The sequence below is a fragment of the Pseudomonas sp. TTU2014-080ASC genome (assembly GCF_001446935.1).
In the GTDB taxonomy this organism is placed as follows: Bacteria; Pseudomonadota; Gammaproteobacteria; order Pseudomonadales; family Pseudomonadaceae; genus Aquipseudomonas.
On sequence record NZ_LKKK01000001.1, the window covers coordinates 977,629 to 1,035,299 of the forward strand.

Annotated in this window: 51 protein-coding genes (1 of these 51 running past the window's edge); 21 read left to right on the forward strand and 30 right to left on the reverse strand. The window is 57.0% G+C overall.

Going from position 1 to position 57,671, the window contains the following annotated elements; all coding sequences use genetic code 11:
* The 3 genes from AO726_RS04450 to AO726_RS04460 all read right to left on the reverse strand — a co-directional run.
* Positions 1 to 868, reverse strand: the 5' portion of a protein-coding gene (locus AO726_RS04450; RefSeq protein ID WP_058067095.1) for a DUF1329 domain-containing protein. The gene continues 500 nt to the left of window position 1, outside the view; 868 of the gene's 1,368 nt are visible here — the first part of the coding sequence; its start codon is at positions 866 to 868; its stop codon lies beyond the left edge, outside the window.
* A gap of 32 nt (positions 869 to 900) precedes the next feature.
* Entirely contained in the window at positions 901 to 2,796 is a 1,896-nt protein-coding gene (locus AO726_RS04455; protein ID WP_058066828.1) for a DUF1302 domain-containing protein, read from the reverse strand.
* Between the two features lie 367 nt (positions 2,797 to 3,163).
* On the reverse strand, positions 3,164 to 4,846 hold the full coding sequence (locus AO726_RS04460; RefSeq protein WP_058066829.1) for a fatty acid--CoA ligase: 1,683 nt from the start codon (positions 4,844 to 4,846) through the stop codon (positions 3,164 to 3,166).
* A 172-nt stretch (positions 4,847 to 5,018) separates the two neighbouring features.
* Here AO726_RS04460 and AO726_RS04465 point away from each other — a divergent pair, with 172 nt between their 5' ends.
* Positions 5,019 to 6,194 carry a thiolase family protein gene (locus AO726_RS04465; protein WP_058066830.1) on the forward strand — a complete coding sequence of 392 codons (1,176 nt, stop codon included), beginning with the start codon at positions 5,019 to 5,021 and terminating at the stop codon, positions 6,192 to 6,194.
* Between the two features lie 68 nt (positions 6,195 to 6,262).
* Here AO726_RS04465 and AO726_RS04470 read toward each other — a convergent pair whose 3' ends face one another.
* From AO726_RS04470 to AO726_RS04495, 6 genes are all read right to left on the reverse strand, one after another.
* Positions 6,263 to 6,874 (reverse strand): DUF2846 domain-containing protein, encoded by a 612-nt coding sequence (locus tag AO726_RS04470; RefSeq protein WP_082629048.1) that lies wholly within the window; start codon positions 6,872 to 6,874, stop codon positions 6,263 to 6,265.
* 79 nt (positions 6,875 to 6,953) lie between these two features.
* On the reverse strand, positions 6,954 to 8,120 hold the full coding sequence (locus AO726_RS04475; RefSeq protein ID WP_058066832.1) for a phospholipase D-like domain-containing protein: 1,167 nt from the start codon (positions 8,118 to 8,120) through the stop codon (positions 6,954 to 6,956).
* Positions 8,121 to 8,218: 98 nt separating this feature from the next.
* A complete protein-coding gene (locus AO726_RS04480; RefSeq protein WP_058066833.1) occupies positions 8,219 to 8,539 on the reverse strand; it encodes a hypothetical protein in 321 nt (106 codons plus the stop codon).
* Entirely contained in the window at positions 8,536 to 9,660 is a 1,125-nt protein-coding gene (locus AO726_RS04485; RefSeq protein ID WP_058066834.1) for a serine hydrolase domain-containing protein, read from the reverse strand. Before AO726_RS04485 ends, AO726_RS04480 begins: the two co-directional genes overlap by 4 nt.
* 103 nt (positions 9,661 to 9,763) lie before the next feature.
* Entirely contained in the window at positions 9,764 to 10,549 is a 786-nt protein-coding gene (locus tag AO726_RS04490) for an MBL fold metallo-hydrolase (protein ID WP_058066835.1), read from the reverse strand.
* 77 nt (positions 10,550 to 10,626) lie between these two features.
* Entirely contained in the window at positions 10,627 to 11,517 is an 891-nt protein-coding gene (locus tag AO726_RS04495; protein ID WP_058066836.1) for an acyl-CoA dehydrogenase family protein, read from the reverse strand.
* A gap of 147 nt (positions 11,518 to 11,664) precedes the next feature.
* Between AO726_RS04495 and olsB the strand changes: the two genes are divergently transcribed.
* Together olsB and AO726_RS04505 are read left to right on the forward strand one after the other, a co-directional pair.
* Positions 11,665 to 12,414, forward strand: coding sequence for an L-ornithine N(alpha)-acyltransferase (gene olsB / locus AO726_RS04500; RefSeq protein WP_058066837.1), 750 nt, complete (start codon positions 11,665 to 11,667; stop codon positions 12,412 to 12,414).
* Between the two features lie 67 nt (positions 12,415 to 12,481).
* Positions 12,482 to 13,276, forward strand: coding sequence for a lysophospholipid acyltransferase family protein (locus tag AO726_RS04505; protein WP_058066838.1), 795 nt, complete (start codon positions 12,482 to 12,484; stop codon positions 13,274 to 13,276).
* Positions 13,277 to 13,396: 120 nt separating this feature from the next.
* Here AO726_RS04505 and AO726_RS04510 read toward each other — a convergent pair whose 3' ends face one another.
* Entirely contained in the window at positions 13,397 to 13,975 is a 579-nt protein-coding gene (locus AO726_RS04510; RefSeq protein ID WP_058066839.1) for an acyl carrier protein phosphodiesterase, read from the reverse strand.
* Positions 13,976 to 14,152: 177 nt separating this feature from the next.
* Between AO726_RS04510 and AO726_RS04515 the strand changes: the two genes are divergently transcribed.
* Positions 14,153 to 15,202 (forward strand): alkene reductase, encoded by a 1,050-nt coding sequence (locus AO726_RS04515; protein WP_058066840.1) that lies wholly within the window; start codon positions 14,153 to 14,155, stop codon positions 15,200 to 15,202.
* Between the two features lie 56 nt (positions 15,203 to 15,258).
* Here the strand turns inward: AO726_RS04515 and AO726_RS04520 are convergent, their stop codons facing one another.
* From AO726_RS04520 to AO726_RS04530, 3 genes are all read right to left on the reverse strand, one after another.
* Positions 15,259 to 16,110 carry a hypothetical protein gene (locus AO726_RS04520; protein ID WP_058066841.1) on the reverse strand — a complete coding sequence of 284 codons (852 nt, stop codon included), beginning with the start codon at positions 16,108 to 16,110 and terminating at the stop codon, positions 15,259 to 15,261.
* Between the two features lie 169 nt (positions 16,111 to 16,279).
* On the reverse strand, positions 16,280 to 17,272 hold the full coding sequence (locus AO726_RS04525) for an NAD-dependent epimerase/dehydratase family protein (RefSeq protein ID WP_058066842.1): 993 nt from the start codon (positions 17,270 to 17,272) through the stop codon (positions 16,280 to 16,282).
* A gap of 106 nt (positions 17,273 to 17,378) precedes the next feature.
* Positions 17,379 to 18,263 (reverse strand): LysR family transcriptional regulator ArgP, encoded by an 885-nt coding sequence (locus AO726_RS04530; RefSeq protein WP_152987226.1) that lies wholly within the window; start codon positions 18,261 to 18,263, stop codon positions 17,379 to 17,381.
* 85 nt (positions 18,264 to 18,348) lie between these two features.
* Between AO726_RS04530 and AO726_RS04535 the strand changes: the two genes are divergently transcribed.
* Complete coding sequence (locus tag AO726_RS04535; protein ID WP_058066844.1) at positions 18,349 to 18,966, forward strand: LysE/ArgO family amino acid transporter; 618 nt, start codon at positions 18,349 to 18,351, stop codon at positions 18,964 to 18,966.
* Positions 18,967 to 19,143: 177 nt separating this feature from the next.
* A complete protein-coding gene (locus AO726_RS04540; RefSeq protein WP_058066845.1) occupies positions 19,144 to 19,725 on the forward strand; it encodes a superoxide dismutase in 582 nt (193 codons plus the stop codon).
* A gap of 58 nt (positions 19,726 to 19,783) precedes the next feature.
* Here the strand turns inward: AO726_RS04540 and AO726_RS04545 are convergent, their stop codons facing one another.
* Together AO726_RS04545 and AO726_RS04550 are read right to left on the reverse strand one after the other, a co-directional pair.
* Positions 19,784 to 20,431 (reverse strand): hypothetical protein, encoded by a 648-nt coding sequence (locus AO726_RS04545; protein ID WP_058066846.1) that lies wholly within the window; start codon positions 20,429 to 20,431, stop codon positions 19,784 to 19,786.
* A gap of 1 nt (position 20,432) precedes the next feature.
* On the reverse strand, positions 20,433 to 21,656 hold the full coding sequence (locus tag AO726_RS04550) for an ammonium transporter (protein ID WP_241492047.1): 1,224 nt from the start codon (positions 21,654 to 21,656) through the stop codon (positions 20,433 to 20,435).
* 327 nt (positions 21,657 to 21,983) lie between these two features.
* Between AO726_RS04550 and AO726_RS04555 the strand changes: the two genes are divergently transcribed.
* The 7 genes from AO726_RS04555 to AO726_RS04585 all read left to right on the forward strand — a co-directional run bounded on the left by AO726_RS04555 (position 21,984) and on the right by AO726_RS04585 (position 33,776).
* On the forward strand, positions 21,984 to 24,047 hold the full coding sequence (locus AO726_RS04555) for a putative bifunctional diguanylate cyclase/phosphodiesterase (RefSeq protein WP_058066848.1): 2,064 nt from the start codon (positions 21,984 to 21,986) through the stop codon (positions 24,045 to 24,047).
* Between the two features lie 205 nt (positions 24,048 to 24,252).
* The gene (locus AO726_RS04560) at positions 24,253 to 25,584 is read left to right on the forward strand and encodes an imelysin family protein (protein WP_058066849.1); all 1,332 of its coding nucleotides are present in this window, start codon (positions 24,253 to 24,255) and stop codon (positions 25,582 to 25,584) included.
* Positions 25,585 to 25,740: 156 nt separating this feature from the next.
* Positions 25,741 to 27,156 carry a di-heme oxidoreductase family protein gene (locus AO726_RS04565; protein WP_058066850.1) on the forward strand — a complete coding sequence of 472 codons (1,416 nt, stop codon included), beginning with the start codon at positions 25,741 to 25,743 and terminating at the stop codon, positions 27,154 to 27,156.
* Positions 27,157 to 27,167: 11 nt separating this feature from the next.
* Positions 27,168 to 28,229, forward strand: coding sequence for an imelysin family protein (locus AO726_RS04570; RefSeq protein ID WP_058066851.1), 1,062 nt, complete (start codon positions 27,168 to 27,170; stop codon positions 28,227 to 28,229).
* Positions 28,230 to 28,238: 9 nt separating this feature from the next.
* A complete protein-coding gene (locus AO726_RS04575) occupies positions 28,239 to 29,336 on the forward strand; it encodes a DUF1513 domain-containing protein (protein WP_058067096.1) in 1,098 nt (365 codons plus the stop codon).
* 243 nt (positions 29,337 to 29,579) lie between these two features.
* Positions 29,580 to 30,710 (forward strand): efflux RND transporter periplasmic adaptor subunit, encoded by a 1,131-nt coding sequence (locus AO726_RS04580; protein ID WP_058066852.1) that lies wholly within the window; start codon positions 29,580 to 29,582, stop codon positions 30,708 to 30,710.
* 27 nt (positions 30,711 to 30,737) lie between these two features.
* Complete coding sequence (locus AO726_RS04585) at positions 30,738 to 33,776, forward strand: multidrug efflux RND transporter permease subunit (protein WP_058066853.1); 3,039 nt, start codon at positions 30,738 to 30,740, stop codon at positions 33,774 to 33,776.
* Between the two features lie 70 nt (positions 33,777 to 33,846).
* On the opposite strand, the gene AO726_RS04590 is transcribed toward AO726_RS04585, so the two are convergent.
* The 5 genes from AO726_RS04590 to AO726_RS04610 form a co-directional block, all read right to left on the reverse strand.
* A complete protein-coding gene (locus tag AO726_RS04590; RefSeq protein ID WP_058066854.1) occupies positions 33,847 to 34,071 on the reverse strand; it encodes a hypothetical protein in 225 nt (74 codons plus the stop codon).
* A gap of 312 nt (positions 34,072 to 34,383) precedes the next feature.
* The gene (gene groL / locus AO726_RS04595) at positions 34,384 to 36,027 is read right to left on the reverse strand and encodes a chaperonin GroEL (RefSeq protein ID WP_058066855.1); all 1,644 of its coding nucleotides are present in this window, start codon (positions 36,025 to 36,027) and stop codon (positions 34,384 to 34,386) included.
* Between the two features lie 58 nt (positions 36,028 to 36,085).
* Positions 36,086 to 36,379, reverse strand: a complete 294-nt coding sequence (locus AO726_RS04600; RefSeq protein ID WP_058066856.1) for a co-chaperone GroES — start codon at positions 36,377 to 36,379, stop codon at positions 36,086 to 36,088.
* 221 nt (positions 36,380 to 36,600) lie between these two features.
* Complete coding sequence (locus AO726_RS04605) at positions 36,601 to 37,050, reverse strand: FxsA family protein (protein ID WP_058066857.1); 450 nt, start codon at positions 37,048 to 37,050, stop codon at positions 36,601 to 36,603.
* Positions 37,051 to 37,113: 63 nt separating this feature from the next.
* Positions 37,114 to 37,845 carry a HugZ family pyridoxamine 5'-phosphate oxidase gene (locus tag AO726_RS04610; RefSeq protein WP_058066858.1) on the reverse strand — a complete coding sequence of 244 codons (732 nt, stop codon included), beginning with the start codon at positions 37,843 to 37,845 and terminating at the stop codon, positions 37,114 to 37,116.
* Between the two features lie 210 nt (positions 37,846 to 38,055).
* Between AO726_RS04610 and AO726_RS04615 the strand changes: the two genes are divergently transcribed.
* Positions 38,056 to 38,814: an SDR family oxidoreductase gene (locus tag AO726_RS04615; RefSeq protein WP_058066859.1), complete on the forward strand. Its 759-nt coding sequence runs from the start codon at positions 38,056 to 38,058 to the stop codon at positions 38,812 to 38,814.
* Positions 38,815 to 38,875: 61 nt separating this feature from the next.
* Here the strand turns inward: AO726_RS04615 and AO726_RS04620 are convergent, their stop codons facing one another.
* Positions 38,876 to 39,880, reverse strand: coding sequence for a DUF481 domain-containing protein (locus tag AO726_RS04620; protein ID WP_058066860.1), 1,005 nt, complete (start codon positions 39,878 to 39,880; stop codon positions 38,876 to 38,878).
* A gap of 109 nt (positions 39,881 to 39,989) precedes the next feature.
* On the reverse strand, positions 39,990 to 40,982 hold the full coding sequence (locus AO726_RS04625) for a DUF481 domain-containing protein (protein ID WP_058066861.1): 993 nt from the start codon (positions 40,980 to 40,982) through the stop codon (positions 39,990 to 39,992).
* Between AO726_RS04625 and AO726_RS20875 the strand changes: the two genes are divergently transcribed.
* A complete protein-coding gene (locus AO726_RS20875; RefSeq protein WP_082629058.1) occupies positions 40,972 to 41,379 on the forward strand; it encodes an MGMT family protein in 408 nt (135 codons plus the stop codon). The genes AO726_RS04625 and AO726_RS20875 overlap by 11 nt on opposite strands.
* Before the next feature lie 43 nt (positions 41,380 to 41,422).
* On the forward strand, positions 41,423 to 42,955 hold the full coding sequence (locus AO726_RS04630) for an AmpG family muropeptide MFS transporter (RefSeq protein ID WP_058066862.1): 1,533 nt from the start codon (positions 41,423 to 41,425) through the stop codon (positions 42,953 to 42,955).
* Between the two features lie 70 nt (positions 42,956 to 43,025).
* On the opposite strand, the gene AO726_RS04635 is transcribed toward AO726_RS04630, so the two are convergent.
* Positions 43,026 to 43,505, reverse strand: a complete 480-nt coding sequence (locus tag AO726_RS04635) for a YajQ family cyclic di-GMP-binding protein (RefSeq protein ID WP_058066863.1) — start codon at positions 43,503 to 43,505, stop codon at positions 43,026 to 43,028.
* 149 nt (positions 43,506 to 43,654) lie between these two features.
* On the opposite strand from AO726_RS04635, the gene AO726_RS04640 reads away from it, so the two are divergent.
* Genes AO726_RS04640 through AO726_RS04655 form a run of 4 tightly spaced genes read left to right on the forward strand, consistent with a single transcriptional unit; the run spans position 43,655 to position 48,187 of the window.
* Positions 43,655 to 44,620: a GGDEF domain-containing response regulator gene (locus AO726_RS04640; protein ID WP_058066864.1), complete on the forward strand. Its 966-nt coding sequence runs from the start codon at positions 43,655 to 43,657 to the stop codon at positions 44,618 to 44,620.
* 3 nt (positions 44,621 to 44,623) lie between these two features.
* Entirely contained in the window at positions 44,624 to 45,538 is a 915-nt protein-coding gene (locus AO726_RS04645) for a putative 2-dehydropantoate 2-reductase (RefSeq protein WP_058066865.1), read from the forward strand.
* Between the two features lie 46 nt (positions 45,539 to 45,584).
* Entirely contained in the window at positions 45,585 to 47,603 is a 2,019-nt protein-coding gene (locus tag AO726_RS04650; protein WP_058066866.1) for a HAMP domain-containing sensor histidine kinase, read from the forward strand.
* A 2-nt stretch (positions 47,604 to 47,605) separates the two neighbouring features.
* Entirely contained in the window at positions 47,606 to 48,187 is a 582-nt protein-coding gene (locus AO726_RS04655; RefSeq protein ID WP_058066867.1) for a cob(I)yrinic acid a,c-diamide adenosyltransferase, read from the forward strand.
* Between the two features lie 4 nt (positions 48,188 to 48,191).
* On the opposite strand, the gene AO726_RS04660 is transcribed toward AO726_RS04655, so the two are convergent.
* The 7 genes from AO726_RS04660 to AO726_RS04690 all read right to left on the reverse strand — a co-directional run bounded on the left by AO726_RS04660 (position 48,192) and on the right by AO726_RS04690 (position 57,059).
* On the reverse strand, positions 48,192 to 49,085 hold the full coding sequence (locus AO726_RS04660) for an RluA family pseudouridine synthase (protein ID WP_058066868.1): 894 nt from the start codon (positions 49,083 to 49,085) through the stop codon (positions 48,192 to 48,194).
* 22 nt (positions 49,086 to 49,107) lie between these two features.
* Positions 49,108 to 50,214: an HPP family protein gene (locus AO726_RS04665; RefSeq protein ID WP_206542496.1), complete on the reverse strand. Its 1,107-nt coding sequence runs from the start codon at positions 50,212 to 50,214 to the stop codon at positions 49,108 to 49,110.
* Between the two features lie 6 nt (positions 50,215 to 50,220).
* On the reverse strand, positions 50,221 to 51,171 hold the full coding sequence (locus tag AO726_RS04670; protein WP_058066870.1) for a Nudix family hydrolase: 951 nt from the start codon (positions 51,169 to 51,171) through the stop codon (positions 50,221 to 50,223).
* Complete coding sequence (locus AO726_RS04675) at positions 51,168 to 51,800, reverse strand: glutathione S-transferase family protein (RefSeq protein WP_058066871.1); 633 nt, start codon at positions 51,798 to 51,800, stop codon at positions 51,168 to 51,170. Before AO726_RS04675 ends, AO726_RS04670 begins: the two co-directional genes overlap by 4 nt.
* 125 nt (positions 51,801 to 51,925) lie before the next feature.
* Entirely contained in the window at positions 51,926 to 53,143 is a 1,218-nt protein-coding gene (gene argJ / locus AO726_RS04680) for a bifunctional glutamate N-acetyltransferase/amino-acid acetyltransferase ArgJ (RefSeq protein ID WP_058066872.1), read from the reverse strand.
* 134 nt (positions 53,144 to 53,277) lie between these two features.
* Complete coding sequence (gene secA, locus AO726_RS04685; protein WP_058066873.1) at positions 53,278 to 56,013, reverse strand: preprotein translocase subunit SecA; 2,736 nt, start codon at positions 56,011 to 56,013, stop codon at positions 53,278 to 53,280.
* A 119-nt stretch (positions 56,014 to 56,132) separates the two neighbouring features.
* A complete protein-coding gene (locus AO726_RS04690; protein WP_058066874.1) occupies positions 56,133 to 57,059 on the reverse strand; it encodes a M23 family metallopeptidase in 927 nt (308 codons plus the stop codon).
* A 91-nt stretch (positions 57,060 to 57,150) separates the two neighbouring features.
* Here AO726_RS04690 and AO726_RS04695 point away from each other — a divergent pair, with 91 nt between their 5' ends.
* Entirely contained in the window at positions 57,151 to 57,612 is a 462-nt protein-coding gene (locus tag AO726_RS04695; RefSeq protein WP_058066875.1) for a DUF721 domain-containing protein, read from the forward strand.
* The last annotated feature ends 59 nt before the right edge of the window (positions 57,613 to 57,671 follow it).

The window sequence follows — 57,671 nt, forward strand, 5'->3', positions numbered from 1 at the left end:
AGTTATCGGACGTGCGCAGCCCGTCAGCTGCAGTACCCGGACCGTCATAGGACACCTGCGGAGCACGACGTACACGACGCTGACCAGCGTTGTACAGCCAAGCCAAACGCGGCTCTTTTACCTGGTTCAGCGTTTCGTGTACCAGCAGAACGTTCCCAGCCAGACGCGACGGCGCGGTTACACGCTGCTTGAAGTAGAACAGCACGTTGCTTGGCTTGCTGGCGTCTACATCTTTCAGCGCGCCACGGAAGGTGAACTCATCTTGGAAGTAAACCAGGCTGTAGGAACCATTCGGCTGCGGAGTCGCCTGAGTTACCAGACGCTTCACGCTGCCACCGCGATAGCGGGTGATGTGGTTCCAGATCGCTTCCAGACCGTCTTTCGGGATCGGGAACGGGTTAGCCTGATCGAAGTTTTCCAGACCGTTACCGCCTTCTACCATTTTGGTGTTAACGGCGTTTCGCTTGGTCGCTTCGACAATGAAATCCGGCACATTCGCAGTACGGTGAGTTTTGAACACCGGCATACGGTAGGTTTCCGGATAGCGCTTGAACATCGCCAGCTGACCCGGGGTCAGGTTGTCCTTGTACTGCTCAGCGTTCTGAGCGGTGATCACGAACAGCGGCTGCTCGTTCGGGAATGGGTCGGACAGGAAGCCAGCCGCATCCACGGTACCCGCATTTTTTGGTAGACCACCAGTCCACTCCGGGATGGTGCCAGCCGCGTTACCGGCCTTTTCTGCGCCCAACGGAGTCAGGGTTGTGCCAAGCTTGGCTGCCTCTTCCGGCGACACGGCAGCCATAACACCGCTCGCCAGCAGCGACAGAGCCAAGGCACCGGTTTGCAGCAGGTTTTTTGTTCTTTTCATCTGCATATTCTTCCTCTGAAAATTCTGTCGACTTAGAAGTTCACGCCAAAGCTGAGCGCAACAAAGTCGCGGTCATCAGTAGTCGAGTACTTGCCATCAAAGAAGTTGGTGTAGCTCAGGCTGGCTGTGTAGGTGTTCTGGTACTCAGCATCCAGACCCAGGCTGACTGCCTTACGGCCTTCTTCAAAGTTGCCACCTGGGCCAGGCGAGTAGCCTTCAACGTCATGGGACCAAGCCACGCTTGGACGCAGGTTCACACCGGCGAATACATCCGGGTAATCCCAGATGGCACGGGCGCGATAGCCCCAGGAGTTGGCAGTGGTGAAGCCGTCGCGGTCACAGGCTTTGGCAAGCATGCTGCTACTGCTCTTACCACCGGCGGTTGCAGCGTTAACCGGGCCGCACATATCACCGGCAGTACCGAAGATCGGGTCACGGCCATAACGCAGATCGCTCGAACCTTCGAGACCACCGACGTGGGTCCAGCCAACCTCGCCGACCAAGGTCAAACGGGATGCCCCCATAACCTGATCAATGAAATGGGTGAAGGTAGTCTGGATCTGAGTGATTTCCTTACGGCGATAACCGTGCAGCAGGCCTTCAGCATCCGGCTCCAGCGGAGAAACATTCGCATAAGGCCTGGAGCCGCCCATTTCGAGAGACTTAAGACCAGCGTACAGCACGTCAGTAGTAGTCAGCTGTACAGGCGCATTCGGACGGTAGCTGATTTCACCACTCCAAGCCGTACCGGTAGGCAGCGTTGTGGAGAAGCTCAAGCCATAAAGGCGGATATCTTCAGGATACTCCATGAAGTAACCACCGTTTGCAGCCATTGCCAACGCACCGGCCTGAGCACCACGCGCACCACCCACGATAGAGGCGATGGTGTTAACAGCGTTGATTGCCTCAGGGCTTGCATTGACGCCACTAAAGATCGGCAGGCGGCTGTGGTAGTTCATAAAGTACGCGCCGAACTCAGTGTCCAGTGGCTCGTACATATAGCGGAACGCTAGGCCCCATTGGCCGCTGTCACGCGCATCTTGGTCGCCATGACGGCGGACCATCGCACCTTCGGAAGTTCCGGTGATAGCCGAACCACCGAGCATCTCCAGATAGGTGTTGAGCGTGGTCAGTGTCGCGTCATCAGGCATGGAAAGAACGTTCAGGTTGGTGGTGCAACCATCAGCAACGATATCTCCTTGGGAGAAGAAAGTACTGCAGTTATCAACAATGGTCTGGTCCCATTCCAGCTGATAGAAAGCTTCGGCTGACAGATTTTCAGTCAGGCTCTGGGATACATAGAACATGTTGACCGGAATCAGGCCTTCCTTGATTTCCGCACCGGGACGGCGGAATGCAGACACATCGACCGGGTTAACAGCATTGATGCTGTTCATGATGAACGTGCTTTCGCCCCAGCTCACCACCTGCTTACCGAGACGTACCGAACCCGGCTGATCCGCGATGGAGTAGTTGTGATAAACGAAGGCATCCAGAAATTGCGCGCCGGAAGACTGAGCGCCTTCCTTACGGTTGTGATCACTGATGTCCTTGAACGGGCGGCTCTCGTCTTTCAGCTCGAAGTCGTACCAGTACTTGCCACGAACAAAAACGCCGGTATCGCCATACTTCAGCTCGAGGTCGTGAATACCTTTGAAGATTTTGGAGAAGGTTTCACCACGTTTGAAGTTGAGGTGGCCGTCATCAGAGGTCTGTGACAGACCGCGCCCACCGTTATTAACGCCAATCAGGTCCTTATTGGCCTTGGCAGTAGACCAGCTAGCCCCAACTGACAGAGAAGAGTCGAATTGCCCCTCGATTTCACCGATATTAAAAGTTACACCGAAGGCTGGTGCAGCAATGGTAGAAGCCAAGCTGACAGCCAGTGGCAGTTTAGCCAGGCGCCATATCTGTTTTGTTTTTGTCATCGACGCGACTCCATGTGATCTTTTGTTATGGATGATGCGAACTATAGCCAGCGGTAATTACAGCACGATCCCTCGAAAGTGTGATTTGTAACTCCAGCCACTCTGGCCCGCGCATTTCGGCAGCTTATGCACTTTATTAACGAGCTGGATATCTACTAAAGAGCAATTAACAAGCCAACCCAACTTATGACTGAGTAGTCATATTTAAGAGGTTGAGTACAGACTGTTACCGCCAATCTACCCCCCTGAACCGTAGTGAACCTGCAATTGCCGTACCTTATATAAATCATTGTTACTAAAGGATTTTTAAAATTATGCAAGCTAACTAATAAAATCCTTTAGTTATTTCCCCCACAAACAACGCGGTTTAGACAGTCGAAAGAAATGGGCTCCCAGCGGCCTGCCACTGGACAATATCCAGGCGGATGCGCTTTTTATCCAACTTACCCACACTGGTCTTGGGTACTTCGGTAACAAGCGCAATTTGCGACGGTATCGCCCACTTATTAATACAGCCCTGATCAACAAACGGTTTGAGATGCTCTTTGAGGGCTTTGGCGTCCAGAGACTGACCATCATGTACCACTAACAATGCAAACGGTCGCTCACCCCACTGCGGGTCTGGAACCCCGACAACAGCAACTTCGCGTACTGCAGGATGACGACTAATCAGGTCTTCCAGTTCCAGTGAAGATATCCATTCACCACCGGTTTTAATGACGTCCTTAATACGGTCACGGATATCGATAAAACTAAAATCATCAATAGTGGCTACATCTCCTGTATGTAACCAACCGTGTTCCCACAACTCAGCGCCTTTTTGCGGTTCGCGGAAATAACCTTGTGTAAGCCATGGAGCACGTAACACTAACTCGCCCTGGGTTTCACCATCATGGGGTAACAAACTGCCGTCGGCCGCCATGATTGCTGCCTCCACCAGCGGCACCGGCACACCGGCCTTGATCCGGTAAGTCACCCGCTCGTCTTCACTGCTCGCCAGTAGTTCTTCATTGATGTGAGCGCAGGAAATCAGTGGGCAGGTTTCCGACATGCCATATGCGGCGGTGAGCTGAATGCCCCGACTCAGTGATTGCTCATACAGCGAACGATTAAGAGCGCTGCCGCCGATGATCAGCTTCCATCCACCGAAATCCTGACCTTGTGCGCCTTTGGCGTTGAGGACCATTTGCAGAATGGTCGGTACACAGTGTGAAAAGGTCACCTTCTCATCGCGCCACAGTTTTACCAGCAGCTCAGGCTCGTAACGCCCTGGATAGACCTGTTTGAGGCCAAGCATGGTGGCGACATAAGGAATACCCCAGGCATGCACATGAAACATCGGCGTGATTGGCATGTACACATCATTGGTGCCCATCAGGCGGATGCTGTCCACACTACCCAGTACGCTGGCTTCGGCCAGTGTGTGCAGAACCAGTTGGCGGTGGCTGAAGTACACCCCTTTCGGGTTGCCGGTGGTACCGGTGGTATAGAAGGTGGTGGCGATAGAGTTTTCGTCAAAATCCTGGAAGTCATACTGAGTACTGGCAGCAGCCAGCAGATTCTCGTACTCGCCCGCCAAATGGTGCAGGTCCGCGGACTTGTCAGCTGCATCGGTCAGCAAAATGGTTTTTTCTACGGTTTTCAGCTGTGATTCGATGCTCTTGTACAGCGGCACGAACTCGCTGTTGACCAGAACCACCTTATCTTCGGCGTGGTTCATGGTGTACAGGATCTGATCGGCAGACAGGCGGATGTTAATGGTGTGCAAAACAGCGCCAATCATGGGGATGGCGAACATGCACTCCAGATAGCGGTGGCTGTCCCAATCCATAACCGCCACGGTGTCGCCGGCCTTAACCCCAGCCTGCGTCAGGACGTTGGCCAGGCGGGCGATGCGCTCGTTCAGGGTGCGGTAGTCGTAACGCACCTGATCGCGGTACACGATTTCCCGAGTTCTCTCATAACGCACACCTGACAAGAGCAGGCGCTTGATTAACAGAGGGGCTTGATGAGCCTTGTCGGCCGAAGTAATCAGGCGGGTCTGCAGCATAGCGGTTCCTGTTATTGGACTTATCGGATGGCAGCCAATCTAGTTCCCGACCTCCCCTGATTAATCAGCCCAAAGAATGATTTTCACGCAACGCTATGGCCACTTTGGGTCACGCAGTAGAATCGACCTAACTCACCGCTCGGTGAATGGCATAACAAGAAGGAGTTATTCGATGTCCGATATCGTAATCGTCAGCGGCGCACGCACCCCGATGGGCGGCTTTCAAGGCAGCCTGTCCGGGGTTGCCGCGGTTGACCTGGGTGCGGCAGCAATCCGCGCAGCCGTTGAGCGCGCGGGCATTGCTCCGGCTGATGTGCAGGAAGTCATCATGGGCTGCGTACTGCCGGCTGGCCTCAAGCAAGGGCCGGCGCGTCAGGCAGCGCTAAACGCCGGGCTGCCGTCTGCCACGGGCTGCACCACCATCAACAAACTGTGCGGTTCCGGCATGAAGGCAGTCATGCTGGCCCACGACCAGCTCAAAGCCGGCACCAATCAGGTGATGATTGCAGGCGGCATGGAAAGCATGTCCAACGCACCTTATGTCATGACCAAAGCCCGCGCGGGCCTGCGCATGGGCCACGGTGAGATCAAGGACCACATGTTCCTCGACGGTCTGGAAGACGCACGCACTGGTCGCCTGATGGGCTCTTTCGCCCAAGAAACAGCTGACAAGTACGGTATCACCCGTGAAGAAATGGACGCCTATGCCATCGAGTCGCTCAAGCGTGCCCAGGCTGCGATTGCCGCAGGCTCACTGGATGCAGAAATCGTCCCGATCACGGTCAGCACCCGCAAAGGCGATGTAGTGGTGAAGGATGACGAGCAGCCACTGACTGCCAATCTGGACAAGATTCCGAGCCTCAAGCCCGCCTTCGCCAAAGACGGCACCATTACTGCGGCTAACGCCAGCTCCATCTCCGACGGTGCATCCGCCCTGCTCCTGATGACAGCTGAAGAAGCCGCTAAGCGTGGCCTCAAGCCACTGGCTAAAATTGTCGGCCACGCCACCCAAAGCCAAGACCCGAGCGAATTCACCATCGCCCCAATCGGCTCAATCAGCAACCTGCTGAAGAAAACTGGCTGGAGCAAGGACGATGTGGACCTGTTCGAAATCAACGAAGCCTTTGCCATGGTAACTATGCTGGCCATGCGTGAGCACGGCCTGGATCACGCCAAGGTGAACATCTACGGTGGTGCTTGCGCTCAGGGCCACCCGGTCGGTTCCACTGGTTCGCGAATCATCCTGACCTTGCTCAATGCCCTGAAAAATACCGGTGGCAAGCGCGGTATCGCATCGCTGTGCATTGGCGGCGGTGAAGCCACTGCGGTAGCGGTCGAGCTGATCTGATTCAGGCTGTTGCGGTAACGCAATTGTTACCGCCGTTACGGGCCAGCCTTGCGCTGGCCCGTTTGCTATCAAATGCCGATTTTGTCCAGCGCCTTGCCCACCTTGCGCCAGAAACTGCGCTGCATACGCTCAGTTTCACCGCTGGCAGCGACCTGCTCAAAGGGCTGAACCTCTCTGGCATTGGCAATTTCTCCAGCTGCAACACTGGCCGAAACCAATTGCAACGCCCCCGAGCCTTGCGCGGGCAATGCTTCATTCACAGGAGGAGGATTGAGCTCATCGTAACGCAGGTAATAGACACTTCCGGCTGCCGCATCAAGGGTGAAGCTGGTGATCAGGGTAAAGTCCAACGGGCCATCGGCGAACAGGGTCCAGTGCGAGCCCAGTAAAGGCCTGCGCATTTCCAGCTTGTAACTGGCCACATCAAATTCCAGCACCATGTAACCGTTGCTCGGCAGGCTGCCAACCCGTGAGTTATCCAGGAACAGGGCCGGAGCTTCCAGCTCCTGATCAGCCCAGTCGCTCTGCGGCCGATAGAGGTAAACCAGTGCATGATTGTCATCACTGAGCGTGTGCTCATGGAATACCGGCCCCTCGGTTTCACCCCAGAACGCACCAGGCGTGGAGCAGGCCGTCAGGACGACAGGCAGAAGCAGAACAAGCCAGGACGAAGCGCGCATCGACAGCATCCTAATCAGTGGGATACGTGAGAATACCGGCTAGCCTGCCAGCATCGAACCTGACAAAAGTGCGGCCCGGTTAGCGGCGGCGATCCAACAGGTTAACCAGCCACTGATCCAATGCGCCCCAGATCGACTGACGCAAACGCAACCACCAGGGCCGCGCTTTCCATAAGGCTTTGGTGATTTCTTTACTGTCGGCAAAATCCCGCTGAAAACTCTCTGCCACCCGCGCTGTGAACTCAGCATCCAGCGCTTCCAGATTCGCGTCCAGATTAAAGCGCAGGTTCCAGTGGTCGAAGTTGCAGGAGCCCACACTGACCCAGTCATCCACCAGCACCATTTTCAGGTGCAAAAAACGGGGCTGGTACTCAAAGATCCGCACGCCAGCTTTGAGTAACTTGGGGTAGTAGCGCTGCCCGGCAAAGCGTACCGGCGGATGATCAGTGTGCTGCCCGGTCAGCAGCAAGCAGACATCTACGCCACGCTCAGCCGCTTTACGCAAACTACGGCGCACACGCAACGTCGGCAGAAAATACGGCGTGGCCAACCAGACACGGGTACGGGCGTTTTTAAGTGCAAGCACCAGCGACAGCAAAATATCCCGATGCTGAGAACCATCCGCGTAGGCCACCCGACCGTAACCTGTACGCGCCAGGGGTAATGTCGGCAGGTTCTTCAGGCGCATTGGCATTTTCGGGCGCAGCGCCTGCAGGCTCTGAATTAACTGGTAGTCATGCCATTGGCGGTCGAACAAAGCCTGCCAGTCCTGCACCAGAGGCCCGCTCACTTCAACCATCACCTCATGCCAGTCGCTGAGCGCTTCGGCGGGTTCCCAGAATTCATCGGTCGAACCAGTGCCGCCTACAAACGCAATCTGGCGGTCTACCACCAGCAATTTGCGATGATCACGATGGAAGTTCAGGCGGCCATCTTTCCAGCGCAGTGGGTTGTACCAGCGCACGGTGATGCCAGCGGCGTCCATGCGTGAACGGTCAAGCGCGTTCAGGCCCTGGCAGCCAAATGCATCAAACAGGCAACGCACCTGCACACCACGCCCGACTGCGGCACTCAGTGCCTCCAACAGCGTGTCGGTGCAGGCACCACTTTCGACCAGATATAGCTCCAGATCGATCTGTGCCTGAGCCTGGGCGATTGTTTCCAACATGCGCGGGAAAAACTGTGGACCATCGATCAACAGACTGAGGCTGTTTTCCGGTCGCCAGGGGAATACGTCCTGTGCCACGGAAATTACCTGCGTGGCCCACAAACGGGATTGACGATGGCAGAACGTCTCGGCATAGCCATTCTTCCTTAACCTTGCGAAATCCTGATCCGCCCAGCTTAAGGCTGGGGCAGTAACTGACAGCCTTCGCGCGCACTCAGCCACTGAGCACGCTGGGTGCTGCCCAGACCGCTGGCGGTGACACGTTTAGCGGCCGCATCATCCTCAAATGCGGAGATAGGAATGTACTGGGAAACATAGGTCTCACAGTAGTTGGCCGGGTTATTGGAGACATACCGGCACGAACAATATTCTTTGGCCGTATAAGCGCCGATGATGCCCGGAAACGCCTGGAGATGAACACGGTTCTGCCAGGCCAGCGCCATTATCCCAACCAGCACCAGCAGCAACACACTCAACAGCGGGTGACGGCGGATCATGGTTGCACCTCAGTGGCCAGTGCGGCCATCACCAGTTTAAGGAAGTGGTTACGGTCAAAACTGCCGTCGCGGTCGTCGGCATAGCGCACCACCACTAAGTTTTTGCTGGGTATCACGTACAGGCCCTGCCCCCAGTGCCCGGAGGCTACCAGCACATCATCCGGCACATCCGGCCAGGGCTTAGCGTTGGCGGAAACCGCCTTATTAAGCCACCACTGCCCGCCCGGCACTGCGCCATTGGGCTTGTCCACTTGCGGCAAGTAATTGGCATACGGCGTGCGGTTGAAGTCGACCCAGGCTTTGGGCAACAACTGCTTATCGTGCCAGCGCCCGTCGCGCTGCATCAGCAAGCCGACGCGGGCCAGGTCGCGAGCCGTCAAATAGGCATAGGAAGATGCGATATAGGTACCGGAAGCGTCCCGTTCCCAGGTTGCGCTGTTAATACCCAGCGGTTCGAACAGAGCCGTCCAGGGATAATCCGCATAGGCCTGTTCACCGACAATATTCTTCATCGCAGCAGCCAGCACGTTGCTGTCGCCGCTGGAATAACGGAAACGCGTGCCAGGTTCTGCATCGGCCTCATGAGCTGCGGTGAAAGCAGCCATATCACCACGGCCGCGGGTATAGAGCATGGCCACCACTGAGGATTTCAGCGGTGCATATTCGTAGTCTTCCTGCCAGTTAAGCCCTGATGCCCAGTTCAGCAAGTGGCCCATCTTGATCTGCGGATGCTCGGCAAAGGCCGGATAGTACTGCGCGACAGGCGCATCCAGACGGAACAGCCCTCGGCCGTACGCCACACCCATAACCGTCGCCCACAGGCTTTTCGACATGGACCAAGTCAGGTGGGCGGTGCTTGCGCGAGTTGGCTCGGCATAGCGTTCGTACACCAGTACGCCATCGCGGATGACCACCAGCGCATCGGTGCGCACACCTTTGCGCTCTTTTTCATCACGCGGGGGAAACGCGTATTGCTCCAGAGCGCTCAGCGCCGTGCTGGCGGGTGCCGGAGCGGTTGACCAATCAGGATCAGGCCAGTTCTCAGCATGAGCCATGCTGCACGCAGCGAGCAAACCGCACGCCAGTAACAGTCGTCGAACAGAAAATGGGGTGAACGTCATACAACCGCCTCTGCCAAAAGTGCTGGCGGGCACCCTAGCATGGCGGCTGTTGCGATCCAACGCCTGGTAGCGGCATACCGCACTGGCGTCAGCAGGATTGGCGTTACTTAGGCAGCTGGTAATCTTCCGGCCCGAGCAGATCAAGGCCGCACTCCAGATTCTCAATCCAGTACAGGAAGGCATTGATCATTTCAGCCCCCACGAAAGGCCGGCCGTGCTGCGGCACGATCATGGCCACATCCATCTGCCGGACCATAGCGGCCCACAGTCGGCAGACCTTATTGCTGGCCATGTAACGACGGTGGAAGGCCTGCATGTTGGGCACGTGATTGACGAAATCCGTAACCGGGCTGGCGTCGTCCACCATGGATGCGCCCATATCCCCGGAAAAGAGAATTTTGCTCACCGGATCGTACAGTTGGAAATTGCCCACCGAGTGCAGGAAGTGCGCCGGTACGGCTTTGAGCGTGGATTTACCCAATGTGAAGGACTGGCCGCGATCCGGCAGAGCAATAATCCGGTCGTAAGTATTCAAGCCACGGCTCAACGCCAGATAGTTCGCCGTCAGGTGCGGAAGAAAGCGCGCCCACAGTTTGGAACAGATGACCCTGGCGCGGGTGTGCAGCAGCCATTTATCCAACGACGCGATGATGTCTGGGTCCTGATGCGAAGCAAAGATATAAGTCAGGTCCTGCACCGGAATGTGCTTGGATAACTCAAGGGATAAGGGTGTGTAGGTCAGGTCTCCGCCCGGATCCAGCAGCAGGTGCTCATCATGGTCAGTAATCAGGAACTGGTTGGACTGCACGCCCTCGCCACTGACCAGATCATCAAACATCATGCATTGGTGAACGCCATTGTCGAACAGAATGATGGGCTCGCGTCGCATTGCAGACTCCTGTGGAAAGCGCCTAAAGATACTGATTACGGTAAAAAGTCGAACTGATCTGGATCAAGCAGCCCCGGTTACAGGCGCATTGCCAGGTGTTGCAGGGCTTTTTCCAGCCGCTTCTGGCGTGCGCTCATGGCCACGGCCAGCACAGCCTTATCCCTCTGCCACAACGCCTGCCAGTGCTCATCCGAGGCGGCCGCGAACGCAGCATCCAGATCCCCACGCAGGGCTTCAAACTGCGCAAAAAGCCCCGCCAACAGCACGTGACAGTGGGCATCACCGGGGCACAAACGGCCCACCTCTACACAGCCGGCGGCTAAACCGATCAGGCGCAGCTGCACGCTCTGCGGCCAGGCCTGCTCCTGCCCTACACCGAAAAGCCAGGCCGTCAGCGCTGCCAGCACATGTACATCTTCCAGAGTGCGGAACGGCTTTACGTAGTCACTCCAGCCATCGCCAGGCAAGCGTTCACAGTGAGCAGCCTGCAAGTGCAAACGGGCATGGCCGATATCTGGCATCAGCGGCAAAGCGGGCAAGGGCTCGACTTGCACGCCTTGAGCACCGTTATGCACCACCGCCAGCACCAAGCGAACAGGCTCGCCCTCAGCGTCTTCCCGGGCGCTGACCAAGAGCCAGTCGGCGGCCTCCGCTGCGGTTACAAAGTCTTTGCGCCCGCTCAGTTGCAGCCCGTTAAGGCGGGTCTGCATATCAGCCGGACGCGTGCTGCGTTGCTCACTGACACACAGCGCACCCAAGGTTTTCGGTGCAGCCGGCCACAAGGCGCGCAATGCAGCTTGATACCCGGCTAAAAATGCCAGGCCCGGCGTTGCCGAAAAGCGCCCGCCATGCAGTGCCAACTGCATCGGTGTGGCGTTAGGTAGGCGCGCCTGCAGGGCGGAATACCACTCCTCAAGGCTGACGATGGGCAAACGATCATGCTCACTCATCAGGGATTGCCAGATCATCGCGACTCCTTATCGGGCTCAAACGCAGTCAATGTCATCCAACCATCACATAAACGTCACAGTGATGACACTGCTGAAACATAGCCTGAGATTGCCCAACAAGTTCAACCGGCTGCAAGGGACAAGTCGGACAACGGAGATGACGGCATGACCAATAAGGCAGATAACGCTACACAACCCCGTCGCCTGCAAGCCGAGCGCCTGCTGGATGCCAGCGCCCTTCGCGAAGCTCAGGCACTGCGCTACCGCGTCTTTAGCAGCGAGTTCGACGCCAAACTTAAAGGTGCCGAACAGGGCCTGGACATGGACGACTACGACATTCACTGCCAGCACATTGGCGTGCGTGACCTCAGCAGCGGCCAATTGGTTGCCACTACACGCCTGCTGGACCACCGCGCAGCCGCCGACTTAGGGCGTTTCTATAGCGAAGAAGAATTCAGCCTGCACGGCCTGCTGCAGCTGGAAGGGCCCGTGCTGGAAATCGGCCGCACCTGTGTTGATGCGGCCTATCGCAACGGAGCTACGATTGCAGTGCTCTGGAGCGAGCTGGCGGAAGTGCTCAACCAGGGCGGTTATCGCTACCTAATGGGCTGCGCCAGCATTCCAATGCAAGACGGCGGCGTGCAGGCCCAGGCCATCATGCAGCGTCTGCGCGACCGTTACCTGTGCACGGAGCACTTGCGGGCGGAGCCGAAGAATCCAATCCCAACCCTGGAAGTACCGGGCAACGTCATTGCAGAAATGCCGCCCTTGCTCAAAGCTTATATGCGCCTGGGTGCCAAGATTTGCGGCGAACCCTGCTGGGATGAGGACTTCCAGGTGGCAGACGTGTTCATTCTGCTCAAACGCGACGAGCTGTGCCCACGTTATGCCAGGCATTTCAAAGCTGCAGTCTGACTCTGCTTGCACATCCTGCCTGCAGCAGGTAGACAGTGCGGCACGTTTACTCAGCGGCAGGAGCCTGATGAAAAAACTGCGTTTGTATCTGCGTCTGACCCGCTTGCTGGTAGTGATATGCCTCGGCACACTGCTGGCAGCGTCACTTTCTGTGCTGGAGCGATTTGTACGCCATGACCTGATGGGTACACGTCAGAGCCTTACACGCTGGTTTATGCGGCGTCTGACGGCCGCTCTGCCCTTCCGTTTCAGTGTGCGCGGCGAGTTGCCCCGTGAGCCCATGCTGTGGGTCAGCAACCACGTATCCTGGACCGATATTCCGCTACTGGGCATGCTCACCCCACTGTCATTTCTGTCCAAGGCAGAGGTGCGCACCTGGCCGGTGGCAGGCTGGCTCGCACACAAGGCCGGCACCCTGTTTATCCGCCGAGGTGCCGGTGACAGCAAACTGCTCAATGATCAGCTAGGCCGCCATCTGCAAGGTGGCCGCAGCCTGCTGATTTTCCCCGAAGGCACCACCAGTGACGGCCTCAGCCTGCGGACCTTCCATGGCCGCCTGATGGGTAGCGCTATCGAAACCGGAGTCAAAGTTCAGCCAGTCGCCATTCGCTACCTGCGCGCAGGCCAAGTCTGCCCGGTAGCCCCATTCGTTGGGGATGACGACATGCTTTCGCACCTGTTGCGTCTGCTCAGCAGCGATCCGGGTGAAGTGGAAATCCAGTTGTTGGAACCCATTTCAAGCGATGGTGGAAATCGCAACGCCCTCGCCCGCCAAGCCCAACATGCGATTCACCGGGCGCTCTATGGCGACACCCCACAAACTCAGCGCAGGCCAGACAGCGTTTCGGGTGAGCCAGCCTGAAATGCATCGGTGCCGCCTTTGCCCACAGTGATAACAGCTGTGTTGAACAGACTGTTAGCGGCACGAGCTCACTTCAGACCTTGGGTTTAAGGTACCTTCAGCTACCTCCGCAGGCGCCCCTCAGACGCGATGGAGATCGTCCACATAGTCCATCAAGGCCGGATAAAACGCCTGAAAGTCTGCCATGAGCGGCTGATACAGCCGCTCCAGCTCTGCCATCCCGCCCAGTAACAAGCCGGGCTTCGACAAGCGCCGGTCAATGCCACGGATGACCTGCTCAAGCACGGCAAAATCATGGTAACTGCCCAGCCAGTCCTGCTCGGCCATGCGCGGCGCGATCAGGGCCAGCCGCTCCGGCAAGTTCGGCTCCTCGCGCAACACGCGGTAGACCTTATCCGTGAACACCGGCAGTGGCTCATTGGCATACGCCCGCCAGTTCTGCGCCAGGCAGTGATCGAAAAACACATCCAAAAGAATCCCGGCATAGCGTCGGTGCTGCGCGGCAAAGCGCGCCCGCGCCTGCTCTTGCAAAGGATGCTGATCGGTAAAGACGTCAATGCGGCGGTGTAGGCGAATGGCAGCCTCAACCTCTGGCGACCACTGACCGCGCAACGGGCCTTTAACAAAATCGCCATAGAGACTGCCCAGCAACTGAGCCGGTGCATCTCCGCCTAGGTGTAAGTGAGCCAGGTAATTCATAACGGTTTATGTACATCACTTCGGCAAATGGAGACTATCGGCTAGAACAATCTGCTTATTTCCAAGTGCCACGGTAGGTTATGCGTCATTCACACACCCGAGAGCGGTGTTGCTCGGCAGCTGTTAGGCCGCAACGCGCTCATAACCGTATCACCTGATGACCCTGAGGAACACAGCATGTCCAATCTGTTCGACCCGATTAAAGTGGGTGACCTGCAACTGAAGAACCGCATCATCATGGCTCCACTGACCCGCTGCCGCGCCGAAGAGGGCCGCGTACCTGGTGCGCTGATGGCTGAGTACTACAGCCAACGCGCCAGCGCAGGCCTGATCATCAGCGAGGCAACCTCAGTCACCCCGATGGGTGTCGGTTACCCCAATACTCCGGGTATCTGGAGCGATGAGCAGGTACGCGGCTGGAAGAAAGTGACCGATGCCGTGCACAGCGCAGGCGGCAAAATCGCTCTGCAGCTCTGGCACGTAGGCCGTATCTCTCACCCAAGTTATCTCGGCGGCGAACTGCCGGTTGCACCGAGCGCTATCAAACCCGCTGGCCACGTCAGCCTGATCCGCCCTGAAACTGGCTACGTAACACCTCGCGCCCTGGAAACAGCGGAAATTGCCGAAGTGATTGAGGCCTTCCGTCAGGGCGCAGAAAACGCACTCGCCGCCGGGTTTGACGGGGTTGAACTGCACGCTGCCAACGGTTACCTGATTGACCAGTTCCTGCAGACCAGCACCAACCAGCGCACGGACAATTACGGTGGCAGCTTGGAAAACCGCGCACGTCTGCTGCTGGAAATCACTGATGCACTGATTGATGTGTGGGGCGCAGGCAAAGTTGGCGTGCACCTTTCGCCGCGTGCTGATATTCACGACATGGGCGACAGCAACCGCGAAGAATCCTTCACCTACGTAGCACGTGAGCTGGGTAAACGTGGCGTTGCCTTCATCTGCGCCCGCGAACGTGCTGCTGAAGACAGCCTCGGCGCACATCTGAAAGAGGCCTTTGGCGGTACCTACATCGCCAACGAAGGCTTCAATAAGGCCAGCGCAATTGAGCTGCTGGCCAGCAGAAAAGCCGACGCCGTTGCCTTTGGTGTGCCGTTTATTGCCAACCCCGATCTGCCGGCCCGTCTGGCCATCGACGCCGATCTGAACGCGCCAAGGCCAGAAACCTTCTACAGTGAAGGCCCGGTCGGCTATACCGACTACCCAAGCCTGTAATTGCAGCAAGCAAACGGGTCAGGCCATGCCGTGGCTGGCCCGTTTTGCTTTAACGCCTAACGCCCATCAATCTGCTTTTGCAGGTTCTGCATCTGGGCCTGAAGGGTATTGATGTTGCGCGTCATCTGCGCGCGGAAGGCATCGAACTCAGCCGTGCTCGCACTCGCCGCAACCGGCGCTGACGCCCGGTTTTCCAGCTCACTTTTCAGCACCAGCAAATCTTGCTCAATACGGGCCACGGCCTGATTCGGATTGCCCTGCTTTTTCAGCGCGTCCACATCAGCCCGCAGCGCGGCGATCTTCTCTTCAGCCTTGCTTAGCCCTGCCAATGCTGTTTTCAGACTGGCTTGCTCGGTTTTCAGTTGGCCTTGTTCGGTCGCAAACTGACTCATCTGACTACTGAGTTTCTCTGTATCAGCCTGACGGGCTTTGACATCGGTGCTGAGCTGTTCAAGTCGGGTAGCAGCATCACGCTGGGCAGTCGCGGTGCCCTGTAGCAAGCGGCTGACTTCTGCCAGTTTGCTGTCCATCTGGCGCACCTGTAGCTTGAGCGCCTCACTCCCGGTATTGACGGAGGCTTCAGTGGCCACGACCTTGCCGGATATATCCTGAATCCGTCCGGCGGCCTCCTCGCTGATGCGGGCGAAGCTTTCCTGAGTGGCGACCAGTTGCTGCTCCATCAGATGAATCTGCTGAAAGCTCCACCAGCCCAGACCACTCAAGGCAATCACCAGCGCCCCGACTAACGCCCACAACGGCCCGGTACTCGGCACCTTAGGCGCAACTGCCGGAGTGCTGTAGGTCGTGCTCTGAGCAGGCGCATATGGCTCATCAACAAAATCGCGGTCGCGCACATCGGCCCTGAGACTGGGCACATTTTCGATATCATCGCGCTGGTCGTTACGCATGGGTCAACCTTCATGAAGGGAGCGGGCAAATGGCGTGGGGCAGTATACCGGCTGGCAATCACACTAACAGCGACCAGCTTGCAGGCTTTGGTACTGTTCATCACACTACTGGCCATCGACCTGAGGCCGTACGCGCAGTTCCCTGACTCTGTCGGATCAACCACCCAAGTCAGCGCGGCTGCTGGGCGCTCCACCATGTACAGAACTCATCCAGCGCACTCCAGATGCTGACCTGCGGATCGTAATCGAGATACTCCCGCGCCCGACTGATATCCAGCGAGAAGTCCTTAGCCATGACCGTCACCCCCAAACGGAACAGGGACGGTTCGGGCTTGCCCGGCAGCAGTTTGCAAATCCCTTCGTTCAGCGCAGCTGCGCTGTAGGCCAAGGCGAATGGCAAATGCCGCTGAACTGGCTGCAGTTCAAGGCGACGCAGCACGTAATTGACCACATCCCACAGCGGCACAGGCGCACCATTGCTCAGGTTGTAGACTTTGCCCAACGCCTCACCACTCACGTACAGACAGCGCAACAAGGCCTGATTGAGGTTGTGGATGCTGGTGAAGTCCACCTTATTAAGACCGTTACCAATAATCGACAAACGCCCTTTACGATGCATCTCGATCAGACGCGGGAAGATGCTGGTATCTCCCGCCCCCGTGACAAAGCGCGGGCGCAGCGCCAAGACCTGCAAGCCAAACTCCTGAGCCGAAAATACCAGTTGCTCTGCTTGATACTTGGTCTTGCCGTAGTGATCGGAAAAACGCTTGGGCAGCTGTTCTTCCCGCAGCCCGACATGGGCTTTACCGTCGAAATAAACAGAAGGCGATGACAGGTGGACCAGACGCGGCACGTTCTGTTTCAGGCAGGCATCAATCACATTCTCCGTGACTTTGACGTTGGCCTGATGGAAGTACTCATAGGAGCCCCAAACGCCCACAGCACCGGCACAATGCACAACCGCATCAACGCCCTGACACAGCTGCTGCACCAGTTCCGGGTCGCTCAGGTCGCCCTGAATAAATTCCGCGCCCCGGCTCCGCAGATGCTCAACCCCTTCTGCCCGACGACCATTCACCCGGACATCCAGGCCGTTTTCAAGAGCAAAGCGGGCAAAGCGACCACCAATAAAACCACTTGCACCGGTTACCAGAATTTTCATTGCCACCTCCATGCTTGGTCGGCATCACTCTAGCAGCACTGCCGGATCCGCAAACTGTCATTAGCGGCCACTGCAGCGACTCTGCAAACCGTCTTTCGTTATGCAATCAAACCCTACGTGCGGCATCCAGTAGATGTCGGGTCAACTGATCCAGCAACTCGCCGCCATTGCGCCAGTAATGCCAGTACAGCGGCACATCAATGGGCTTTTCCGGGCACAAATCAACCAGTTCACCACGCGCAAGCTCGGCGCTTACCTGCTGTTCGGGAATCAACCCCCAGCCCAACCCGGCCAAAGCCAAACGGACAAAACCTTCTGAGGATGGACACAGGTGATGGGGCAATACGCTGGCAGCGCCGAGACTGGCCAGAAAGCGATGCTGCAATTGATCATCCGGGCCAAAGACAATTCCCGGTGCCGACGAAACCGTTGCGGCATTTATACCGGCAGAAAAATAGCGTGCAATGAACGCAGGGCTGGCCAGGGCCCGGTAACGCATCGCCCCCAACGGCTGTACCCGCGCGCCCGCCACCGGTCGCTCGCTGGCGCAGACACACGCGGCCACTTCACCGGCACGCATGCGCCTGAGGCCTACCTCCTGATCTTCCACCAGCAGATCAAACAACACCTGGCGCTCACGGCAGAATGCTCCTACCGCATCCGCCCACCAGGTCGCCAGGCTATCGGCGTTGATGGCAATACGCAGCCGCTCAGCGACAGTCCCCTCATCCAGGCCAGGCACCTGCGTCTGCACATCCCGTTCAAGAAGTCGCACTTGTTGCACGTGGTTAAGTAAGCGGCGGCCGATATCCGTCGGCTCAGGCGGCATGCTACGCACCAGCACTGGCTGACCAACACGGGCCTCTAGCAGCTTGATGCGCTGTGACACGGCAGATTGAGATAGCCCCAGCACCTGAGCGGCACGCTCAAATCCGGCCTGTTCAACTACAGCGGCCAACGCGGCAAGAAGCTTGTAATCAAACAAAATCAGTTTTCCTAATGATGCATCACGATTATTTGTTTCTCTTATAACCCCATTCTCCTCAGACTGCCTAACCCGAACAGGAGAACTGATAATGTGGCAAAGCTATAGCAATGGTCTGTTGATCGCCGCCGGACTGATCATTGCCTTGGGCGCGCAGAACGCCTTCGTCCTGGCGCAAAGCCTGCGCCGTGAACACCACCTGCCGGTTGCGCTGCTCTGCGTGCTGTGTGATGCCGCACTGATCAGCGCCGGAGTCTTCGGCCTGGCCGCCGTACTTGCCCACAGCCCACTGCTGCTGGGTATTGCCCGCTGGGGTGGAGCAGCCTTTCTGCTCTGGTATGGGGCTCAGGCATTGCTGCGGGCCTGGCGTCCGCAGGCACTCGAAGAGAATGGCAGCGAAGCTCAGCGCTCGCTGCGTGCGGTGATGCTGACAGCGCTGGCCGTCACCCTGCTCAACCCCCACGTGTATCTGGACACTGTGCTGCTGATCGGCTCTCTCGGGGCGCAGCAACCAAGCCCGGAAGCCTACGCCATGGGCGCAGCCAGCGCCTCGCTGATCTGGTTTATGAGCCTGGCCATGGGCGCAGCCTGGTTAGCGCCCTGGCTGGCGCGCCCGGCCACTTGGCGCATCATTGACCTGTGCGTCGCACTGATGATGTTCAGTATCAGCTGGCAGTTGATCAGCGGTGCAGGCCTGAGCGCTACCTGAGTATTCACGCAAAAGCTTGTTTCAGATGGTTTTCCACACACTTGCCATGTGTTTAAGCCCTTTGCCCAGTGCTATGATCAAGAACCTGCGGCATTAACGAGACAACTCACGCCGCTTGATACAGCCGCCCCGTGAACGGCTCCGTGCATAAGCACCTGACTGGATAGGAGATAAACCATGGCTTTCGAATTGCCGCCGCTGCCCTACGCCCACGACGCTCTGGAACCGCACATTTCCAAAGAAACTCTGGAATTCCACCACGACAAGCACCACAACACCTATGTCGTGAACCTGAACAACCTGGTTCCTGGCACTGAGTTTGAAGGCAAGACTCTGGAAGAAATCGTTAAGACTTCTTCCGGCGGCATCTTCAACAACGCTGCTCAAGTTTGGAACCACACCTTCTACTGGAACTGCCTGTCGCCGAACGGCGGTGGCCAACCGACTGGCGCTCTGGCTGATGCCATCAACGCTGCTTTCGGCTCCTTCGACAAGTTCAAAGAAGAGTTCAGCAAAGTATCCATCGGCACCTTCGGTTCCGGCTGGGGCTGGCTGGTGAAGAAGGCTGACGGTTCTCTGGCTCTGGCCAGCACCATTGGTGCAGGCTGCCCGCTGACCAGCGGTGACACTCCGCTGCTGACTTGCGACGTGTGGGAACACGCCTACTACATCGACTACCGCAACCTGCGTCCGAAGTACGTTGAGGCATTCTGGAATCTGGTTAACTGGGACTTCGTAGCGCAAAACTACGCGGCCTGATTAGCCTGATCCAACAAAAAGCCCGGCCATGTGCCGGGCTTTTTGCTATCGCGGCCCGCTACAACAACTGGCGGGCGGCAAATGGCAATTGCTCGGCATCGGTCAGATGCACAGCCTGGCTCAAGCGCCGATCTGCCTCGACCGGCCCCAGGTACTCACACATACCAACGTAAATCAGGTTGAGCAGTTGCCGCAGTTGCGTCGGTGACAGCAGCACACCTTCAAGGGGCTGACTTTGTTCCAACCAGTTGCGCACATGCAGGCGCTGCTCGATGCTCCCATCCATCACACTGAGATTGCCCGTGACAAAACTGCGCATGCGGGTTAACAAGCCTGCATCCATCGCCTGAAACAAACGCCCGGACAGAACCTCCAGAGTCCGCAGCGCCTCCTCGCTGGGCGAAGCTGCAGCAGCCCCACTCTTATGCTGCATCCGCTCACGCCAGCTCTTCAGCAACGTCTCAGGGTCCGGCAACAGCGCCGCTACCGGGCCGGTCAGTGCGCCGACCAATTCACGGTAAACCCTTGCTCGCTCAAGCTTGCGTCCACACCCGGCGGCCAGCTCGGCAATAAACTCGTTTAGAGCAAATGACGGTTTTTCCGCATACTTGCTTTCCCACAGGGCAACGGCTGACAGTAGCTCATCATCAGCCAGGTAGCAGGACAGACCGGTATAAATCGCACGACGACGGGAACTCAGACTCATATCAAACCTTCCTTGGCGGCATGTGGCTGTCATGGGTGATGGTCATATTGAATTCTGGATAACCATTTTCGGCGTGCTCGGTGTAGTCCAGACCACGCTGTTCATGCTGAGTGGATGTGCGCAAACCGATGGTCTTCTGCAATCCCCAATACAACAGCAACGCCAGCGGAAATACCCAGAGAAACGCGGCAGTGATGCCAATGACCTGAACCCAAACCCGCTCCGGGTTGAGCATGTCCGAGCGATAAAACAGCCCGGCAGCCAGGGTTCCCCAAACCCCGCAGAAACCATGCACTGGCACAGCCCCCACCACATCATCAATCTTGAAGCGCTCCAGCAAGCGCATCCCATGCACAACAATAAATCCGGCGACCAAACCTGTGACGATGGCAAACAACGGATACATGGTGGCGCAGCCTGCAGTGACTGAAACCAAGCCTCCCAGTGAACCGTTGACGGTGGTGCCCAGATGAATTGGATTGGCCCGCCCGCGGTGGGCCAGGTAGGCCCCCAGCGCTCCTGCCAGTGCAGCCAGATGGGTATTCAGTGCAATCAACCCCAGATTGGTACTGACTTCAAAACTGCTACCGGCATTAAAACCAAACCAACCCACCCACAGAATGAATCCGCCCAACGCCACTAAACCCAGGTTATGTCCGGGAATCAGACGTGTACCGCCATCCGGACCAAAACGCCCCAGGCGCGGCCCCAGCACCAGAATGCCAGCCAGTGCACACCATGCGCCGACGCTGTGAACGACCGTCGAGCCAGCAAAATCAATAAAGCCCAACTGCCCTAGCCAGCCCTGACCACCATTGATGCCGCTCCACACCCAACTGCCGAAAATCGGATAAATAAAGCCACTGATCACCACAGCACCAACCAGGTAGGCCGAGTAGCGGGTACGCTCAGCCATTGCACCACTGGCAATGGTTGTCGCTGTCGCGGCAAACATCATCTGGAACAGCATGAAGGTAAAGTCCCAAGGCGCGCCTTCAGTTGGAAAGAAATGGCTCATTCCATACCAACCGGTGAGGTTTGCGCCAAACATCAAGCCGAAACCGACACACCAAAAAGCGATGCCGCCCATGCAACCATCCATGTAGTTTTTCATCATTACATTGACGGCGTTCTTCGCTCTGGACATACCACTTTCCAGAAGCGCGAAACCGGCCTGCATGAAGAACACAAGAATGCTGGCAAACACCACCCAGGCAATATTCATAGCCTCATCCGTAGCCGCATGGGAGAAAGGTGTTACCAGACATATGAAAGTGCCCAGCCGCCATTTCTTCATCGCATCATCCTTTTGTAGGGGGTCTACGATGCATCGCAACTCTCATGCCACCCAGAAAGCAGCTAAACTATTGGCCTGGAACCCAGCTGCCGCACCACAGGCGAGCAGCCCAGTATTCTGGCCTGGCAACGTGCTCCACGGCGGTGCATGAGAATTTTTTTTGCCAAAAGTTGCGTGATGGCCCTTTGACTGCAAGCGCGACTTTGCCAATACTCCTACCTGTCTGACGTCAAGGCCCTCATAAGGAACCGACACTTGAAGCTGGAACTCAAAAACAGCTTGTCGCTTAAATTGCTCCGGGTAGTGCTGCTATCAGCACTTATCGTTGGCGTGATACTGAGTTGCGCCCAGATCATTTTTGACGTGTACAAAACTCGTCAGACGGTTGCCAGTGACGCCCAGCGAATACTTGGCATGTTCAGAGACCCATCTACCCAAGCCGTTTATAGCCTGGACCGGGAAATGGGCATGCAGGTGATAGAAGGACTGTTCCAGCACGAATCTGTGCGTATTGCCTCCATCGGCCACCCGAACGAGCCCAAGCTCGCAGAAAAGACCCGCAATTTGTCAGACCTCCCGACCCGCTGGCTGACTGACCCCATTCTGGGCAAGGAACAAACCTTCTCTACTGAACTGGTAGGACGCGGCCCTTACAGCGAGTATTACGGCGACCTCAGCATCACCCTTGATACGGCCCAATACGGCCAGAGCTTTGTCACCAACTCAGTCATCATCTTTATATCTGGCGTGCTGCGGGCACTGGCCATGGGCTTGGTCCTCTACCTTGTCTACCACTGGCTTTTGACCAAACCCTTGTCGAAAATCATCGACCATCTGACCCATATCAACCCTGACCGCCCCAGCGAGCACAAACTGCCCATGCTGGCCGGTAACGAGAAGAACGAGCTGGGTTTGTGGATCAACACCGCCAACCAGTTACTCGCCTCAATCGAGCGTAACACCCACCTACGCCGCGAAGCCGAAGACAGCCTGTTACGCATGGCTCAGTACGACTTCCTCACCGGCCTGCCCAACCGCCAACAACTGCAGCAACAGCTGGATCAGATTCTGGAAGACGCTGGCCGTCTGCAACGCCGGGTCGCCGTCCTGTGCGTGGGGCTGGATGATTTCAAAGGGATTAACGAACAGTTCAGCTACCAGACCGGCGACCAACTGCTGCTGGCACTCTCGGACCGTCTGCGTAGCCACAGCGGCCGCCTCGGCGCGCTGGCGCGGTTAGGCGGTGACCAGTTCGCCCTGGTTCAGGCCGATATCGAACAACCTTACGAAGCCGCAGAGCTGGCCCAAAGTGTTCTGGATGATCTGGAAACACCGTTTGTACTGGACCAACAGCAGATTCGCCTGCGTGCCACTATTGGCATCACCCTCTTCCCGGAAGATGGCGACAGCACCGAAAAGCTGCTGCAGAAAGCCGAACAAACCATGACCCTGGCCAAGAGCCGCTCGCGCAACCGGTATCAGTTTTACATCGCCAGCGTCGATAGCGAGATGCGTCGCCGTCGCGAACTGGAAAAAGACCTGCGCGACGCCCTGGCCCTGAATCAGCTGCACTTGGTCTATCAGCCGCAGGTTGATTACCGCAACCACAGCGTGGTCGGTGTTGAAGCTCTGCTACGCTGGCAGCATCCACTGCACGGTTTTGTACCGCCAGATTTATTCATTCCACTGGCGGAACAGAACGGCACCATCATCCCGATTGGCGAATGGATTCTCGATCAGACCTGCCGCCAACTGCGCGAGTGGCACGATCAGGGCTTCACCGAAATGCGCATGGCCATCAACCTGTCCACTGTGCAGCTGCACCACGCCGAGCTGCCACGCGTGGTTAACAACCTGATGCAGGTGTACCGCTTACCGCCACGCAGTCTTGAGTTGGAAGTGACAGAAACCGGCCTGATGGAAGACATCAATACCGCCGCCCAGCACTTGCTCAGCCTGCGTCGCTCCGGCGCGCTGATCGCGATTGATGACTTCGGTACCGGCTATTCTTCGTTGAGCTATCTGAAGAGCCTTCCTCTGGACAAGATCAAGATCGACAAGAGCTTCGTACAGGATCTGCTGGAAGACGAAGACGACGCCACCATCGTGCGCGCCATCATCCAGCTGGGTAAGAGCCTTGGCATGCAGGTTATCGCGGAAGGCGTCGAAACCGCCGAACAAGAGGCCTACATCATTGCCCAGGGCTGTAACGAAGGTCAGGGCTACCTCTACAGCAAGCCACTGCCTGCCCGTGAGCTGACGCAGTTCCTCAAACAATCCCGACGCATTAACCACGCGATCAACCCCACCCCACTCTAAGTCCAAAGCCCGCGTACCTCGCGGGCTTTGGCTAAGCCCATGCGTTCAGCTGGCCAAGCCCACACTGCTGCACTTCACATCCTCAATTCTTCATATGAAAAACTTGTAATACCTTTTGCACCGAATGAAAATCTTTCGCATTATTACTAGGTAATCATTTAACCTAGAACAAATGTCCACAACACTTGGTTTCAAGGATCACATCATGCTTCGTATGCCACTGGCCTCTGCCAGCCTGCTAGCCATTGCCGTTGCCCTTGCCGGTTGCGGTGAAGATAAAGCCCCTGCTACCCAAGCCGCCGTTCAGGCACCGGCCACCACTGCAGCGCCAGCAGCAACCACTCAGGTGGATGAAGCAGCAGGCAAAGCCGTTGTCAGCCACTACGCCGACCTGGCTCTGGCCGTATTCAGCGATGCCGCCAGCACTGGCAAAGCTCTGCAGACTGCCATTGACGCTCTGCTGGCTAATCCGACTGACGACACCTTGAAAGCCGCCCGCGAAGCCTGGCTGGCCGCACGTGTTCCATACATGCAGACCGAAGTCTTCCGCTTTGGTAACGCCGTGGTTGACGACTGGGAAGGCCAACTCAACGCATGGCCGCTGGACGAAGGCCTGATCGACTACGTAGCTGAAGATTATCAACACGCTCTGGGCAACCCGGGTGCCAGCGCCAACATCATCGCGAACACTGAAATCCAAGTTGGCGAAGACAAAATCGACGTCAGCAACATCACTCCGGAACTGCTGGCCAGCCTGAATGAACTGGGCGGTTCTGAAGCCAACGTCGCCACTGGCTACCACGCCATCGAATTCCTGCTGTGGGGTCAAGATCTGAATGGCACCAACCCAGGTGCTGGCGAGCGTCCGGTTAGCGATTTCCTGACAGGCGAAGGTGCAACCGGTGGCAACAATGAGCGCCGCCGCGCTTTCCTCAAAGCTGCTACCGACCTGCTGGTAACCGACTTGGAAGAGATGGTTGCTCAGTGGCAGCCGGGCAAGGCTGACAACTACCGCGCTACTCTGGAAGCCGACAGCGTTGAAAACGGCCTGCGCAAAATGCTCTTCGGCATGGGTAGCCTATCTCTGGGTGAACTGGCCGGCGAACGCATGAAGGTGGCACTGGAAGCCAACTCCACCGAAGACGAGCACGACTGCTTCAGCGACAACACCCACAACTCGCACTTTTTCAACGGCAAAGGCATCCGCAACGTGTACCTGGGCGAGTACAAGAAGGTCGACGGCACCACACTGAGTGGTCCGAGCCTGTCCTCGCTGGTAGCCAAGCTGGACGCCGCTACTGATACCGCCCTTAAAGCCGATCTGGAAGCCACTGAAGCCAAACTTCAGGTTCTGGTCGACAGCGCCAACAATGGCAAGCACTTCGACCAGCTGATCGCCGCTGACAACAGCGAAGGCCAGCAGATCGTGCGTGACGCCATCGCTGCATTGGTTAAGCAAACCGGCTCGATTGAGCAGGCAGCTGCCAAACTCGGCATCAGCGACCTGAACCCGGATACTGCTGATCACGAGTTCTAAGCAACACCGATGTAAACCCAAAGCCGCAGCGCTCAAAAGGCCTGCGGCTTTGTTACCTGCAAGCCCGCGATACCCTGCTTATTGCGCTAACGCAGGACTCTTTCCAGAACGCACGGTTACCCTTGCCGTTCGATCTTCTGCTGTGGACTTTCCAGCATGTATGTCAAACAACGCACCGCTCTGCTCCTTTTAGCCTGCGTGTGTCTGAGCGCCTGTGATGAAGCGCCCCGTTTTACTCAGGCCGAGCCCGGTGAAAGCCTTTCCGGTGGCAGCACCACCGTTCTAAAGAAGGATCAGAACGCCTTCTCTATGCCTTCGGCCAACCTGTCTCCGGCACGTCGTCTGGACTTCAGCGTCGGCAACAGTTTCTTCCGCAATCCATGGGTCATCGCACCGACCACCACCACGGCCCGTGACGGCCTCGGCCCACTGTTCAACACCAACGCCTGCCAGAACTGCCACATCAAAGATGGCCGTGGCCATCCGCCAGGCCCGGACGCCAAGTCCTCGGTGTCGATGCTGGTGCGCCTGTCGATTCCGGCCAGCAGCCGCGACGCAGAAGTGCTGCTCCGCCAGGGTGTAGTCGCAGAGCCGGTCTACGGTACCCAACTGCAGGACATGGCCGTGCCAGGCATTACGCCTGAAGGCAAAGTTCGTGTCAGCTACAGCTATCAGACGCAGAGGTTTGCAGACGGTACCGAAGTGGAACTGCGCAAGCCGACACTTGATATCAGCAACCTTGGCTACGGCGATTTCCATGCCGACACCCAATTCTCCGCACGCATTGCCCCTCCAATGATTGGCTTGGGTCTGCTTGAAGCCATCCCTGAAGAGGCGATTCTGGCCAATGCTGACCCGGATGACAGTAATGGCGACGGGATTTCCGGGCGCCCCAATCTCGTCTGGGACCGTGCTCAGCAACGCAGCGTGCTCGGCCGTTTTGGCTGGAAGGCCGGTCAACCGTCGCTCAACCAGCAAAATGCCGATGCCTTTGCCAACGATATGGGGCTGACCAGCAGCCTGATCCCGCAGGACAACTGCACCCACGCACAGCCCGATTGCCTCAGTGCCGTAAATGGCGGTGAGCCGGAGGTCAGCGACAATATCCTGGCCACCGTACTGTTCTACACCCGCAACCTCGGCGTACCTGCGCGGCGCGACGTAGATAAGCCGGAGGTGCTGCAGGGTAAAAACCTGTTCTACAAGTCAGGCTGCCAGAGCTGTCATACTCCCACCTTTACCACGGCTGCCGATGCCGCCGAACCGGAGCTGGCCAATCAGAACATCCACCCTTACAGCGACTTACTGCTGCATGACATGGGTGAAGGTCTGGCAGATAACCGCTCCGAGTTTCTGGCTACTGGCCGCGAATGGCGGACACCACCGCTGTGGGGGATTGGCCTGACCGAACGGGTTAATGGCCACACCCAGTTTCTGCACGACGGCCGCGCCCGCAATCTGCTCGAGGCCATTCTCTGGCACGGCGGAGAAGCAGAGGCCGCCAAACAGTCTGTACTTAACATGAAGGCCAGCGAGCGCAGCGCGCTACTCGCCTTCCTCAATTCTTTATAAAGGAACCGCTCATGATCCGTTCAACCCTGGGCCTGACCCTGATCGCACTGAGCCTTGCAGGATGCAGCCCTAGCGATCCACATCAAGCCATCAGCAGCAAACTGACCGATGGCGTCATCATCCCGGCTTACAGCGCCTGGAGCGAAGCCGACCGTCAATTGGCTGCCAGTGCCAAGGCCTTCTGTGCAGGTGAGCAGACGCTGACCGAAGCGCGTCAGGCCTTCAGTAGCGCGCAGAGCACTTGGGCAGCTATTCAACCGGTGGTATTGGGTCCATTGGCAGAAGGCAACCGCGCCTGGCAGATTCAGTTCTGGCCGGACAAAAAGAACCTGGTGGCGCGCCAGGTCGAAGCGCTGGTCAAAGCTAAACCACAACTGACGCCAGCCGACCTCGACAAATCCAGCGTCGTGGTTCAGGGCCTGACGGCTTATGAATACCTGCTGTTCGACCCTGCCCTGAACCTCGAAGACAGCGCGCAAAAAGCCCGCTACTGCCCGTTACTCACCGCCATCGGTGAGCACCAACTGGCTCTGGCTGCGGATATTCTAGGCCAGTGGCAGAGCAAAGACGGTATCGCTGCTCAATTGAAAAACTTCCCCAACGAACGCTACGCCGAATCGCAGGAAGCCGTGACTGACATCCTGCGTACCCAGGTCAGCGCCATTGATGGCCTGAAGAAAAAGCTCGGCACCCCGCTCGGCCGTCAGAGCAAAGGACTCCCACAGCCGTATCAAGCCGAAGCCTGGCGCAGTAAAGCCAGCTTGGCCAACCTCGCTGCCAGTTTAGCCACGGCTGAACGCGTCTGGCTTGGCGCGGAGAACGACGGCGTGCAAACACTGCTGAGCGACAGCCAGCACGACCTTAAAGAGCGAGTTAAATCCGCCTTTGTCGATACCCGCACGCGTCTGGCCGATATCAAGGCGCCAATGACCGACCTGCTGGCAAGCGACGACGGGCGCAGCCAACTCAATGCCCTGTACGACAGCCTCAACAACCTGCACCGCCTGCTCGAAGGTGAAGTGGCGAAAACCCTGGGCATTCAACTGGGCTTCAACGCCCATGATGGCGACTGATTCATGTCTATCAATCGCCGAACTTTTCTGGGCCTGACCGGCCTGGCCATTGCCGCCGGCGCCATAGGCGGCTGGCAGTTTATGCAGCGTGGCAGTCACGGCCCGCTGCTACTGTCTGCGCGCAATGACAGCAGTGGCCGCCATCTGGCGGTGGGTTATCACCTTGACGGTAGCGAAGCATTCGCCACCGAAGTGACGGAACGCTGCCATGATGTGGTGCCACACCCAACGCAGCCGCTGGCTCTTTTTGTTGGCCGTCGTCCAAGCACCGAGAGCTACCTGATCGACACCCGCAACGGCCAGCTGCTGCAAACCCTCACAACCCCGCCTACACGGCACTTCTACGGCCACGCCATCTTCCACAAAGATGGCGAATGGCTGTACGCAACCGAAAACGACCTCTCCGAACCAGGCCGTGGTGTATTGGGCGTGTACCAGCTGCAAGGCAACCGCCTGGAGCGGGTTAATGAGCTGTCCAGCCACGGCCTTGGCCCGCATCAGCTGCTGTGGATGCCTGATGGTGAAACAATCGTTGTAGCCAACGGCGGCATCCGCACCGAGGCGGAAAGCCGGGTCGAAATGAACCTCGACGCTATGGAGGCCAGCCTGGTGCTGATGCGCCGCGACGGCTCCCTGATCAGCAAGGAGCAACTACCGGAGCAACAAAACAGCGTCCGTCACTTGGCCGTTGCCAGCGACGGCACCATCGTCAGCGGCCAGCAGTACATGGGTGAAGTAACCGACAGCGTGCAGCTGCTGGCCATCAAGCGGCCCGGCCAGGTGTTCCAGCACTTCCCGCTGCATCAGGCACAGCTGCAGATCATGAACCAGTACACAGCCAGCGTGGCCGTACACAGCGAGCTGCGCTTACTGGCCATGACTGCACCGCGCGGTAACCGCTTCTTTATTTGGGATCTGGATAGTGGAGCAGTACGCCTGGACACCCATCTGCCAGACTGCGCAGGAGTGGGCGCTGTGACCGATGGTTTCGTGGTTTCCAGCGGCATCGGCCGTTGCCGTCTGTACGACTGCCGCACCACTCAGGTCGCCAGTCAGGCCCTGCAATTACCTGCTGGCTTGTGGGACAACCACCTGCGCCTGGCATAAACCATGGACCGCGAGTGCCAACACGGCACTCGCCACAGTCCAGCCCCGCTTCATCGACCAAGCTGCTGCAATTAAAAACCCTGAAAGTGCGGCAATCTGTATTGACTGACAAGCGATCTGCAAAGAGCCGCAATAAGAAAAGATAAAGTAATAAGTGCTCTTTGACATCCCCAATCAGCTCGGAATAATCTGCCCTCTTGCCTAAAATTCGCGCCTCAAAAGCCTTACCAAGGATCTGGAATTATGTTGCTTCGCCGCATGCTCATCATGCTTGGACTCGTCGTCTTCGTCGTGCTCGTTTTGGCCGCCTACAAAGGCTACTCCGTCTACCAGCAGATCCAGATGTTCAGCGCTCCCCAGCCCGCGATCACCATTGAAGCGACCAGTGCACAAGCACGGCCCTGGCAAGGCCGCCTACCGGCGATCGGCACCCTTAAGGCTTATCAGGGCGTAGACCTGACTGTAGAAGTGGCGGGCACCGTACAGCAGGTACTGTTCAACTCAGGGGAAAAAGTCAGTCTCAACCAGCCGCTGATTCAAATGGAAAGCGCTGTCGAGCAGGCAAGCCTGGCCACCGCACAGGCAGACCTCGGCCTGACCCGCGTCGAATTCGAGCGCGGCCGTGCCCTGGTTAATCGCCAGAACATCTCCAAGAGCGAATTTGACCGCCTTTCTGCCAACTTGCAGAAAGCCAATGCCACCGTTGAACAACTGCAAGCGCAGTTGGCTAAAAAGCGCATCTTGGCGCCCTTCTCCGGCACCATTGGCATCCGTCAGGTGGACGTAGGCGACTATTTGTCCTCAGGCACGACCATTGCCACTCTGCAGGACCTGTCGAAACTGTATGTCGACTTTTTCCTGCCTGAGCAGGTTGTTCCACAATTGGCCATTGGCCAGAAAGTCCGCCTGAACGTGGCCGCTTACCCTGGCGAAGAGTTTGAAGGCGAGATCTCAGCGATCAACCCAAAAGTTGAAGACACCACCCGCAACGTGCAGGTCCGCGCCCTGCTGGACAACCCGGAAAGTAAGCTGCTGCCGGGCATGTTCGCCAACCTGAATGTGATCCTGCCAGATGACACCGCGCGCATCGTAGTCCCTGAAACCGCCATCACCTACACCCTATATGGCAACTCGGTGTACGTGATCGTCGAGAAGAAGGATGAGGACGGCCAGGTGGTTAAAGATGATGAAGGTGAAGTTCAGCTGGAAGTTGAACGCCGTTTTGTTGAGACCGGCGAGCGCCGCGATGGCCTGGTCATCGTGCATAAAGGCCTGAAAGCAGGTGAACAGGTGGTGACCTCCGGCCAGCTCAAACTGGACAACGGCTCCCACGTCCGCATTAGCAAGGCACCGGCTCAGCCAGCCGCCGAGTAACCCGCCGCTGGCACAAGGAACCTGACTATGGCTTTTACTGATCCCTTTATCCGCCGCCCGGTATTGGCGACGGTGATCAGTCTGCTGATCATCCTGCTGGGTTTGCAGGCCTTCAACAAACTGACCATCCGCCAATATCCGGCCATGGAAAACGCCCTGATTACCGTCACCACCGCCTACCCCGGTGCCAACGCGGAAACCATTCAGGGCTACATCACCCAGCCCCTGCAACAAAGCCTGGCCAGTGCCGATGGCATTGATTACATGACTTCGGTCAGCCGCCAGAACGTCTCGGTGATTTCCATTTACGCCCGTATCGGCGCCAACAGCGACCGACTCTTTACCGAACTGCTGGCCAAGGCCAACGAGGTAAAGAACAAGCTGCCGCAGTCCGCCGAAGACCCGGTCCTGAGCAAGGAAGCGGCAGACTCCACTGCGCTGATGTACATCAGCTTCCACAGTGACCAGCTGTCTAATCCGCAGATCACTGATTACCTGTCCCGGGTGATTCAGCCCAAACTGGCCACCCTGCCGGGCATGGCCGAGGCGGAGATTCTCGGCAATCAGGTCTTTGCTATGCGCCTGTGGCTGGACCCGGTCAAAATGGCGGCCTACAACGTCACCGCTGCGGATGTGAACAACGCCGTACGCCGCTACAACTTCCTCGCTGCTGCCGGTGAGGTTAAAGGCGAATATGTGGTCACCAGCATCAATGCTGAAACTGATCTGAAATCCGCCGAAGCCTTTGCCGCGATCCCGGTTCTGACCCAAGGCGATAGCCGTGTGCTGCTGCGCGATGTGGCGCGGGTTGAAATGGGCGCAGAGAGTTACGACGCAATCAGTTCGTTTGACGGTATTCCTTCCGTCTACATTGCCATCAAGGGCACGCCAGCTGCCAACCCGCTGGATGTGATCAAAGAAGTGCGTGGCGTGCTGCCTGAACTTGAAGCACAACTGCCGCCGAACCTGAACGTGTCCATTGCCTACGACGCCACCCTGTTTATCCAGGCCTCCATCGACGAAGTGGTGAAAACCCTTGGCGAGGCAGTGCTGATCGTCATTGTTGTGGTGTTCCTGTTCCTCGGCGCGTTCCGTTCAGTTGTGATTCCAGTCGTGACCATCCCGCTGTCGATGATCGGCGTGCTGTTCTTTATGCAGCTTATGGGCTACTCCATCAACCTGCTGACCCTGCTGGCGATGGTGCTGGCAATCGGGCTGGTGGTGGATGATGCCATCGTGGTGGTGGAGAACATCCACCGTCATATCGAAGAAGGCAAAACGCCCATCGACGCAGCCCTAGCGGGTGCACGGGAAATTGCCGTGCCGGTGGTATCCATGACCATCACCCTGGCAGCCGTGTATGCGCCGATTGGATTTATGGAGGGTCTTACCGGCGCACTGTTCAAAGAGTTTGCTCTGACCCTGGCCGGCGCGGTGATCATCTCAGGCATCGTCGCTTTGACGTTGTCGCCGATGATGTGCTCCAAGCTACTGCGCCATGAGGAAAACCCTTCTGGCCTGGCGCACAAACTCGATCAGATTTTCGACAGCCTGAAACAGCGCTACCAACGGGCACTACGCAGCACCATGGATACACGCCCGGTGGTGATCGTGTTTGCGGTGATCGTCATGTGCCTGATTCCGCTGTTCCTCAAGTTCACCAAAAGTGAACTGGCCCCTGAAGAGGATCAGGGCATCATCTTTATGATTGCCAACGCGCCGCAAACCACCAACCTCGAATACCTGAACAAGTACACCGACGAGTTTGTCGCAGCGTTCAAATCCTTCCCTGAGTACTACTCATCATTCCAGATCAACGGCTTCAGTGGTGTTCAGTCAGGTATCGGCGGCTTCATGATGACGCCGTGGAACGAGCGCGAGCGCAGCCAGATGGAGTTGCTGCCAGAGGTACAGCAGCGCCTGTCTGAGATCGCCGGTCTGCAGATTTTCGGCTTTAACCTGCCGTCACTGCCGGGCACCGGTGAAGGCTTGCCCTTCCAATTTGTGATCAACACGCCGAACGATTACGAGTCACTACTGCAAGTGGCAGACAAGGTCAAAAAGCGCGCCGAAGAATCCGGCAAGTTCGCCTTCCTCGACGTCGATCTAGCCTTCGACAAACCCGAAGTGGTGGTGGATATCGATCGCGAGAAAGCCGCACAAATGGGCGTCTCCATGGAAGACATCGGCCTGACACTTGCCAGTCTGCTGGGCGAAGGCGAAATCAACCGCTTCACCATCGACGGCCGCAGTTACAAGGTGATTGCCCAAGTGGAGCGCCCTTACCGGGACAATCCGGGCTGGCTCAACAGCTACTACGTGCGCAGCGAAAGCGGGCAGATGCTGCCGTTGTCGACGCTGGTTAAAGTCTCTGACCGTGCCCGACCGACCGCGCTTAACCAGTTCCAGCAACTGAACTCGGCAATCGTTCAGGGCGTTCCGATTGTGAGCATGGGCGAAGCCATCGATACCATTACCCAGATCATGCGTGAAGAAGCACCTGTAGGCTTTGCCTATGACTTCGCCGGAGCTTCCCGTCAGTTGGTTCAGGAGGGCAATGCGCTGTACGTCACTTTTGCTCTGGCACTGGCGCTGATCTTCTTGGTACTGGCCGCGCAGTTCGAGAGCTTCCGCGACCCGCTGGTGATCATGGTCACTGTACCGTTGTCGATCTGCGGGGCCCTGATCCCGCTGTTCCTCGGCTGGTCGAGCATGAACATCTACACACAGGTGGGCTTGGTCACACTGATTGGCCTGATCACCAAGCACGGCATTTTGATCGTCGAGTTCGCCAATCAGCTGCGCCGGGAAAAGGGCCTGTCCCGCCGCGAGGCAGTGGAGGAAGCTGCCTCGATCCGACTGCGTCCAGTACTGATGACCACTGCCGCGATGGTCTTTGGCATGGTGCCGCTGATCATGGCCAGCGGCGCAGGTGCTGTGAGCCGCTTCGACATCGGTTTGGTGATCGCCACCGGTATGTCCATCGGTACGCTGTTCACCCTGTTCGTCTTACCCTGTGTGTACAGCTTGTTGGCCAAGCCGGATACTGCGCCTAAGACGCACTAAACAAAAAAGCCCTGCACATGCAGGGCTTTTTATTGAAACGCGAGACGGCTTTAATCCGGGCAAACTGATCTCAGCTTTGCGGCCCCATGCCTTGGGCCAAGCCAAACATGAACAGCAACAGATCCTGATCGGTGCTCGCTTGGGTCAGAATTCGTGCCTTGCCCGGCACCGGGCATGAATTAGCAGAAAAATGACTGACAACCTGCGGGCGTGGCTCGTGCCACGCTGCGGCGGCTACTGAGGCTACGCAGCAAGCCGCAAGGAAGAAAATACTTCGCGCAGCGCTTGAGTTCATGACCGCAACCTCTTGAAAAATTTGGGCATCACGCTTTTATGTTAGGCCACAAGAAAATTCGTTGTTCAAATTTCGACCAACGGGCATGACCGCGCTAATACCCAAGACTAACAGAAACGATCGCATCAGGATCAACCCCATCAAATCATTAAGCCCTGCAATACCTGCAGAAAGCACATCCCCCTATCCTACGCACACCGCATGACTCCATTCAGAACCTGTTTAGCGGGCAATAAAAAACCCCGTGACAACGTCACGGGGTTTTCTCAGCAGTCCAGGCCACATACATGACCTGGCAGGTTGCCGGGTGGCTTACATCATGCCGCCCATGCCACCCATACCGCCCATGCCGCCCATGTCAGGCATTGCAGGCTTGTCTTCAGCCACTTCAGCGATCATCGCTTCGGTGGTGATCATCAGGCTACCGATGGAAGCAGCAGCTTGCAGCGCAGTACGGGTTACCTTGGCTGGGTCGAGAATACCCATCTCGATCATGTCGCCGTAGGTGTCAGTTGCAGCGTTGAAGCCGAAGTTGCCTTGGCCCTGCTTCACTTTGTCGACCACTACGCTCGGCTCGCCGCCAGCGTTGGAAACGATCTGACGCAGCGGAGCTTCAACAGCACGGCGCAGCAGAGCGATACCGACGTTCTGATCAGCGTTGTCGCCTTTCAGCTCGCTGATGGCCTGCAGAGCGCGAACCAGCGCAACACCACCGCCAGGCACCACGCCTTCTTCAACGGCCGCACGGGTAGCGTGCAGAGCGTCTTCAACGCGGGCTTTCTTCTCTTTCATTTCAACTTCGGTACCGGCACCGACTTTGATCACGGCAACACCGCCAGCCAGTTTGGCCAGACGCTCTTGCAGCTTCTCTTTGTCGTAGTCGGAAGAAGTTTCTTCGATCTGCTTACGGATCTGAGCAACGCGGGCTTCGATATCAACCTGCTGACCAGCACCGTCGATGATGGTGGTGTTTTCTTTGCTCAGAACAACGCGCTTGGCGTTACCCAGGTGCTCCAGAGTAGCGCCTTCCAGGCTCAGACCTACTTCTTCGCTGATCACAGTACCGCCAGTCAGGATAGCGATATCCTGCAGCATGGCCTTACGACGGTCGCCGAAGCCCGGAGCTTTAACAGCAGCAACTTTAACGATGCCGCGCATGTTGTTCACAACCAGAGTAGCCAGCGCTTCGCCTTCTACGTCTTCTGCAACGATCAGCAGCGGACGACCAGCTTTGGCAACCGCTTCCAGAACTGGCAGCAGCTCACGGATGTTGGAGATTTTCTTGTCAACCAGCAGGATCAGCGGGCCATCCAGCTCGGCGACCATGGTGTCCGGCTTGTTGATGAAGTAAGGGGACAGGTAGCCACGGTCAAACTGCATGCCTTCTACAACAGACAGTTCGTTTTCCAGGCCCGAGCCTTCTTCAACGGTGATAACGCCTTCTTTACCCACTTTTTCCATGGCTTCGGCAATGATGTCGCCGATGGAGCTGTCGGAGTTAGCGGAGATGGTACCTACCTGAGCAATCGCCTTGGTGTCAGCGCATGGCTTGGCCAGTGCTTTGATCTCGTTAACGATAGCGATGGTGGCTTTGTCGATACCACGCTTCAGGTCCATCGGGTTCATGCCAGCGGCTACAGCTTTCAGACCTTCGTTAACGATAGCCTGAGCCAGAACGGTTGCAGTGGTAGTACCGTCACCGGCAGCGTCGTTAGCCTTGGAAGCAACGTCTTTAACCAGCTGAGCGCCCATGTTTTCGAACTTGTCTTTCAGTTCGATTTCTTTGGCAACCGAAACACCGTCTTTGGTAATGGTCGGAGCGCCGAAGCTCTTGTCCAGAACAACGTTACGGCCTTTCGGGCCCAGAGTAGCTTTTACTGCGTCAGCCAGTACGTTAACGCCGGTGAGCATTTTCTTACGGGCGGAATCGCCGAATTTAACTTCTTTAGCAGCCATGATGGTTATTCCTTAATTCGTTCAGATAGAGCGGAATTCGTAGCGACTTGCGCTGAAATCAACCTTCGAGGACAGCGAGAATTTCGTTCTCGCTCATCACCAGCAGGTCTTCGCCGTCGACCTTGATGGTGTTGCTGCCGGAATAGGGACCAAACACCACCTTGTCACCGACTTTAACGGCCAGAGCACGTACTTCACCGTTGTCCAGCACGCGGCCAGTACCTACGGCGACAACTTCGCCACGGTTCGGCTTTTCAGCAGCGGAACCCGGCAGCACGATGCCACCAGCGGTTTTCGATTCTTCTTCGCTGCGGCGGATAACGACGCGGTCATGCAGAGGACGAAGCTTCATTGTCGATCTCTCCTAGATAAGTGTTTACATAGACCAGTGACATCCACTGGCTGATTAGCAAAGTCCGGCGCGAGCCGGTTGCGTTACGGTTGGACGCAACGCTGAAATCTGTACTGCCGGTAAGGCAGAAACCTTGCAGTACCATCTACATGAGGGTGCAAGAAGGGATTTCAAGGGCGGCTAAAAGATTTTTTTGCGCCCTTGACGAAGTGCAGCAGAACTCAGTCCCGGCGCTCGTATTCACCTTCAAGCACATTCGGGCGGGTCTGCCCTGAGCGGGCGGCGGCGTCATCAAAAAAGGCACGCTGGCGTTCGGCTTGTTCGGCGGCGCGGGCGCGCATTTTGCCGATGAGAAAGCGGCGCGTGAACGGCAGCAGACAGATCAGGCCGATGATGTCACTGATAAAGCCCGGCAACAGCAGCAGACCACCACCCAGCGCCATAAACAGGCCGTCGAACATCTCCTCTTCCGGCATTTCGCCACGCGCCAAACGCTCACGGGCGCGAAAAGCGGTAGCAACCCCGGCCAGACGCAACAGAAACGCACCGAGAATCCCCGAACCGATGATTAGCAGAAGCGTAGGAAGTACACCAATACTGCTGCCGACTTTGATCAACACAGCCAGCTCAAGGATTGGAAACAGCACAAACAGAAACAGAAATGCACGCATTAAGAATTCCTTCACGGAAGATCAGCTTCCAGTACTACTGAAGTATGGGGGATTAGCCTGAATTCAAGCTGAAGACTGCCCAACGGCAGGCCAGGCCGTTGCGCGCGCCAGCATTACCAAGGCCTGCCGCACCTCCAACGGACTGTTACAAGATGTTGGAAAGGCCAACCAGTACAGACGCTGGCCAATGCGCAGATGGAAACCTTCGCTGTCGATTCCGACCATTTCTGCTGGAGACTCGGTTGGCAGACCTGCTAGTTCAACATAGTGCGCAATCGCTTGCGCATGGTCTGTGTTCATGTGTTCCAGCATGCTGATCCCAGCCTCTCCGGCAAACGGATTGGCCAGAGCCACTTCATCCAGCCAGTTTATCGCGCCGAAGCCGCCTATAAAGCGCCAGCGCACCGGTGTCAGACGCCAGAAATCAAAATCATGGGCGGTGTGATAATCCCGAGCATCCGGGAAGTAGCGGTAATAGCGCTGTGCTGCTTGCTCGATCAGCCGCGCATCCTCCAGCTTCACGGCCTCGGCCAGCAAAGTCAGACGCCCAGCCGCCTGGACATCGGCAGCATCCCGCTCGCCGACCAACAGCGAGCATTTGTTGTCTTTCAACAGATTGTGCGTGTGCTGTGCAATACGGCTGATCAAAATCAGCGGACAACCCTCAGCATCAAGGCAGTAAGGCACCACAGAGCCAAACGGAAAGCCCGGCATGGCCTTAGAATGAGTACTTAAGACGCCCCGGTACTCCTTGAGCAGCAAATGCCGTGCATGCATACTCGCAGTGATGCTCATCTGAAAGCTCCTTGAAAAGAATCCGCAACAACGGACTAGCAAAAAAGTTTACTCGTAAAAAGCCGGCAAGATTACACCTAAGAACCCGCCCCACGCCCCGCACGTTAGGCCATCTCCAGGTCAGCTTCAACGCGCCAGCCCTCGCGGCACGGCCGTTTGTGCACACAACGCACGGTCCAGTGAGGCACTTGTAAAGCAGAGGAACACGCAATGCAGCTCAACGATAAAGTCATCATCATTACCGGCGGCGGCCAGGGCCTTGGCCGCGCCATGGCGGAATACCTGGCGGGTAAAGGCACCAAACTGGCGCTGGTGGATCTGAACCAGGAGCGTCTCGACGAAGCGGTTGCCGCCTGTAAGGCGCAGGGCGTGGAAGCCCGCTCCTACCTCTGCAACGTGGCGAACGAGGAGCAGGTCATTCAAACCGTTAACCAGATCGCTGATGACTTCGGTGCCATCAATGGCCTGGTTAACAACGCAGGCATCCTGCGTGACGGTCTGACCATCAAGATCAAAGATGGCGAGATGACCAAGCTGAGCCTGGCTCAGTGGCAGTCAGTGATCGACGTCAACCTGACTGGCGTATTCCTCTGCACACGTGAAGTGGCCGCAAAAATGATCGAGCTGAAGAACGAAGGCGCGATCATCAATATTTCTTCCATCTCCCGTGCTGGCAACATCGGCCAGGCCAACTATTCTGCCGCCAAGGCAGGCGTGGCTGCCGACACCGTGGTTTGGGCCAAAGAACTGGCGCGCTACGGGATTCGCGTTGCTGGTGTCGCCCCTGGCTTTATCGAAACCGAAATGGTTGCCAGCATGAAGCCTGAAGCGCTTGAGCGCATGACTGCGGGCATCCCACTGCGCCGCATGGGCAAACCAGCCGAGATCGCACACTCCGTGGCCTACATTCTGGAAAACGACTATTACACCGGTCGTGTTCTGGAGCTGGACGGCGGCCTGCGCCTGTAACAGCAAGCCTGCACCGATAATAAAAAGCCCCGCATTTGCGGGGCTTTTTGTTGGTGATCGCTTACCAGCCGACACCGAAACCAAGGGTATAACGGGTTTCGTCCATATCGCCGTCGGAACCACTGACGATATCCTTCTCCGCCCTCATATTAAGCGAAGCCCAGTCAGTTACCTTGTAGCGCAGGCCCACAGCGGCATCCAGGGTGTAATCGGCCACGCTGTCCAGCGGTTTGCCTAAATCACCATCACTGAACAGCTGGACACTCTTACCAAAGAGATAACGGTTGTAATCCCACTTCAGACCAGCCGAGTAGAAGTTTTCTTTCTCGCCAGTGGAGAACTCATAGTCAGTGCGGTTGAGCAGCCCCGCAACCGAGAATGCACCCAATTCATTGTCCCAGAACTGATAACCCGGGCCAGTACCCAGCGTGCGCTGACGGTGCAGATCTTCTATGTCGTCACGCTTATATTCCGCACGCGCCTGCCAAAACCAGTGTTCGGTGACGAATCGGTCCAGCGCGTATTCGATGCCCCAGTTATCGGTGGTCACCACCTCATCACGTAGCTCACGGTTGTAATCCGCCTTGGCGTTGTGTCGCCACAGTCCGTGGCGTGCCTGGGTTTTCAGCTTGATGTCGTAATCGTCGGTATCCCGATCCGCGCGTTTGTAATCAACGGAGGCATCAATGTTGCCTTTCCAGGTGAAGTCTTCCACCAGCGGTTTGGGCTTGAGGATTTGTTCAATACTGGCCAGCTCGACGGTTTTCGGAGCATCACCATTGACCAGGGTTACTTGGCCGTTTTCCGCCGGTTGCAATGCCTTGGCCCGCTCACCGGTCACAGCATCCTGTTTAACCAGCATTTCCTGGTCGCTTTCCAGGGTGGCGACTTTTTTCCAGTCCAGCGCAATGTTTCCGCCGTACTCGGTTTCAAGCACCAGTTTGCTGCCATCGTAGAATTTGATCTTGCCGGTGAGACGATCACCATTTTTCAGCCAAACAGTGTCAGCCAGAACAGAACTGGCCGGAACAAGCAGAGCCAGGCACAACAGAGATTTAAAGGACATAACACTAAAGCAGTAGGTGGATTAGCGAGGGACGGCATTATGCGGATTGTCTCCGCCAAGACAATCCCTGACTTCCTTAACAGGACAAAGTTCAGGTAGTACTTATTTACTACCAGCCAACACCGACCCCTATCAGGTACCTCCTACTACTCCCCGTTTCCCCAAGCCCCCTGACCTGATCCAACTCGTACAACAGAGAAAGCCGTGCCCACTCGTTCAGGCGATAACGCACGCCGTACTCGCTATCCAACACATAGTCGACCTCATCAATCTGCGGGACCTGCAACTCGCCGGTGCTGTACAGCTCCACACGGGTGCCGAACAAAAGACGCTTGTAATCCCAGCCAATTGAAGCTGTGTTGAATGTCAGATTTTCTTGCTCAGTGTCCAGACGTAACCGGTTAGCTTGAACAATCACATCAAGGCGACCTAACTCGTTATCCCAGAAACGGTAGCCTGGCCCAGTGCCGACAGAGCGCTGACGTGTGAAGTACTCAAACTCGTCCTCATCCTGCTCCGCACTCACCCGCCAGAACCAGTGATCAGTGATAAAACGGTCGAGGCTGTATTCCAACTGCCAGTTATCCGCCGTTTTGCTGTCATTTTTGGTCTTGCGCTCAAGCTCACCGCTGAGAACGTGCCGCCAGAGGCCATGTTCAACGCGGCTGTTGCCCTTGAGCTTCCACTCATCGCTTTCACTCTCGTCGCGTTTCATGTCCAGCTTGGCATCGAGGTTGCCTTCCATCATCCGGTCCCGCAGCAAGGGACGTGGTGGGATCAGCCGGTCGATGCTGGCCAGCGGCAAGGTTTGTGCCTGCGAATTGACCACCGTGACCGTCCCCTTTTCAGCAGCCTGCAGCTGATTGCTATGCTCACTGTCATGGCCTTTGCGTCGGACCATCAGGGGTTTATCCGAACTGAGTGTGTCGATATCCTTCCAGGAAATCAGCACTTGCCCGGCGTATTTGGTTTTTAACGCCAGTTTGCCGCCGTCGAGCAGCAGAATTTCACCGGACAGTCGATCACCATTGTTCAGCCAGACCGTATCCGACCAGGCCAATACAGGCTGAACCAGCGCCAGCAGGCATAAGATGGAACGCATTAAAAACATAAGGAACTCGCAGCGACAGGTCGATCAAAAGCGCGAGGATGCCGCGCCGGCACCTCGTCCAGCAAGTCAAGCAGAACGCCAGTACGCTCTTTATAGTGCGCTGTCACAAATCCCGCCTGGCTGTGTAGTGAGTTACGGTGAATTAGCTGAGCTTGCAGGGCTCGGGCGTGCTGCACGCTGGGTTGGCCGCACCTTGAGTCAGCTGCCGGAGGGCACCACGCTTCCCTGGCACCGAGTCATTGCAGCAGGCGGACGCCTGAGCTTGCCCGCCGGCACGCCCAGCGGAGAAGAACAACGAAGGAGATTGAAAGAAGAAGGGATTTTCTTACGCAATGATCGGGTCAATATGACGCAACACAACTGGCGCATGATGGATCACAGCGGTTAGAGTGCGCCCAACACAGACTCCACTTCAGGCTAATACCTGCCCAATGCCTCGTAAAAGCTGGCGCGATGCAATCGCCGCCTACTCAAACCCCTCCACTCTGGTACTACTCCTGCTGGGGTTTGCTGCTGGCCTGCCCTACATGCTGGTGTTCTCAACCCTTTCAGTGTGGTTGCGGGAAGCGGGCGTAGCCCGTGACACCATTGGTTTTGCCAGCCTGATCGGCTTGGCTTACGCCTTTAAATGGGTGTGGTCACCGCTGCTGGATCAGTGGCGCTTACCCTTTCTGGGCCACCTCGGCCGCCGCCGCTCCTGGCTGATTCTGTCGCAGATCCTGATTGCTATCGGTCTTGCTGGCATGGCGCTGTGCAATCCACAGACCCACCTGACCTGGCTGATAGCACTAGCCGTATTGGTCGCATTTGCCTCAGCTACACAGGACATCGCGGTTGACGCGTATCGCCTGGAAATCGCTGATGACACCCGGCAAGCCGCACTCGCTGCCAGTTATATGGCCGGTTACAGGGTTGCCGCATTGCTGGCAACGGCTGGTGCGCTGTATTTCGCTGAAGGGTTTGGCTCCACCATTTTGGTTTACCAGCACGCAGCGTGGGCTGGCACCTATTTACTGTTTGCTCTGCTGATGCTGCCAGGCCTGCTCACCAGCGTTTGGATGCGCGAACCCAATGTAGCGCTGCGAACGCAAATTGCGGCTGCCCGCTACGGCTTCAGCCATCAGATTGCATCCGTATTGGTATTGATTGTCTTGCTGGTGTCCGTCCCAGCAATGTGCACCCAGTTCTACCGGACCGACTTCCCCAGCGTGGTTAACGGCGAAATGACCATGCTGGACCTGCTTCTGGAAGACCGGGCCTTCCTGCGCGCCATCATGTACACCATTTTTACCGCGCTGTGCCTGTCATCCATGGGGCGTCGCGGCCTGGCCCCAGTGCTCACCCCCATCAACGACTTCATCTTGCGTTACCGTTGGCAGGCATTTCTGCTGCTGGGCTTGATTGCCACATACCGGATGTCGGACACCGTGATGGGCGTTATGGCGAACGTCTTCTACATCGATCAGGGTTTCACCAAAGATCAGATCGCCAGCGTCAGTAAGCTATTTGGCTTGGTCATGACTCTGGTTGGGGCCGGCATCGGCGGGCTGCTGATTGTACGTTTTGGCATCATGCCGATTCTGTTTATAGGCGGAGCAGCTTCGGCAGCCACCAATTTGCTCTTCCTCATGCTGACGGGCATGGGAGCCAATGTGCAGATGCTGATTGTCACCATCTCGGCTGACAACTTCAGCGCAGGACTCGCCACAGCTGCATTCGTGGCCTACCTGTCGAGTCTGACCAACCTAAAATTCTCCGCCACCCAATACGCGCTGCTCAGCTCAATTATGTTGCTACTGCCAAGGCTGATTGGAGGCTACTCCGGGGTAATGGTGGAAAAACTCGGCTATGAAGACTTCTTCCTGGTGACCGCGCTACTGGGTATTCCAACCCTGCTTCTGATTCTCTTGCAGTGGCGCAAACAGGCTGTTGCCATAGAACCGGTTGATGCCGAGAACAAATAGCTTCATCCAATAAAAAACGCCACGTTACCGTGGCGTTTTTGTTTGCATCGCACTCTACAACTTCGCTGTATCAGTCACGGAAGTTGTTGAACTGCAGCGGCATACCAAAATCCTTGCCACGCAGAGAAGCAATTGCCTCTTGCAGGTCATCACGTTTTTTACCGGTAATGCGGACCTGCTCGCCCTGAATTGAGGCCTGCACTTTCAGCTTGGTGTCTTTGACGTGGCCGACGATCTTCTTAGCCAGCTCCTTGTCGATTCCCTCACGCAGGATAACTTCCTGCTTCACCACTTTGCCGGACGGGTAGGCATCCTTGAACTCCAGGCATTGCACATCAATCTTGCGCTTAACCAGGCTGAGCTTGAGAATCTCGATCATCTGTTCCAACTGGAAATCAGCGTCAGCAGTCAGATTGACCGTCAGCTCTTTCAGCTCAAAGCTGCCTTTGCCGCGCAGGTCGTAGCGACGCTCCAGCTCTTTGATCGCATTGTCGATGGCGTTTGTGACTTCATGTTTGTCCAGTTCGGACACAACGTCGAACGAAGGCATGCTTTTGCTCCACATACAGAGTGCCGAATGATTGCAAACATATGGCACTTAGCTTGACGATTAAAAAAACTACCCATTATATAGCGTACAAACATTGCCCGACGAAGTATCGGGCTCCTTTGGCGATTACCTCCTGACGAGTCTGCCCCATGCCAACGCCACACCTGAGTATTCTGGTTGTCGATGATGCCAAGTTTTCCAGCGCTATGATTGGACGCGCACTCAGCCAGGCGGGCTATCAGGACATCCGCTTTGCCAGCAGTGCGGCTGAGGCACTGGAACTGCTTGAAGCCCGCCCAGCCAGCGTTCTGCTTGCCGACTGGCTGATGCCTGAAATGAATGGCCTGGAGCTGACCATGCGAGTGCGCCAGCTCGATGAAATGACTCATCACTACACCTATATCGTCCTTCTGACCGGCAAAGAGGGCGATAACGTCATGAGCGAAGCCTTCGACAGCGGCGTGGACGACTTCATCAGCAAGTCCTCCATGAATGAACAATTACTGCCGCGCATTTATGCTGCCGACCGCCTCTGCAATACCCTGCAGCGCCTTATGCAGGAAAACCAGCTGCTGCTGGATAACATTGCCGCCCTTGAACAGCGCAATCTGGTCGACCCGCTGACCGGTCTGGGCAACAGCCGCTACCTGCAGCAGAAAATGCTCGACAGTCTGCGCCAAGTTGAATCCCGTGGCGGCGCCATGTGCTACCTGCTGATCGGCCTGGAAGACGCTCAGGCGCTGCAACAACAGTACGGCGAAGTGTTCTATCAGGAACTCCTCACCAGCGTTGCCCGCCGTCTGCAACAGCTGGTACGCCCACTGGATGTATTGGTGCGCCTGGATAACACCCATTTCGGCCTGATCACTCTGCTGGAAGACCTCCACGAATGCTCCCCTGGCAGCTTTAAGCGCCTGCATGAAGGCATCAACCTCAAAGCCTTCAAAACCAGCGAAGGCTTCATCAGCCTCAAAGCCGGAATCAGCCTGATCGGGCTGAATGCCAAGAGCCTGCCCTGCTCACCTAACCAGATTCTGCAACAGGCCACCCGCCTGCTGCCGGACTCATACAGCACAGGCCGCGTCTCAGCCATGCGCTTACAAACCGCCGGCTGATTTGTGGGCAGCTGGCATATTCTCGGCGCGGGCAGCCTAGGCTCACTCTGGGCCACTCGACTCGCGCAGGCTGGCTTACCGGTTCAGTTGATCCTGCGTAATCGCAGCCGGCTTGAGGCGTACCGCCAAGCCGGCGGGTTGACTCTGATTGAGCCACATCAGCAGCAACTGTTTCCCATTCCCGCCCAAACGCCTGAGGAGAGAGCCCCCATCCAGCGCCTGCTGGTGGCCTGCAAAGCCTATGACGCCGCACCTGCGGTGGCGCAAGTGGCTCATCGTCTGTTGCCAGGTGCTGAAGTCCTATTACTGCAAAACGGCTTGGGCAGCCAGGATGAAGTCGCAGCCAGCCTGCCACAAGCGCGCTGCATCTTCGCCTCAAGCACCGAAGGTGCGTTTCTCCAGGCCGACTTTCAGGTGGTTTATGCAGGTCGTGGCCACACCTGGCTCGGCGATGCTGCTGGTGGCCCTGCACCTGCCTGGCTGGAGCAACTGAGCCAAGCCCAGATTGCCCACGACTGGAGCCTCAACATACTCAGCCGTTTGTGGCGCAAACTTGCCATCAACTGTGCAATCAACCCACTGACCGTTCTGCACGACTGCCGCAATGGCGGCCTGAACGACCATGCAGACGAGGTCGCCAGCCTCTGTGAAGAACTGCAACGCCTGCTGCTGCACTGCAAACAGCCTGAAGCAGCGCACAACCTGCAGGACGAGGTGCAGCGGGTTATCCGCGCCACCGCCAACAACTTCTCCTCCATGTATCAGGATGTCCGCCAAGGCCGCCGCACTGAAGTTGCCTACCTGCTCGGCTACGCCTGCCGCCAAGCAGATGCTCTGCATGTGCCGGTGCCACAGCTGCAACAGGTGCACGAACGGATTTTGACCCTGCTGCAATCACGCGGATTGCCGAGCCACTGAGCCCGCGCTACCCTGCCCTTCATCATTCGCTCTAGACACACTCTCCATGCTTCTGCGTCAGCGCCTAGAAAACCTCCCGGTTGGCCGCAAGATTCTGGTCGCCCTGCTGGCCCTGCTCGCCACCGTCCTGCTGGTGGCCAATCTGGCCTTTATCAGTGCGGCCTACTGGATTTCCCAGGAAAGCGTGGCCCCGCAAGCCCTGAAGACCTTGGCACGGCTGATCGCCACGCCACAACTGAGCGAGCAGGCCCTCAGCTCCAAGGCCAGCGCAGACCAGCTACTGACTCGGCTAAGCGACTATTCCCCGCTACGCACCGCAGTTATCTATGATGCCGACGGCAACCTGCTGACCCAGATACAGCGCGGCTCCCGTCTGAAAGTGCCGCAGCGGCTGGAAGACGTCCGCTCATGGCAAAATCAGGAATTCCGCATCACTCAGTTAGTGGAACTGCCGCAACAGGATGGTCCCCACGGTCATCTGTTACTGGTCGCCTCCAGCGAACTGCCGGGTGCCTTCTACACCGGCACGCTGACCGCCAGCGTGGTTATCCTGATCTTCAGCGTACTGCTGTGGCTGTACATCTCGCGTCAGGTCAAACGCCTGATCACCCAGCCCATTCGCAGCCTTGAGGAGCTCTACCGGCAGGTGACCCGCGAAGAGAACTATGCCCTGCGCGCACAACCCGGCAATGGCGATGAAATCGGGCGCCTGGCTGAAGCTTTCAACACCATGCTGATCCGTATTGAAGCCCGCGAACAACAGCTCAAACGTGCCCGCGATGATGCCCAGCAGGCGTTTGACCAAGCCCGAGATCTGGCAGAAGAAACCCGCCGTTCCAACCGCAAGCTGGAGCTTGAAGTTCAGGTTCGCAGCAAGATCGAGAAAAAGCTCACCGGCTTCCAGAACTACCTCAACAGCATCATCGACTCGATGCCCTCCGCGCTGATCGCTCTGGACGATCAGCTCTACGTCAGCCAATGGAACCAAGAGGCCAGCCGAATCTCAGGTTCGGAGCTGGACGAAGCTCTGGGCCAGCCCATTGTGCTGGCCTTCCAACACCTCAAGCCGTACCTGCATAAAATGCGACGGGCTATCGAACAGCACCAAGTGGTGAAAATCGAACGCGTGACCTGGGGCATTGACGGCCAGCCCCGGCACTTCTCCTTAACTTTCTACCCATTAAGCGGCAGCAGCGGGCGCGGCGTGGTAATCCGCATTGATGACATCACCGAACGCCTTAACCTGGAAGAAATGATGGTGCAGTCCGAGAAAATGCTCTCGGTGGGCGGCCTGGCAGCCGGCATGGCCCATGAGATCAATAACCCGCTCGGGGCCATCCTGCATAACGTGCAGAACATCCGCCGCAGGCTCTCGCCGGAGCTGGAAAAGAACCACGAGCAAGCCAAGCTTGCCGGGATCACCCTTCAGGCGATCGACCAGTACTTACACGGCCGCGAGATTCCGACGCTGCTCGATGGCATTCAGCAAGCAGGCAGCCGCGCTGCCAAGATCGTCAGCCACATGCTCAACTTCAGCCGCCGCAGCGACCGGCAACTCACCCTCAGTGAACTGTCAAAACTGATTGATCAGGCTATCGAAATCGCCAGCAACGACTTCGACCTGACCGAAAGTTTCGACTTCAAGGGCCTGCAGATTGAGCGTGAGTTCGACCCTAACCTGCCTGCAGTCCCCACCACCGCCAACGAGCTGGAGCAGGTCATGCTCAACCTGCTGAAAAACGCAGCGCAAGCCATCCACCTGCGTGAAAACAACAGCCAGCCGGGCAAGATCATCCTGCGCACCCGCTTTACCCCGCCATGGGCGGAAATTCAGGTCGAAGACAACGGCATAGGTATGTCGGAGCTGGTGCGTAAACGCATCTTCGAGCCCTTCTTCACCACCAAGGAAGTCGGCCAGGGCACCGGACTGGGCCTGTCGGTTTCCTACTTCATCATTACCAACAACCACAAAGGGCAAATGGAAGTGCACTCCAAACTCGGCCAGGGAACCTGCTTCACCTTGCGCCTGCCGCTGGAGGCTGCCAGTCCCGATACAGGCAACTAACTATGTCTTACCGTCTTTCCAAGATTTACACACGCACCGGCGATGCCGGCGAAACCGGCCTGGCCGATGGCCGCCGCGTCAGCAAAGACCACCCGCGTATTGAGGCCATTGGCGAGGTGGACACCCTCAACAGCCACATTGGCCTGCTGCTGGCAGACTTGTCCGAGCAGGAAATGATGTGGCCAGGCTTGTCGGAAATCATCGATGTGCTGACGCCCTGCCAGCACCGTCTTTTTGACTTCGGCGGTGAGTTGGCCATGCCGGAGTATCAGGCGCTACAGCCTGAAGAAATTGAACGACTGGAAGCGGCTATCGACCGCTGGAATGAAGAAGTCGGTCCGCTGGAAAACTTCATTCTGCCGGGCGGCTCACGGGTGATTGCACAAGCTCATGTCTGCCGCAGCCTGGCCCGCAGTGCTGAGCGTCGCTGCCAAAGCCTGAATGCTCACGAGCCGGTGCGCGCGGTAGGCCTGGCGTACGTCAACCGCATGTCTGATCTGCTGTTTGTAGCATCACGCCTGATCGCCAAGCGCATGCAAATCAACGAAGTGCTCTGGCAACCTGCCGCAAAACCCCAGGCCTGAGCCGTCAGAGCAAACTGAGTCGGCTACTGAACTGACGCAGCTGGCCGCTCAGCGGATCAGTAAATTCGAGCCCCCGAGCCAGCAACTTCAGCGGTTTGGTGTAATCATCGGGGGCATCTGGGGTCGCCGTGACCTGTGGATAAAACGGGTCATGCAGAATCGGCGCGCCCAAAGCAGCCAGATGCACCCGCAGCTGATGTTTCTTGCCAGTTACCGGATAAAGCCGGTACAGCCAAACCTTGCCAAGCCGCTCCGCCACTTCAATGCGGGTCTCCGTGTTCGGTTCGCCCTCGCCCTCCTCCATGCGAAAAAACGGCTGGCTATCCACCAGTCGCGTTTTACGCAGCAGCGGAAACTGCAGATCGGGCAGCGCCGGAGCCAGTGCCTCATAACACTTGCCCATTTCCCTTTCACGGAACAACGCCTGATAGCGCCCACGTGTTTCCCGATTGGTTGAAAACAGCACCAGACCAGCGGTGTGCCGGTCAATCCGATGCAGCGGTACCAGATCGGAATTCCCCGTTAACTTGGCCAAACGCGCTTGCAAAGTCTGTTCGACATACTGCCCAGCGGGCATCACCGGCAGAAAATGCGGCTTGTCAGCCACCAGCAGATGGTCATCCACGTGCAGCACCTGTGCCTCGAACGGGATAGGCGTCTCGTTGGGCACTTCACGGAAGTAATGCACCTTTAAGCCTTCCCGGTACGCACTGGCCAGCGTTAACGGCTGCCCTGCTGCATCCAGCACCCGCCCCCGGATAAAGCGTTCACGCCAGACCTCCTCGGTAATGGTGGGGAAATGCCCGCACAGGCAGTCGAACACGGTCTGCCAGTTACCCGGCGGCAAAAACAGGGTGCTGGGGCGCATATTCGACGGAGATCGGGCATCAACAGACATAATCACACTCGGTCAATATCACTCAGGCAGTACGCTGCAGAGCAATGCGATACAAAGCAGCCAGCATATCGGACTGGCTGATAATCCCCTGCAGCCGCTGCTGGTCATCGAGCACAGGCACATGATGCACATCACTATCCGACAGTATCTGCAGCAAATCCGCCAGCGGCGACCTTGCCTGGCAGGCCGTTACATCACGGCGCATGCAGCTGCTGACAACGGTATCGGCGACTTGCGGGTGCATCAGATCATGTAGCGTCAACAAACCAAGCAGCTCCTGCTGCGGGCCCACCACCGGCATGGCATGGAGACGATGGTTGAGTAACCTGTCTCGAGCCTCCTGCAAGGGCGTGTCTGGCGTCAGAGTCAATAAGTCTTTCGACATGATGTCGGCGCAACGAACTTCACCAAAGCGGCGGTTGAATGCGTGAATCTCGGTCTGCTGGAGGATGTCTTCCAAGTCGTCCCGGGCAATATCCAGCAGCTCGCCCCGGGCTTTGAGGACTTCATCCAGATCCGCGGATGTAAAACCCAAACGGCTGCTGGGAAGCGGGTCGCGGGTCTTGTGCACATTGACCTGGACCTGCGGCCGATGAGGGTACTGACGACGCAGAAAGTTATTGAACAGCAACGCAATCAATAGCAGGCCGAACGAGTTGACCGCGACCGGGTACAACGCGAAGTGGAAACCCAACTGACTGATGTCTGCCCCCGCCAATACCGCCGTAAGCGCCACAGCACCACCCGGTGGATGCAGGCAGCGCAGAGCGAACATCGCAGCAATCGCTAACCCACCGGCCAGTGCAGCAACCCATGCGCTATGCCCCAGCCACATGGCACAAGTCACCCCGACCAAAGCCGAGAGCACATTGCCGCCAATAATCGACCAAGGCTGTGCCAACGGACTCGCCGGTGCAGCAAACAACAGCACGGCAGATGCACCCATCGGCGCAATGAGCCAGGGGCTGGCGCTGCCCAGCGCTTCACGGCATAACCAGCTACTGAACAGAAGTCCCATTACCGCGCCAATACAACTGAGCACTCGCTCAGTCAGGCTAACAGCCATCGGTGCGGGCCAGAATGCCTTTAGCCAGGCGAGCAGTGCCTGCCCCACTCCAGACTTATTCACAAGCACTCACCCTGCAATGTCAGGCCAGAACGCACGAATACCAGCAACGCCCTGCGCACCGAGCTGCCAGGCCCGCTCTGTATCCGCCGGAGTTACGCCACCAAGCAGGTAGGTCGGCTGATTGAAGCTCTGCAACAGGTTGGCGGCCTGATCCCAACCCAGCGGGTTGGCGTCGGGATGAGTGGCCGTCGGCTGAATTGGCGAGAGCGTGACGAAGTCCACCCCCATTTGTGCAGCCAGAGCCAGTTCTTCAGCGTCATGACATGAGGCTGCAAGCCAACGGTTAGGCGGAAACGGACGCCCATTGGCGGCATATTGGCGCAGCTGCTTAGAGGTCAGGTGCCAGCCAGCTGCCGGGAAATCCCCCAGCCACTCAAGGGGGCCTTTTAGCATTACCTGCGCTTTACCCGCGCAAAGCCCCAACACATCGACCGCCAGATCGCGGTACTGCGGATCAAACATGGCCGGAGCGCGCAGCTGCAACAAGCGCACACCGCTACTCAGCGCCTGCTGCACACCGCGAATCAATTCAGGCCCCGTGAGCCCTTCGGGGGTAATCAGGTAACGCTCAGGAAGACGCGCCGCCGCCACAATCGGCTTATTGGCTTCAGGGAACTCGTAGTCATCCAACTGCCTCGGGCTCACCCAAGCCAACGTCTGCCCCTCAGCACCGTGCGGCTCGCCAGTAAAGGCAGTCACTTCCCAGACATCCAGCAGCACGTGCTTGTCCGGATAATCATGGCGCACCTGAATCAGTGGACGGCAGCTGCTGGGCACAATCCCCAGTTCCTCTTCCAGCTCCCGTGCCAGGGCCTGCTGGACCTGCTCGCTCTCCTCAACTTTACCGCCTGGGAACTCCCACAGACCGCCCTGATGCTTATCCTCGGGGCGCTTAGCCAGCAGAATCAACCCCTCAGCACTGCGAATTACCGCAGCTGCTACATGAATGCGCTTCACGCCAGCTCTTCCTCCTGGGCCGCTTGATACCAGCGCTTGAACGCCGGCCATTGATAGATTGCTTCAACATACGCGGCGGCCTCTTCCGGCAACGCCACCTGATAACTACGCAAACGACTGGCCACTGGCGCAAAGAACGCATCTGCGATAGTTAGCGAGCCAAACAGATAAGGCCCCCTCGGTGCAAAACGCAGGCGGCAGTCTCGCCACAGTGCGCAGATACGTTGAATATCCGCCTGAACCTCTGGCGCGACCTCTGTTAGCGCCTGATCACGCTTGAGGTCCATCGGTAAATGCGTGCGCAAGGCCACAAAACCACTGTGCATCTCTGCACACAGACTGCGTGCCAACGCTCTTTCTGCTCGATCCTCAGGCCACAATTTGGCCGCTGGATAGCACTCAGCCAGATACTCCGCAATCGCCAGTGAGTCCCAAATCGCTCCGTCCGGGGTAATCAGCAAAGGCACCTTCCCCGAAGGCGAGTGCTGCAAGATACGCGTCTTGGTATCAGGGCGATTCAGGGCAATCAGCTGCTCGCTGTAAACCACCCCGGCCAACTCCAGTACCAGCGCCGCACGCAACGACCAGGACGAATAAGTTTTGTCGCCAATAATCAGGGTATGAGACATAGCAGCCTCCGCTTCGACGAGGATCAGACAGGGCAAAACGGTAAGCTTGACCACCCCGAATAGCAAATTCCCGCTGGTTATGCAGGCATAAACAGCGGGAATGAAGGCCTCTCAGTCGTGCAGGATCAGGTGCGGTATTCCGCGTTGATCTTCACATACTCGTGGGACAGGTCAGTCGTCCAGATGGTTTCGCTGCAAGTGCCACGCCCCAACTCAATGCGGATGCTGATTTCTTCCTGCGCCATCACAGCAGCACCCTGCGCCTCGGTGTAGCTGGCAGCTCGGCCACCACGGCTGGCAATACACACGTCCCCCAGATACACATCGATCAGGCTCACATCCAGTTGTGGCACACCGGCGCGGCCAACCGCAGCCAGAATACGGCCCCAGTTCGGGTCAGAAGCGAACAGTGCGGTTTTGATCAACGGCGAATGAGCCACGGCATAGCCCACATCCAGGCACTCCTGATGGGTCGCACCGCCGTTAACTTCGACTGTGACGAACTTAGTCGCACCTTCGCCATCACGCACGATGGCCTGGGCCACTTCCATGCTGACCGAGAACACCGCCTCTTTCAGCTTGGCGAACAGCTCACCACTGGCCGAAGTAATTTCTGGCAGTGCAGCTTTGCCAGTGGCAATCAGCATGCAGCAGTCGTTAGTGGAGGTGTCGCCATCAATGGTAATGCGGTTGAAGGACTTGTTCGCCGCATCGCGCAGCAGGTCCTGCAACACCCCCTGAGCAACTTTGGCGTCAGTGGCGATATAGCCGAGCATGGTTGCCATGTTTGGCTTGATCATGCCTGCGCCTTTACTGATTCCGGTGACAGTGATTGTTACACCATCATGCTCAAACTGGCGGCTGGCCCCCTTAGGCTGGGTGTCTGTGGTCATGATGCCAGCGGCCGCATCGGCCCAGTTATTCTCGGATAAGTTATCCAGAGCGGCCTGCAATGCACCTTCAATTTTCTCTACCGGCAGCGGCTCGCCGATAACACCGGTGGAATAAGGCAGTACCGAGGCCTCATTGACACCAGCCAAAGCAGCCAGTGCCGCACAGGTACGCTCAGCATTTTTCAAACCGTCTTCACCCGTCCCGGCGTTAGCGTTGCCAGTGTTGGTCAGCAGGTAACGCACGGTTCCACTCACGCGTTTGCGGGCCAGAATAACCGGAGCCGCACAGAAGGCATTGAGGGTGAACACACCGGCAACAGTAGAACCTTCAGCACAACGCATCACAACTACATCCTTGCGTCCCGGACGCTTGATGCCCGCAGAAGCAACGCCCAGTTCAAAACCGGCGACCGGGTGCAGGGTAGACAACGGGCCAAGACCAACAGCCATGGGGACACTCCTTCAGCTAACAGGGCGGATTGTGATGGTAAAACGCCGCGAACGGAAAAACCGGACGCGGCGTCGGATGAAGCGGCTCAAACATAGCGCAAAGGCTGTGTGCTGAGCCGTTTCAACGGATCAGATCAGGTAATCTGGCCGTGACAATGCTTGTACTTTTTGCCGGAACCGCACGGGCAGAGCTCGTTACGACCGACCTTAGGCTCAGCGCGAACAGGTGCGGTGGTTGCAGTACCAACGCCCTCTTCCGACTCCAGAACCTCCTCCTGCATCGCCGACGCATCAGCATGCTGGAACTGCATGCGCTGAGCCAGCGCCTCAGCCTCACGACGCAGACGCTCCTCTTCTTCAGCCGGATCTTCACGGCGAACCTGAACATGGCTCAGTACACGGATGGTGTCACGCTTAATGGAATCCAGCAGCTCTTGGAACAGGTTGAAGGACTCGCGCTTGTATTCCTGTTTCGGGTTTTTCTGCGCATAACCGCGCAGGTGAATACCGTGGCGCAGGTGATCCATGGTGGACAAGTGATCCTTCCACAGGTCATCCAGCACACGCAGGAGAATCTGCTTCTCGAAGGTACGCAGGGCGTCTGCACCGGCTTCGTCTTCTTTGGCGTTGTAAGCTGCCAACAGCTCCGCATGGATGCGCTCACGCAGCGTTTCTTCATAGAGCTTGTCGTCTTCATCCAACCACTGCTGAATCGGCAGCTTCAGGGCAAAGACGGTGTTCAAAGACTCTTCCAGACCAGCGATATCCCACTGCTCAGGCAGCGACTGCGGTGGCAGGTGATCATTGATGGTGCTTTCCAGAACCTCACGGCGGAAGTCTTCAATGGTTTCACCGACGTTATCGGCAGTCAGCAGCGTATTGCGCATGTGGTAAATCACCTTGCGCTGCTCGTTAGCCACGTCATCGTATTCCAGCAGTTGCTTACGCATATCGAAGTTGCGGCCTTCGACCTTACGCTGTGCCTTCTCGATGGCATTGCTGACCATACGGTGTTCGATCGCTTCACCCGACTGCATGCCCAGAGCCTTCATGAAGTTCTTCACCCGGTCAGAGGCAAAGATACGCATCAGGTTGTCTTCAAGGGACAGGTAGAAACGGCTTGAGCCAGGGTCGCCCTGACGGCCAGCACGACCACGCAGCTGGTTGTCGATACGACGGGACTCGTGACGCTCAGAGGCAATCACATGCAAACCACCCGCTTCGATCACTTGCTGGTGGCGCTTCTGCCACTCAGCTTTGACCTGAGCGATCTGCTCCGGAGTCGGGTTTTCCAGATTGGCAACTTCCACTTCCCAGTTGCCACCCAGCAGGATGTCAGTACCGCGACCGGCCATGTTGGTAGCAATGGTAAGCGCGCCCGGACGACCAGCCTGAGCAATAATTTCAGCTTCCTTCTCGTGGAACTTGGCGTTCAGCACTTTGTGCTCAATGCCTTCTTTTTCCAGCAGGCGGGACACATATTCGGAGCTTTCAATCGAAGCCGTACCCACCAGAATCGGACGGCCTTGTGCCATACACTCTTTCACGTCAGTGATGATCGCAGCGTACTTCTCTTCCTGGGTCAGATAGACCAGGTCATTGAAGTCTTTACGGGCGATTGGGCGATGTGTAGGAATAACAATCACATCCAGACCGTAAATCTGACGGAACTCGAATGCCTCGGTATCCGCAGTACCCGTCATACCGGACAACTTGTTGTACAGACGGAAGTAGTTCTGGAAGGTGGTCGATGCCAGGGTCTGGCTCTCGGCCTGAATATTGACGCCTTCTTTGGCCTCGATGGCCTGGTGCAGGCCCTCAGACAGGCGACGGCCCTGCATGGTGCGACCGGTGTGCTCATCGATCAGAATGACCTGGCCGTTTTGCACAATGTATTCGACGTTGCGATGGAACAGCTTGTGCGCACGCAGGCCCGAATACACATGAGTCAGCAAACTCAGGTTATGCGCGGAGTACAGGCTTTCACCCTCAGCTAGCAAGCCGGCTTCAGTCAGCATTTCCTCTACATAGAGGTGGCCAGCTTCATTGAGCTCAACCTGACGGGCTTTCTCGTCAACTTTATAGTGGCCTTCTTGAGTGACCACGCCCTCTTCCTCTTCGATGTGCTGTTTAAGACGAGGAATGAGCTTGTTGATTTCGATATATAGACGGGAGCTGTCTTCAGCCTGACCGGAAATAATCAGCGGCGTACGGGCTTCGTCGATAAGAATGGAGTCGACTTCGTCGATTACGGCGAAATTCAGCTCGCGCTGGAATTTCTCATCAACGCTGAACGCCATGTTGTCGCGCAGGTAATCGAAACCAAACTCGTTGTTGGTACCGTAAGTGATATCGGCAGCGTAGGCTTGGCGCTTTTCTTCCGGGGGCATAAACGGGGTAACAATCCCCACGCTCAAGCCAAGGAATTCATACAGCGGACGCATCCAGTTGGCGTCGCGACGAGCCAAGTAGTCGTTGACCGTAACCACGTGAACGCCCTTTCCGGAGAGGGCATTCAGGTAGACCGCCAGAGTCGCCACGAGGGTTTTACCTTCGCCCGTACGCATCTCGGCAATTTTGCCTTCGTGCAGGGTCATACCGCCGATCAACTGCACATCAAAGTGACGCATACCCATGACGCGCTTGCCAGCCTCACGGGCCACCGCAAAGGCCTCGGGAAGGATCTGATCCAGCGTTTCGCCTTTAGCCAGACGGGCTTTGAATTCTTCGGTCTTACCGCGCAGCTGTTCATCAGACAGTGCGAGCATTTTCTCTTCAAATGCATTGACGGCCTGTACCGTCTTAAGCATGCGTTTGACTTCACGCTCGTTCTTGCTTCCAAAGAGTTTTTTCAACAAAGGCGCAAACATATCGACAGGATCTTCCAGGCGTATGGGTTGTGGGAGGCATCAACATGCGACCCAGGCAGCCATCATGGCTACATGCGAAGGGGGCATTCTACTCGGAAACGCGGATGAGGAAAGCTACGTTATTCGTTGCCATCTACCCGCGCGATGTAACTGGCAGGATTGACCTGCCGACCGTTCTTGGTCACTTCAAAGTGCACATGATAACCGCTGGCACGGCCGCTGCGGCCTACCTTTGCAATGGTTTGCCCCGGCTGAACCAGATCACCAATCTGCACCAAATTGCTTTGATTGTGGGCATAGAGCGTGGTGTAACCGTCAACATGGCTGACTTCGACCGTATTGCCATAACCTGACTTTACACCTGAGAACGTCACCACACCGGCGGCGACCGCGACCACATCACTGCCAGCTTTAGCTGCGAAATCCATACCTTTATGACCTGTCAGCCGACCAGTCAACGGGTGTACCCGGCGCCCAAAAGGCGAAGAAACGTATCCTTGGCGAACCGGCATACCGGACAAGCTCTCGGCTTTACTGAGCTGACGTTCACCGATCAACTGCTCAAGTGTTTCCAACTGCTGCTCACGTAAGTCAACACGGGCGGCCAGCTCATCCAGTGCATCCATAAAGGCCGGTGAGGCATATGCCTGCTCGCCCATTACATCTTCCGCCCCGCCCTGCCCCACATTAAGTGAAAAGTCGAACTCGCTGGCATCAATATCAGCTAACTCGGTCAGGCGCTCACCTAAGGCATCCAGTCGCGTCAGACGCGCCTGCAAGTCCGCCACATGGGCTGCGAACGCATCCAGTTGACGCTGGGCATCACGCCGCACCTCAGTAACCTCAGCACGCTGCTGATCCATTACATCAACGATCTGGCTGCTCTCCAGAGCCGCCGATTGACTTGCAGACCACCAAGCACCGGCCGCTGCACCACCTGCCAGCGCCACAATCAGTGCGACACAAAGTACTGACACAATCCAGCGCGCATCAAGACTAAGTGAGCGCGCAGCACCGTGGCGCCGGCTCAACAGAATAATCTGCATTGGCTCCACTCCATTTAGAAAGCCGAAGCACGTAGCAGCTCTGCTACCATGCTCTATGTTTGAATCGGGTAATCATTAACAGGCAGCTGCCATGACTTATAGGCCCTCACCAGCACGTTCCCCTGCTGCATTGCTTCGTGAAGCCAAGCCTTTGCAAGGTCTACTCCGCCAGGCGCAGCATATTGATCGCCTGCAGCAGTTACTGGACAGCCAGCTTCAACCTGCTGCCCGTGAACACTGCCGTGTGGCAACCTTTCGGGATGGTTGCCTACTTCTGATCATTACTGATGGGCATTGGGCTACACGCCTGCGCTACCAGCAAAAACGATTGCTGAAACAACTGCAGGCACTTGAAGCGTTCGCGACCTTAACGAAGATTCTTATCAAGGTGCAACCTTCAACTGCCGAAATGGGAAATACCCTACATTCCGCCACACTCTCCAACTCCGCCGCACAACACATTCAGGCTAGCGTTGAAGGAATCAGCGACCCGCGACTCCGTGCCGCACTAGAGCGCCTCGCCCAGCACGGACAAAAAAACCGGACGCCGTAAAACTAAATCCCATAAAAAAGGCCACCCGAAGGTGGCCTCGAAATAAAGGAAGAGGGTAT

Excerpts from the sequence above, each read along its gene's own strand:
- groL (WP_058066855.1), bottom strand. The coding sequence starts at position 36,027 with ATGGCTGCTAAAGAAGTTAAATTCGGCGATTCCGCCCGTAAGAAAATG.
- AO726_RS04485 (WP_058066834.1), bottom strand. The coding sequence starts at position 9,660 with ATGACGTTCACCCCATTTTCTGTTCGACGACTGTTACTGGCGTGCGGT.
- AO726_RS04540 (WP_058066845.1), top strand. The coding sequence starts at position 19,144 with ATGGCTTTCGAATTGCCGCCGCTGCCCTACGCCCACGACGCTCTGGAA.
- AO726_RS04455 (WP_058066828.1), bottom strand. The coding sequence starts at position 2,796 with ATGACAAAAACAAAACAGATATGGCGCCTGGCTAAACTGCCACTGGCT.
- AO726_RS04655 (WP_058066867.1), top strand. The coding sequence starts at position 47,606 with ATGTCTTACCGTCTTTCCAAGATTTACACACGCACCGGCGATGCCGGC.
- AO726_RS04460 (WP_058066829.1), bottom strand. The coding sequence starts at position 4,846 with ATGCTGCAGACCCGCCTGATTACTTCGGCCGACAAGGCTCATCAAGCC.
- AO726_RS04600 (WP_058066856.1), bottom strand. The coding sequence starts at position 36,379 with ATGAAGCTTCGTCCTCTGCATGACCGCGTCGTTATCCGCCGCAGCGAA.
- AO726_RS04630 (WP_058066862.1), top strand. The coding sequence starts at position 41,423 with ATGCCTCGTAAAAGCTGGCGCGATGCAATCGCCGCCTACTCAAACCCC.
- AO726_RS04520 (WP_058066841.1), bottom strand. The coding sequence starts at position 16,110 with ATGCGTAACGACCAGCGCGATGATATCGAAAATGTGCCCAGTCTCAGG.
- AO726_RS04525 (WP_058066842.1), bottom strand. The coding sequence starts at position 17,272 with ATGAAAATTCTGGTAACCGGTGCAAGTGGTTTTATTGGTGGTCGCTTT.
- argJ (WP_058066872.1), bottom strand. The coding sequence starts at position 53,143 with ATGGCTGTTGGTCTTGGCCCGTTGTCTACCCTGCACCCGGTCGCCGGT.
- AO726_RS04690 (WP_058066874.1), bottom strand. The coding sequence starts at position 57,059 with ATGCAGATTATTCTGTTGAGCCGGCGCCACGGTGCTGCGCGCTCACTT.
- AO726_RS04495 (WP_058066836.1), bottom strand. The coding sequence starts at position 11,517 with ATGATCTGGCAATCCCTGATGAGTGAGCATGATCGTTTGCCCATCGTC.
- secA (WP_058066873.1), bottom strand. The coding sequence starts at position 56,013 with ATGTTTGCGCCTTTGTTGAAAAAACTCTTTGGAAGCAAGAACGAGCGT.
- AO726_RS04535 (WP_058066844.1), top strand. The coding sequence starts at position 18,349 with ATGTGGCAAAGCTATAGCAATGGTCTGTTGATCGCCGCCGGACTGATC.
- AO726_RS04590 (WP_058066854.1), bottom strand. The coding sequence starts at position 34,071 with ATGAACTCAAGCGCTGCGCGAAGTATTTTCTTCCTTGCGGCTTGCTGC.
- AO726_RS04560 (WP_058066849.1), top strand. The coding sequence starts at position 24,253 with ATGCTTCGTATGCCACTGGCCTCTGCCAGCCTGCTAGCCATTGCCGTT.
- AO726_RS04635 (WP_058066863.1), bottom strand. The coding sequence starts at position 43,505 with ATGCCTTCGTTCGACGTTGTGTCCGAACTGGACAAACATGAAGTCACA.
- AO726_RS04620 (WP_058066860.1), bottom strand. The coding sequence starts at position 39,880 with ATGTCCTTTAAATCTCTGTTGTGCCTGGCTCTGCTTGTTCCGGCCAGT.
- AO726_RS04640 (WP_058066864.1), top strand. The coding sequence starts at position 43,655 with ATGCCAACGCCACACCTGAGTATTCTGGTTGTCGATGATGCCAAGTTT.
- AO726_RS04510 (WP_058066839.1), bottom strand. The coding sequence starts at position 13,975 with ATGAATTACCTGGCTCACTTACACCTAGGCGGAGATGCACCGGCTCAG.
- AO726_RS04505 (WP_058066838.1), top strand. The coding sequence starts at position 12,482 with ATGAAAAAACTGCGTTTGTATCTGCGTCTGACCCGCTTGCTGGTAGTG.
- AO726_RS04515 (WP_058066840.1), top strand. The coding sequence starts at position 14,153 with ATGTCCAATCTGTTCGACCCGATTAAAGTGGGTGACCTGCAACTGAAG.
- olsB (WP_058066837.1), top strand. The coding sequence starts at position 11,665 with ATGACCAATAAGGCAGATAACGCTACACAACCCCGTCGCCTGCAAGCC.
- AO726_RS20875 (WP_082629058.1), top strand. The coding sequence starts at position 40,972 with ATGGAACGCATTAAAAACATAAGGAACTCGCAGCGACAGGTCGATCAA.
- AO726_RS04625 (WP_058066861.1), bottom strand. The coding sequence starts at position 40,982 with ATGCGTTCCATCTTATGCCTGCTGGCGCTGGTTCAGCCTGTATTGGCC.
- AO726_RS04610 (WP_058066858.1), bottom strand. The coding sequence starts at position 37,845 with ATGAGCATCACTGCGAGTATGCATGCACGGCATTTGCTGCTCAAGGAG.
- AO726_RS04465 (WP_058066830.1), top strand. The coding sequence starts at position 5,019 with ATGTCCGATATCGTAATCGTCAGCGGCGCACGCACCCCGATGGGCGGC.
- AO726_RS04565 (WP_058066850.1), top strand. The coding sequence starts at position 25,741 with ATGTATGTCAAACAACGCACCGCTCTGCTCCTTTTAGCCTGCGTGTGT.
- AO726_RS04615 (WP_058066859.1), top strand. The coding sequence starts at position 38,056 with ATGCAGCTCAACGATAAAGTCATCATCATTACCGGCGGCGGCCAGGGC.
- AO726_RS04585 (WP_058066853.1), top strand. The coding sequence starts at position 30,738 with ATGGCTTTTACTGATCCCTTTATCCGCCGCCCGGTATTGGCGACGGTG.
- AO726_RS04545 (WP_058066846.1), bottom strand. The coding sequence starts at position 20,431 with ATGAGTCTGAGTTCCCGTCGTCGTGCGATTTATACCGGTCTGTCCTGC.
- AO726_RS04480 (WP_058066833.1), bottom strand. The coding sequence starts at position 8,539 with ATGATCCGCCGTCACCCGCTGTTGAGTGTGTTGCTGCTGGTGCTGGTT.
- AO726_RS04695 (WP_058066875.1), top strand. The coding sequence starts at position 57,151 with ATGACTTATAGGCCCTCACCAGCACGTTCCCCTGCTGCATTGCTTCGT.
- AO726_RS04675 (WP_058066871.1), bottom strand. The coding sequence starts at position 51,800 with ATGTCTCATACCCTGATTATTGGCGACAAAACTTATTCGTCCTGGTCG.
- AO726_RS04470 (WP_082629048.1), bottom strand. The coding sequence starts at position 6,874 with ATGCGCGCTTCGTCCTGGCTTGTTCTGCTTCTGCCTGTCGTCCTGACG.
- AO726_RS04580 (WP_058066852.1), top strand. The coding sequence starts at position 29,580 with ATGTTGCTTCGCCGCATGCTCATCATGCTTGGACTCGTCGTCTTCGTC.
- AO726_RS04650 (WP_058066866.1), top strand. The coding sequence starts at position 45,585 with ATGCTTCTGCGTCAGCGCCTAGAAAACCTCCCGGTTGGCCGCAAGATT.
- AO726_RS04605 (WP_058066857.1), bottom strand. The coding sequence starts at position 37,050 with ATGCGTGCATTTCTGTTTCTGTTTGTGCTGTTTCCAATCCTTGAGCTG.
- AO726_RS04570 (WP_058066851.1), top strand. The coding sequence starts at position 27,168 with ATGATCCGTTCAACCCTGGGCCTGACCCTGATCGCACTGAGCCTTGCA.
- AO726_RS04660 (WP_058066868.1), bottom strand. The coding sequence starts at position 49,085 with ATGTCTGTTGATGCCCGATCTCCGTCGAATATGCGCCCCAGCACCCTG.
- AO726_RS04490 (WP_058066835.1), bottom strand. The coding sequence starts at position 10,549 with ATGCGACGCGAGCCCATCATTCTGTTCGACAATGGCGTTCACCAATGC.
- AO726_RS04550 (WP_241492047.1), bottom strand. The coding sequence starts at position 21,656 with ATGAATATTGCCTGGGTGGTGTTTGCCAGCATTCTTGTGTTCTTCATG.